Annotated in this window: 48 protein-coding genes and 2 pseudogenes (1 of these 50 running past the window's edge); 28 read left to right on the forward strand and 22 right to left on the reverse strand. The window is 43.9% G+C overall.

Going from position 1 to position 57,671, the window contains the following annotated elements:
• Positions 1-222 precede the first annotated feature (222 nt).
• The 15 genes from BQ7394_RS07680 (at position 223) to BQ7394_RS07750 (ending at position 14,648) form a co-directional block, all read left to right on the forward strand.
• Positions 223-813, forward strand: a complete 591-nt coding sequence (locus tag BQ7394_RS07680; RefSeq protein ID WP_235848821.1) for a sulfotransferase family 2 domain-containing protein — start codon at positions 223-225, stop codon at positions 811-813.
• Positions 803-1,675 (forward strand): sulfotransferase domain-containing protein, encoded by an 873-nt coding sequence (locus BQ7394_RS07685; RefSeq protein WP_075556917.1) that lies wholly within the window; start codon positions 803-805, stop codon positions 1,673-1,675. The genes BQ7394_RS07680 and BQ7394_RS07685 overlap by 11 nt, the downstream gene beginning before the upstream one ends.
• 16 nt (positions 1,676-1,691) lie before the next feature.
• The gene (locus tag BQ7394_RS07690; protein WP_075556918.1) at positions 1,692-2,903 is read left to right on the forward strand and encodes a DNA primase; all 1,212 of its coding nucleotides are present in this window, start codon (positions 1,692-1,694) and stop codon (positions 2,901-2,903) included.
• A gap of 19 nt (positions 2,904-2,922) precedes the next feature.
• Entirely contained in the window at positions 2,923-3,621 is a 699-nt protein-coding gene (locus BQ7394_RS07695; protein WP_075556919.1) for a sulfotransferase family 2 domain-containing protein, read from the forward strand.
• A gap of 23 nt (positions 3,622-3,644) precedes the next feature.
• Entirely contained in the window at positions 3,645-4,676 is a 1,032-nt protein-coding gene (locus BQ7394_RS07700) for a glycosyltransferase family 2 protein (RefSeq protein ID WP_075556920.1), read from the forward strand.
• Positions 4,677-4,787: 111 nt separating this feature from the next.
• Complete coding sequence (locus BQ7394_RS07705) at positions 4,788-5,585, forward strand: sulfotransferase domain-containing protein (protein ID WP_235848703.1); 798 nt, start codon at positions 4,788-4,790, stop codon at positions 5,583-5,585.
• 25 nt (positions 5,586-5,610) lie between these two features.
• Positions 5,611-6,171, forward strand: a complete 561-nt coding sequence (locus tag BQ7394_RS07710) for an acyltransferase (RefSeq protein WP_075556921.1) — start codon at positions 5,611-5,613, stop codon at positions 6,169-6,171.
• 45 nt (positions 6,172-6,216) lie between these two features.
• Positions 6,217-7,320 (forward strand): glycosyltransferase, encoded by a 1,104-nt coding sequence (locus tag BQ7394_RS07715; RefSeq protein WP_235848704.1) that lies wholly within the window; start codon positions 6,217-6,219, stop codon positions 7,318-7,320.
• Positions 7,321-7,340: 20 nt separating this feature from the next.
• Positions 7,341-7,619 (forward strand): HU family DNA-binding protein, encoded by a 279-nt coding sequence (locus BQ7394_RS07720; RefSeq protein WP_075556923.1) that lies wholly within the window; start codon positions 7,341-7,343, stop codon positions 7,617-7,619.
• Between the two features lie 6 nt (positions 7,620-7,625).
• Positions 7,626-8,408 (forward strand): polysaccharide biosynthesis/export family protein, encoded by a 783-nt coding sequence (locus tag BQ7394_RS07725; protein WP_075559925.1) that lies wholly within the window; start codon positions 7,626-7,628, stop codon positions 8,406-8,408.
• A 6-nt stretch (positions 8,409-8,414) separates the two neighbouring features.
• On the forward strand, positions 8,415-10,745 hold the full coding sequence (locus tag BQ7394_RS07730) for a GumC family protein (RefSeq protein WP_075556924.1): 2,331 nt from the start codon (positions 8,415-8,417) through the stop codon (positions 10,743-10,745).
• The gene (locus BQ7394_RS07735) at positions 10,742-11,497 is read left to right on the forward strand and encodes a glycosyltransferase family 25 protein (RefSeq protein ID WP_075556925.1); all 756 of its coding nucleotides are present in this window, start codon (positions 10,742-10,744) and stop codon (positions 11,495-11,497) included. The genes BQ7394_RS07730 and BQ7394_RS07735 overlap by 4 nt, the downstream gene beginning before the upstream one ends.
• A 4-nt stretch (positions 11,498-11,501) precedes the next feature.
• Positions 11,502-12,512: a glycosyltransferase family 2 protein gene (locus tag BQ7394_RS07740; RefSeq protein WP_075556926.1), complete on the forward strand. Its 1,011-nt coding sequence runs from the start codon at positions 11,502-11,504 to the stop codon at positions 12,510-12,512.
• A 20-nt stretch (positions 12,513-12,532) separates the two neighbouring features.
• Positions 12,533-13,693, forward strand: a complete 1,161-nt coding sequence (locus tag BQ7394_RS07745; RefSeq protein ID WP_075556927.1) for a glycosyltransferase family protein — start codon at positions 12,533-12,535, stop codon at positions 13,691-13,693.
• A 1-nt stretch (position 13,694) separates the two neighbouring features.
• Positions 13,695-14,648, forward strand: a complete 954-nt coding sequence (locus BQ7394_RS07750; RefSeq protein ID WP_075556928.1) for an NAD-dependent epimerase/dehydratase family protein — start codon at positions 13,695-13,697, stop codon at positions 14,646-14,648.
• Positions 14,649-14,722: 74 nt separating this feature from the next.
• On the opposite strand, the gene creD is transcribed toward BQ7394_RS07750, so the two are convergent.
• The 3 genes from creD to BQ7394_RS07765 form a co-directional block, all read right to left on the reverse strand.
• Entirely contained in the window at positions 14,723-16,093 is a 1,371-nt protein-coding gene (gene creD / locus BQ7394_RS07755) for a cell envelope integrity protein CreD (protein WP_075556929.1), read from the reverse strand.
• Positions 16,094-16,156: 63 nt separating this feature from the next.
• Positions 16,157-16,447 carry a winged helix-turn-helix domain-containing protein gene (locus tag BQ7394_RS07760; protein ID WP_075556930.1) on the reverse strand — a complete coding sequence of 97 codons (291 nt, stop codon included), beginning with the start codon at positions 16,445-16,447 and terminating at the stop codon, positions 16,157-16,159.
• A complete protein-coding gene (locus tag BQ7394_RS07765; RefSeq protein WP_075556931.1) occupies positions 16,444-17,067 on the reverse strand; it encodes a hypothetical protein in 624 nt (207 codons plus the stop codon). The genes BQ7394_RS07760 and BQ7394_RS07765 overlap by 4 nt, the downstream gene beginning before the upstream one ends.
• A 140-nt stretch (positions 17,068-17,207) precedes the next feature.
• Here BQ7394_RS07765 and BQ7394_RS07770 point away from each other — a divergent pair, with 140 nt between their 5' ends.
• Genes BQ7394_RS07770 through BQ7394_RS07785 form a run of 4 tightly spaced genes read left to right on the forward strand, consistent with a single transcriptional unit; the run spans position 17,208 to position 20,680 of the window.
• Positions 17,208-18,236, forward strand: a complete 1,029-nt coding sequence (locus BQ7394_RS07770) for an agmatine deiminase family protein (protein WP_075556932.1) — start codon at positions 17,208-17,210, stop codon at positions 18,234-18,236.
• 14 nt (positions 18,237-18,250) lie between these two features.
• Positions 18,251-19,126 carry a carbon-nitrogen hydrolase gene (locus tag BQ7394_RS07775; RefSeq protein WP_075556933.1) on the forward strand — a complete coding sequence of 292 codons (876 nt, stop codon included), beginning with the start codon at positions 18,251-18,253 and terminating at the stop codon, positions 19,124-19,126.
• The gene (locus BQ7394_RS07780) at positions 19,123-20,109 is read left to right on the forward strand and encodes an aminodeoxychorismate synthase component I (protein ID WP_075556934.1); all 987 of its coding nucleotides are present in this window, start codon (positions 19,123-19,125) and stop codon (positions 20,107-20,109) included. The genes BQ7394_RS07775 and BQ7394_RS07780 overlap by 4 nt, the downstream gene beginning before the upstream one ends.
• Positions 20,093-20,680 carry an aminotransferase class IV family protein gene (locus BQ7394_RS07785; protein ID WP_075556935.1) on the forward strand — a complete coding sequence of 196 codons (588 nt, stop codon included), beginning with the start codon at positions 20,093-20,095 and terminating at the stop codon, positions 20,678-20,680. Before BQ7394_RS07780 ends, BQ7394_RS07785 begins: the two co-directional genes overlap by 17 nt.
• Here the strand turns inward: BQ7394_RS07785 and BQ7394_RS07790 are convergent.
• The 13 genes from BQ7394_RS07790 to BQ7394_RS07855 form a co-directional block, all read right to left on the reverse strand.
• The gene (locus BQ7394_RS07790) at positions 20,673-20,879 is read right to left on the reverse strand and encodes a winged helix-turn-helix domain-containing protein (protein ID WP_075556936.1); all 207 of its coding nucleotides are present in this window, start codon (positions 20,877-20,879) and stop codon (positions 20,673-20,675) included. The two genes, BQ7394_RS07785 and BQ7394_RS07790, sit on opposite strands and share 8 nt — an antisense overlap.
• A 181-nt stretch (positions 20,880-21,060) precedes the next feature.
• Positions 21,061-22,893: a DNA helicase RecQ gene (gene recQ, locus BQ7394_RS07795; RefSeq protein ID WP_075559926.1), complete on the reverse strand. Its 1,833-nt coding sequence runs from the start codon at positions 22,891-22,893 to the stop codon at positions 21,061-21,063.
• Positions 22,894-23,079: 186 nt separating this feature from the next.
• On the reverse strand, positions 23,080-23,913 hold the full coding sequence (locus BQ7394_RS07800) for an Rpn family recombination-promoting nuclease/putative transposase (RefSeq protein ID WP_075556937.1): 834 nt from the start codon (positions 23,911-23,913) through the stop codon (positions 23,080-23,082).
• Between the two features lie 208 nt (positions 23,914-24,121).
• A complete protein-coding gene (locus BQ7394_RS07805; protein WP_075556938.1) occupies positions 24,122-24,535 on the reverse strand; it encodes a DUF5675 family protein in 414 nt (137 codons plus the stop codon).
• Complete coding sequence (locus BQ7394_RS25380; protein ID WP_082211778.1) at positions 24,526-26,931, reverse strand: BT4734/BF3469 family protein; 2,406 nt, start codon at positions 26,929-26,931, stop codon at positions 24,526-24,528. Before BQ7394_RS25380 ends, BQ7394_RS07805 begins: the two co-directional genes overlap by 10 nt.
• A gap of 22 nt (positions 26,932-26,953) precedes the next feature.
• Positions 26,954-27,283 carry a hypothetical protein gene (locus BQ7394_RS07820; RefSeq protein WP_075556939.1) on the reverse strand — a complete coding sequence of 110 codons (330 nt, stop codon included), beginning with the start codon at positions 27,281-27,283 and terminating at the stop codon, positions 26,954-26,956.
• 109 nt (positions 27,284-27,392) lie between these two features.
• A complete protein-coding gene (locus BQ7394_RS26230; RefSeq protein WP_235848705.1) occupies positions 27,393-27,539 on the reverse strand; it encodes a hypothetical protein in 147 nt (48 codons plus the stop codon).
• Positions 27,540-27,894: 355 nt separating this feature from the next.
• Complete coding sequence (locus tag BQ7394_RS07830; RefSeq protein ID WP_075556940.1) at positions 27,895-28,953, reverse strand: hypothetical protein; 1,059 nt, start codon at positions 28,951-28,953, stop codon at positions 27,895-27,897.
• Positions 28,950-30,869: a radical SAM protein gene (locus BQ7394_RS07835; RefSeq protein ID WP_075556941.1), complete on the reverse strand. Its 1,920-nt coding sequence runs from the start codon at positions 30,867-30,869 to the stop codon at positions 28,950-28,952. Before BQ7394_RS07835 ends, BQ7394_RS07830 begins: the two co-directional genes overlap by 4 nt.
• Entirely contained in the window at positions 30,866-32,479 is a 1,614-nt protein-coding gene (locus BQ7394_RS07840; protein ID WP_082211781.1) for an ATP-binding protein, read from the reverse strand. The genes BQ7394_RS07835 and BQ7394_RS07840 overlap by 4 nt, the downstream gene beginning before the upstream one ends.
• Positions 32,480-32,495: 16 nt before the next feature.
• The gene (locus tag BQ7394_RS07845) at positions 32,496-34,166 is read right to left on the reverse strand and encodes an ATP-binding protein (RefSeq protein ID WP_075556943.1); all 1,671 of its coding nucleotides are present in this window, start codon (positions 34,164-34,166) and stop codon (positions 32,496-32,498) included.
• An 18-nt stretch (positions 34,167-34,184) separates the two neighbouring features.
• On the reverse strand, positions 34,185-35,036 hold the full coding sequence (locus BQ7394_RS07850) for a hypothetical protein (RefSeq protein ID WP_161951784.1): 852 nt from the start codon (positions 35,034-35,036) through the stop codon (positions 34,185-34,187).
• Positions 34,985-35,353: a hypothetical protein gene (locus BQ7394_RS07855; RefSeq protein ID WP_075556945.1), complete on the reverse strand. Its 369-nt coding sequence runs from the start codon at positions 35,351-35,353 to the stop codon at positions 34,985-34,987. The genes BQ7394_RS07850 and BQ7394_RS07855 overlap by 52 nt, the downstream gene beginning before the upstream one ends.
• A 611-nt stretch (positions 35,354-35,964) precedes the next feature.
• Between BQ7394_RS07855 and BQ7394_RS07860 the strand changes: the two genes are divergently transcribed.
• The 9 genes and pseudogenes from BQ7394_RS07860 (at position 35,965) to BQ7394_RS07895 (ending at position 47,495) form a co-directional block, all read left to right on the forward strand.
• On the forward strand, positions 35,965-36,420 hold the full coding sequence (locus BQ7394_RS07860; RefSeq protein ID WP_075556946.1) for an HU family DNA-binding protein: 456 nt from the start codon (positions 35,965-35,967) through the stop codon (positions 36,418-36,420).
• A gap of 96 nt (positions 36,421-36,516) precedes the next feature.
• Positions 36,517-36,630, forward strand: a complete 114-nt coding sequence (locus BQ7394_RS25785) for a smalltalk protein (protein ID WP_154674737.1) — start codon at positions 36,517-36,519, stop codon at positions 36,628-36,630.
• A gap of 775 nt (positions 36,631-37,405) precedes the next feature.
• Positions 37,406-38,687, forward strand: a pseudogene (locus tag BQ7394_RS07865) (DEAD/DEAH box helicase).
• Between the two features lie 67 nt (positions 38,688-38,754).
• The gene (locus BQ7394_RS07870; RefSeq protein WP_075556947.1) at positions 38,755-39,348 is read left to right on the forward strand and encodes an RNA polymerase sigma-70 factor; all 594 of its coding nucleotides are present in this window, start codon (positions 38,755-38,757) and stop codon (positions 39,346-39,348) included.
• Positions 39,349-39,426: 78 nt separating this feature from the next.
• Complete coding sequence (locus BQ7394_RS07875; RefSeq protein WP_075556948.1) at positions 39,427-40,440, forward strand: FecR domain-containing protein; 1,014 nt, start codon at positions 39,427-39,429, stop codon at positions 40,438-40,440.
• Between the two features lie 28 nt (positions 40,441-40,468).
• Entirely contained in the window at positions 40,469-43,759 is a 3,291-nt protein-coding gene (locus BQ7394_RS07880) for a SusC/RagA family TonB-linked outer membrane protein (protein WP_075556949.1), read from the forward strand.
• Between the two features lie 12 nt (positions 43,760-43,771).
• A complete protein-coding gene (locus BQ7394_RS07885; protein ID WP_075556950.1) occupies positions 43,772-45,553 on the forward strand; it encodes a RagB/SusD family nutrient uptake outer membrane protein in 1,782 nt (593 codons plus the stop codon).
• A gap of 74 nt (positions 45,554-45,627) precedes the next feature.
• Positions 45,628-45,867 (forward strand): annotated as a pseudogene (locus BQ7394_RS07890) (sulfatase-like hydrolase/transferase); the annotation flags it as partial.
• 224 nt (positions 45,868-46,091) lie between these two features.
• A complete protein-coding gene (locus BQ7394_RS07895) occupies positions 46,092-47,495 on the forward strand; it encodes a Gfo/Idh/MocA family protein (protein ID WP_075556951.1) in 1,404 nt (467 codons plus the stop codon).
• A gap of 241 nt (positions 47,496-47,736) precedes the next feature.
• On the opposite strand, the gene BQ7394_RS07905 is transcribed toward BQ7394_RS07895, so the two are convergent.
• From BQ7394_RS07905 to BQ7394_RS07930, 6 genes are all read right to left on the reverse strand, one after another.
• Positions 47,737-49,668 carry an NAD(+) synthase gene (locus BQ7394_RS07905; RefSeq protein ID WP_075556953.1) on the reverse strand — a complete coding sequence of 644 codons (1,932 nt, stop codon included), beginning with the start codon at positions 49,666-49,668 and terminating at the stop codon, positions 47,737-47,739.
• A 303-nt stretch (positions 49,669-49,971) separates the two neighbouring features.
• On the reverse strand, positions 49,972-52,158 hold the full coding sequence (locus tag BQ7394_RS07910) for a glutamine synthetase III family protein (RefSeq protein ID WP_075556954.1): 2,187 nt from the start codon (positions 52,156-52,158) through the stop codon (positions 49,972-49,974).
• Between the two features lie 417 nt (positions 52,159-52,575).
• Positions 52,576-53,802, reverse strand: coding sequence for an LL-diaminopimelate aminotransferase (locus tag BQ7394_RS07915; protein WP_075556955.1), 1,227 nt, complete (start codon positions 53,800-53,802; stop codon positions 52,576-52,578).
• Between the two features lie 58 nt (positions 53,803-53,860).
• Positions 53,861-54,670 (reverse strand): diaminopimelate epimerase, encoded by an 810-nt coding sequence (dapF, locus tag BQ7394_RS07920; protein ID WP_075556956.1) that lies wholly within the window; start codon positions 54,668-54,670, stop codon positions 53,861-53,863.
• A gap of 407 nt (positions 54,671-55,077) precedes the next feature.
• A complete protein-coding gene (locus tag BQ7394_RS07925) occupies positions 55,078-56,790 on the reverse strand; it encodes a RagB/SusD family nutrient uptake outer membrane protein (protein WP_075556957.1) in 1,713 nt (570 codons plus the stop codon).
• Positions 56,791-56,808: 18 nt separating this feature from the next.
• Positions 56,809-57,671 carry the end of a TonB-dependent receptor gene (locus tag BQ7394_RS07930; RefSeq protein ID WP_235848706.1) on the reverse strand. It continues 2,422 nt past the right edge of the window, so only the last 863 of its 3,285 coding nucleotides appear in the window; the start codon falls outside the window, past its right edge — the gene reads right to left on this strand; it ends in the stop codon at positions 56,809-56,811.

Consider the following 57,671-nt stretch of genomic DNA (forward strand, 5'->3'; position numbering starts at 1 on the left):
AAAAGATTGCAGGAATAAGACAAATAAAATTATGGATAATGTTAATAATTGTAAACGGGGGGGGGTAATACCCTATATTCTAATAATTTATTAGTAAAAAGAATTCGTTCCTACTGTGCCCGAATCTATTATACGTATAGAAGTATTAAGAAATGGGGAAGATTACACAGAACATTTGTCTTTGATCGGGAAAGAGAGGTAGTTTACTTGAATAATCCGAAAGTGGCTTGTACTTCCATAAAAGAATCCATGTTTGGGAAACAGCCGGATATCAATTCGTTATCGGAGAATTCTACGATAGAATTGAGTACAGAGATGAAGGAGTATTATAAATTTACATTTGTACGAAATCCTTTTAAACGTTTGGTTTCCTGTTTCGAGGATAAATGTATTCAACATCCGGATGACCCATGTTGGAACTACTATTTATTTAGTCGTATAATTCGGGTACGTGATTTTAGCCGGTTTGTCCGGAGAATTTTTCTGCTTCCAGATAGTTTTGCCGAGCCACATTTTGCCGGACAGTACAGGTTAATATATGATAAGGATAATACGTGCCTGGCCGATTTTGTCGGGAAGATAGAAAATATAACAACTGAATATGAGCCGATACGTGAACGCTTTAATTTTCTTCCATTGGAACATTCCAACCGGGCAGCTTCTAAGACCGGGAAAAACTGGATGGATTATTATACTCCTTTCACGGCGAGACTGGTGTACTGGAAGTATAAGAAAGATTTCGAGACATTCGGATATGAGGAAGAATATCAAAAGCTGAAATCTTATCTCAAAAATAAGAGTTATGATAAATAAAATTAAGTGTTTAAGGAATATACATTATTGGTTGTTAACTGCCTGGAAAATCCGCAAACTGAATTTTGTAATTATTGGAGCTGAAAAATGTGGTACAACAGCCCTGTTTGACTGTTTGAAAAAACATCCGTATTGTATTGCTCCAAATAGAAAAGAAACCCGAATGTTTTCTCTTAGGTATGAAAAGCATTTTAATGTTTTTCATTCGATTTCTTATTTTAATCCCAAGGAGATTTTTTTTAGAAGTAGAAAACATTTCTTATTTGAAGCTACGCCTGAAAATATTTATCTGGAAGAAGTTGCAGAACGTATTTATCGTTATAATCCGGACATGAAATTGATACTTTTAGTTCGTGAACCCGTTTCACGTGCTATTTCCGAATATTTTTTTATACGTAATTTGATGGTAGAGAATATAGCAATATGGGAAGATCCTGAAGGGAAATATAAAGATAAATTGTTAGATTCTGATCACTATCCTTTATCATGGTTCGTAGGAGAAGAATTGAAAATAATGAAAGAAACAGGTTCTTTTAGTTTTTCTACAGTTTTATTCCCGGATTTTGTTCGACGAGGTTTGTATTGTGAACAGTTAAAATGGTATTATCAGTACTTTAAACCGGAACAAATCTTGATTTTGGAAAATAAAGATTTGAAGTATCGACCGATAGAAACGTTGAAACAGGTTGAATCTTTCTTGAATATACCTCATTGTAATTGGGAAAATGAGAAAAAGGTAAACTCCAACATTGGAGTTTACACTCATCAGATATCTGATGAGTGTAAACAAATGTTATATGAGTTTTATAAACCTTGGAACGAGAAATTTTTTGATATGATCGGTTACCGTATGGATTGGTAATCAGGAAATTTATCCCATGAATCTTAAAGAACAAATATTAGCAGTCATCCGATTGGAGGATGTAATCGAACGTTATCTGCCGTTGCGTAAGAACGGCGGTTCGGCCAATACTTTGACGGGGCTTTGTCCATTCCATGATGATCGGCATCCGTCGTTCTGTGTCAATGTGAAGAAACAGTATTACAAATGCTTTGTTTGCGGTGAAGGAGGCGATGTGTTTAAGTTTGTACAGAAGATGGAAGGGTGCGACTTCCATCAGGTATTGAAGATACTGGCCGGATGGTACGGATTGTCGGGTGAAGATGATTATTTATCGGCAAAGCCTTTACCGGTAAAAAACAAAAGCCGATCGGTGTCGACAGATATTGTCAGCCAGGCAGCCAGAGATCATTTGCTGCGTAATCATCAAATGATGCAGGGGCTTTTAAAGGAGTATGTTCCGGAAAATGATCAATTGCAAAGTACTTACCAGGTGTTTGAAGTCGGTATTGCTCCTTCGTCTCTGCCTTATGACTATCACTCTTTCGCAGATCGTCTGATTTTTCCTGTTCGCAACGAACGGGGTGAACTGGTTGCATTTGCCGGTCGTTACCGGGGGGAAACGAAAGGAACTGATATCCGTAAATATGTCAATTCGCCGGATAGTCCGGTCTATCATAAAGGAGAGATTCTGTATGGGTTGTATCAGGCACAGGAAGCGATCCGGCAGCATGGTTTTGTGTATATCACCGAAGGGTATAAAGACGTGCTTGCCATGCATGCTGCCGGGTTTCGTAATACTGTAGCCTTGTGTGGAACCGCGCTGACCGAGCAACAAATGGTTTTACTCAGCCGGTATACCCGGTATGCTATTGTGATGCTCGATGGCGACGAGGCCGGTCAGACGAATGCTATAAAATCGGCACGCCTGTTGTCCGGAAAAGGTTTTTCTGTCGGACGGATTGTTCTCGAACCGAAACATGACCCGGATTCCCTGCTTTGTCAGATGGGGCGTGAGGCATTTATCGACTATATGAAAGCTGCCACCCGTTTTAGCCGCCTGGAAGTTTATGAAGCTACTTTGCTTAGAGAAATAGGGCAGATACTGTCCCAATTACGTCTGGCACTGACAATAGAAGAACGGAGGGATTTGTTTGCTCGCATGATCCCTTTGCATAAACGGTTAGCTAAAGTTACGGAACTCTTAGCACATTCTCCGATACTGAAAGCGGATTGGTTATTAGATTAATAAATATAATTGTACTATTATGATTGTCGATAAAGAGCGCAAGGTAATATACTTGCATAATCCTAAATGCGGAGGGACTTTTCTGAGAAATATTTATATTGAAAAATATGGAAAGACAGATGCTACGAAATGGTGGAAGGCATACGATCGTAAAAATGGAACGGATCTGGGGCATATTACTTATAAAGATTTACCGCGTTTTATTCCGGAATGGGAGGAATACCGGATTGTTGTGATGGTACGTAATCCTTATAATCGTTTTTATTCTGCTGTTAAGGAATTGACAAAGCATTCAAATAATGTGGGAAGGTTTCCACAACTTCCGGTAATCATGTTGGATGAGTATCAGGAATCAAATCTTTTAAGAAAGATTTATCTGCGTACGATATGTCTTAAGACATATCGTTTACGGAAGCTCAGTACGGCTTCCGTAAACGATATCTGTTATCAAATTCTTAGATGTTCCGATCAGGATTTTTATTTACGTAATAAGAGAATACCCTGGTTAAATCCTCAAAGTTATTTTTTAGGAAAGAATGTTGAGGTTTTTCAGTATGAATCTGAAAGTGATTGGAAAAAACTACTGGAACTTTTAGAGCTGTCCGATTATCAAAACAGAGTGTCGATTGCAAGAGATTATGCGATGTCCGAAGATATCCGGAGTATGATCATGAAAGCATATCCGGAAGATAGGGTAATATATCAGGGGTATATTTGAATGAAATGTTAAAAAGAGGTAGAATGAAAACTAAAAAAGATGTTTTAATATCGGTGATTATTCCTATTTATAACAGGGGGGATTGTCTGGCTTATTGTTTAGACTCAGTTTTAAATCAGACGTTTACGTGTTGGGAGTGTATTTTGATCGATGACGGTTCGACTGATGATACGTTTTCCGTATGTCGTCGGTATGCCGGGAAAGATTCCCGTTTTCGGATATTTTGTCAACCGAATAAAGGAGTTTCAGATGCCCGTAATCATGGATTGGAACAGGCACAAGGGAAATACATCGCATTTATAGATAGTGATGATTGGGTGGAGGATAATTATTTACAATTATTATACGAGTCTGTCAGTGAGGATGATATGCTTCCGCTCTGTGGTTTGCAACTGGAAGGGATGGACCGTATGAATCTGTTTGTGAAAAGTGACAGATTGTATTTGTTGGATAATGAGGTGACCGATCTCTTGATTGATCATTTTATTAGCGGAGACCTATTGAGAGGCCCGGTCGGTAAGTTATATAATAGATGTGTGATAGAAAAACATCGAATCCGCTTCCCTTCCGGTATCAGCTGGGGTGAAGATACAATCTTTAATTTCGTTTATTTGCGGTATATAAACAAAGTAAAGGGAGTTCCATATTTTTTATATCATGTTGTCAGACGGGGTGAATCGCTATCGGTAAGTGCAAGATATAATAATTTCTTAACAGATTCGAACCTAAGGATATATGATAGCATTTTCGGTTTTGTAAAAGCGAAGAATATCGATGATCCGGTTGTAAAGAATCATATAGATGATATGTATGTAACTATGGTTTTTCAAACGCTTGCAGGCATACTTCATGTGCATGACCGGCTATCGTGGAAAGAACGTTATAAACAAATGGAATGGCTGATGTCACAGGTCGATAGAGGCAAATTCAAAAAATATTTGTTTAAATCATTCGGATCTGCGTATAAAGCTTTTGCCGTATATTTCAGGCTACCTGTTCTGCTTTTTTCATTTTATGAGATAAAATATCTTTTTCTGTCCCTAAAAAATAACTAATGTATAATGAATGAGAATAATTTACTACATGATATGAAAATGATATTTAAATATTGGATCAAAATTTTGTGTATTTATTTACTGGGGCAGTCGAATAAAAAAATAGATTTTATGATTATTGGCGCCCAGAAATGTGGAACAACAGCTTTGTCTGCTTATATGAATAAGCATCCGTTTTGCACCGGTTCGAATAATAAGGAGCCTTTGCTTTTTACGAAGTATTATAAAGAGAAACTGGGATTGAAGAGAATAGTGGAATATTATTGTTTTAATAAGTTCTTAAAAAACAGAGGAAATTGTCTATTCTTCGAAGCTACTCCCGACTATATTTATGAAGAAGAGGTTCCGGCACGTATTTACCGGTATAATCCTCAGATTAAAATGATCTTTTTGGTTCGTGAGCCTGTTAGCCGGGCTATATCCGAGTATAATATGGGATGCCGTTATGCAATAGAAAAGAATCTATGTGTACGGGAAGATCCGGATCGTGAATATTTCGATTGTTTAAAACAACCGGACAGGTATCCTTTTCGTTGGTTCGTAGAAGAAGAGTTTCGAAAAATGAAGGAAACAGGCTCTCGTTTACCCTCTGCTTTTCATTACCCCGATATGATTCGGCATGGCTTCTATAATGAGCAATTGGAGCGATATTATCAATATTTTAACCCGGATCAGTTCTTGATTTTGGATAGTAAAGACCTGAAAGAAAAGAAGCGGGAAACCTTATCAGCCATAGAAGACTTTTTGGAAATTCCTCATTATGATTGGCCGGAGAATGAGTTGGAAAACTCCAATGTTGGAGTTTATACTCAGCAGGTACCTGCTGAGTATAAACAATTCCTAAAAGAATATTTTAAACCATGGAATGAAAAGTTTTTTGAGTTGATAGGAAAGCGGATGGACTGGTAATAATATAATTAAATTCTTAATCGGAATGCTTCGTACTATTTTTTTTTATCTTTTTTATTGGAAGGAAAAACTGCGCTTATCCGGAAGAGTAACCTTCAACGGTTTTACGATTATCTATGCTTTTAAAGGTTCCCATATTTACTGGGGGCGAAATATTAGAATCAACAGCCATCCTTTATCCAATCTGGCGGGTATGCATCAATATGCCATTTTTGTAGCGCGTGACGGCGGAGTTATTCGCCTGGGTAACAATCTTGCTTTATCCGGTTCTACTATCTATGCACTCGAATCGATCGAGATCGGCGATAACACACAGATAGGTGCCAATACAATCATAATGGATAGCGATTTTCATCCCATGGACGTTGCTGCGCGACGGATAAACGACCGGGCTTCCATTCGTAAAAAGCCTGTACGTATCGGCAACGATTGTTTTATCGGCATGAATGTGATTATTTGCAAAGGGACAGTGTTGGGGGATCGTTGCATTGTAGGGGCGGGTAGCGTTGTTTGCGGAGTTTTCCCTGACGATTCTGTGATTGTGGGGAATCCGGCACATGTAAAGAAAACCAATCGGTCAAAATAAAATTCAATATATATAGAAATGAAAGTTGTACATGTCATAAATTCCATGAGTTTAACTCATGGAGGGCCTGCTTATTCCACTTACCAGACTGTTAAAGGGCTAAATGGTTTGGGAGTAGACACGCAGATATTAACCAGACAGATACTTGGCGGAGAAACACCGATATCTACGGAACCGTTTATTCATTATCTGCCTGTCCCTCCTTTTTACTATGAACGTTGGGGATATGCAACGGTTTTTCCGAAAACATTATCATCGATTCCGGATGTGGATGTTTATCATATTCAGGAGTTATGGCAATATCCGGGATATGCTGCAGGACGATATGCCCGAAAAAACTCTCGTCCCTATGTGGTCACTTTGCGTGGCGGTATGTATCCGGAGGCCATGAAGCATTCTTCATGGATCAAGAAAATATCGTTGTTGCTCTATGAACGGCGGTTATTGCAGAAAGCTGCCTGTACGCATGTCACTTGCATGGAAGAGATGGAGCATTATTGGGCATTGGGATTTACCAATCCCGTAGCCGTTATTCCGAATCCGCTGGAACCATGTGAAGTAGCGAAACCTCTTTGGGCGGATGGAAAGAAACGAATAGGCTATTTGGGACGTTTACATCCCCGCAAACGGGTGGAACGTCTGCTGGAAATATGGAAACGTTTGAAGGAACCGGGTGAACTGTTGATTATGGGAAACGGTGATCCGGATTATGTCGCTTTTTTGAAAAAGGAAGTGGAACGTCTTCAATTGTCTGATGTTCGTTTTTCCGGTTGGGTATCCGGAATAGAAAAAAACAGATTACTGGCTTCGTTGACTTGTCTGGTGGTGCCGAGCGATTTTGAAAATTTCGGAATGATCGTACCGGAAGCTTTGCTGCAGGAAATCCCGGTCATAGCATCGACCGGTTCTCCCTGGAAAGAACTGGAAACAGAACGGTGCGGTTGGTGGGTAAAAAATGATGTGGATAGTTTGACGGTAGCAGTACGGGAGGCTTTATCGCTGGATAAAGAAGATTTACAGACCATGGGGAAACGGGGACGCCGGTTGGTGAAGGATAAATATTCCATAGATGTCGTCGCCCGTCAGATGGAACAGCTGTATGCCTGGGTTACCGGGCAAGGTGATAAACCTGAATTTGTATATGATTAAAACAATAAATATTTATCAACATGAACAAGAATGATTTAGCAAAAGAAATAGCAGGCCGTATGTCGGTAACAGCTACGCAAGCTCAACGTTTTATAGATACGATGGATGAAGTGATTACCGAGTCGTTAAAATGTAACGAGCCTGTTTTAATACAAAATTTCGGTCATTATGTGCCTTGGAAACAAGCAAAGCGTATGGGGCGCAACCCGCGGACCGGGCAGGAGTGTATCATCAGGGAGCGTATAAGTGTCAAATTCAAACCGGGTAAAGGGCTGATTGATAAAATAAATGGGGAATGATTGGTTATGAAAAAGTTTAAAGGATTGTTTTTGGGCTGGATATTGACCAGCTTGTTGCTTTCTTGCGGCTCGGTGAAGGATATTGCTTATCTGCAGGGAGGAGACAGTTTGTTTGACAGGATGGCTGTTACCGATACTTTTGAAATGAAGATCAGAAAAGACGATATACTCGATATTGTGGTGAGTTGTGCAGATCCGACATTGTTGACTCCTTTTAATATTAATTCAGTAGGATATGGCATGGGGTATTCCGGTACAACAAGTAATAACCGGGGGTATCTTGTGGAAGCGGATGGGACTATCAATTTCCCTTTATTAGGGAAGATAAAAGTGGCAGGTTTATGCCGGAGAGAACTGAGAGAATTCATACAGGAGGGGCTGAAAAAAGAAGGGTATATAAAAGATCCGATCGTTACAGTCCGTTTTCTGAATTTTCGCATTATGGTGTTAGGAGAAGTTGCCCGTCCCGGAACATTTAACATCACTTCAGAAAGGGTTACCTTGTTCGAAGCGTTAAGCCTGGCGGGTGACTTGACGATACATGGACGCCGTAACCGGGTGGCAGTGGTACGCGAACAGGATGGGGAACGTACTATATTATATCATGATCTCCGGTCGAGGGATGTGTTCAAATCTCCGGATTATTATCTGCAACAGAATGATATGGTTTATGTAGAGCCTAACCGGGTAAAAGCGGAAACCAGTACGCATAATCAGTTTACCAATTTGGGTACATGGGTATCTTTTGCTTCGTTCGTCATGTCGGTTTGTGTACTTATTTTTAAATAAAATCTTATGAACGAGGAAAAACCTTATATTGAGAACTGGACTCTTAAAAGCGATTTTAACTTACGTGCAATTCTGGATGTTCTGATTGCCAAATGGTATTGGTTTATGTTGTCGGTCGTGTTCTGTCTGGGCGTAGCCTATGTGTATACAAAATCGGTTCCGGTGGTTTATAAACGGGAGGCTGTTGTACAGATTAAGAATAAAAAGAAAACAGAGGAAGCTTTTAATGAAAAGCAGATATTTGATGACAATAACTATAATGTTGATGGAGAAATATTGATTTTCAAATCGCGTATGCTGATGCGGAAAGTTGTCGACAAACTAGGCTTGAATATCGGGTATACAATAGATAAAGGGCTGACAAGTGAGGTTTTATATGCAGATGTTCCTTTGGCGATCAGTTTCCCTGATTCGACATTTTTTCGTCCGGCAACATTTTCGATTATCCCATTGGAAAACGATCGTTTCAGAATTGAAGGGTTGGAAGACGATCCGGACGGAGTGATGGAATATACTTTTGGAAAACTGCTGGATAGTCCGATCGGGCGGATGCTTGTAACCCGAACTTCTTTTTTTACGGATGACTGGCTGGGTGTCCCGATACAGATTGCCTGTGCGGAGAAAGAAGCGCTTGTTTCTTCGTTGCTGGGTGGACTTGAGGCAGGGCGTTCGGTAAAAGATGCCAATCTGATCACATTGACCTATCAGGATATGAATCCGAAAAGAGGGGATGATATACTGAATATGTTAATACAGGTGTATGTGGACGAGGCGATGGAAGATAAAAATGTAATTATACGGAATACGGCTGTCTTTATCGATGAACGGTTACAGTTGATCAATGAAGAATTGGGTAATGTGGAAGGGGATATTGAGGAATATCGGAAACGGAATCAATCGGTAGATTTCGGGTGGGAAACCCGGATTTCTTTGGAAAATAGGAACCTATACGATCGGGAGGTCGCCGAACTGACTACTCAGATCGAATTGATCGGCCTGATCCGGCAGTATTTGCATGATCCCCTGAAAGAAGAACGTTTGCTTCCGGCTAATACAGGCATTGCGAACGTTGGAATAGAGGCTATGATTGAAAAATACAATACCGTATTGCTGGAACGGGATAAATTGAAGATCAACGCAGGGGATAATAGCCCGGCCGTTAGGGAGCGAAATGAGGAGCTGATCTCTTTACGGCGTACCATCAGTGAAAGTTTAGGGAATACGAAAGATGCTGTCAATTCGAAACTGGATTTTACCCGTCGTAAACAGATGTTGGAAGCAAAAAAGATCAATAATTTCCCTACGCAACAGAAATATGTTTTGTCGGTGGAACGGCAGCAGAAAATTAAAGAAGAACTGTTCCTGTATTTATTGAATAAACGGGAGGAAAATGCGTTGACACTGGCAACAGCCGATAGTAACCTCCGGATTGTCGATGAGGCTTACGATGCAGGTCGTGCGGGAGCCAATACGTTGGTGATTCTGCTGGGGGCTTTCCTTGCCGGTCTATTCATACCTGCAATGTCTTTCTATATTCGATATTTATTGAATGTCAAGGTACGTGGCCGTAAGGATATAGAGGATAACCTGACAATTCCCTTCCTGGGAGAAATACCTCGAAAACCGGCCAAATCGGATATGGTGCTGGTTCGGGAACAAGGGCGTGATCCGATCTCTGAATCCTTCCGTATTATTCGTTCCAATCTGGATTTTATGTTGGAGAAAAAATCGAAAACGCAATCCATTATGTTTACTTCGTTTAATCCGGATTCGGGAAAGACTTTTATATCATCTAATCTGGCGGTGGCTTTGGCTTTAACAGGCAAGCGGGTTATTTTGCTGGAGATGGATATTCGCAAGGGATCGGAGAAAGATGATAAGGGGAAAATTGTACCGGGACTGACGAATTATCTGTCCGGTAATATCACAGATACCGGAAGTATTATCCGGACAAGCCGTTGGTATTCGAATCTGGATGTGATAGCTTCCGGACCGGTACCTCCCAATCCGTCAGAACTTTTGTTAAATAGTCGTTTAGACGAATTGATGGCAGAACTTAGAGAACGGTATGAGTATATCCTGCTGGATACGGTTCCTTATGGGATTGTGGCGGATGCTCAGGTAATCAGCCGGGTTGCCGATCTGTGTGTCTATGTGATTCGGGAAGGGGCTATGGATCGCAGATTATTGCCTGAAGTAGAAAAATTATATGCTACCGGTAAATTACCGCGTATGGCAGTAGTATTGAATGAGGCTCGTTACCAATATGCGGGATATAGTTATTACGGGAGTTATGGATATTATGAATATGGTCATAGAAAAAAGAAGAAAAGATGAAAATAAAGACTTATCTTATAAATATAAAGGAATCGACAGAGCGTAAGGAGAGAGTATTACGGGATATTTCGAGGTATTCTTTACTGGATGTGGAAATAGTAGAAGCGGTCAACGGTAAGAAACTTTCCGAAGAGGAAAAGGATTCGTTATTCGATCGGAAACGTTTTATGTGGCAATATGCCCGTGAACCATTGGACGGAGAAATCGGATGTACTTTAAGCCATCGGGAATGTTATCGCAGATTACTGGAATCTGACAACGAATATGCGTTAATACTGGAAGATGATGTTCGTTTTATGTATCCGGATGATGTGGAATTTGTTTTGAAAAAGGCTGTCGGTATATTGCTTTCCTGTAAAAACAGTATTATTACCCTGACTCATCATCATATTTATTTTTCTAAAAGACTTTGGAGTTTGAAAAACTATTCTTTTTATCGTATATGGACTGCTTATGGAACATGTGCTTATCTGATCAACCGGGGTGCTGCAAAAAAGTTATTGTCAATTGATAAACCTTTTATTTTAGCAGATGATTTTCAATATATATGTTTGAAAGGCATTTATATTCAGGGAATATATCCCTGGTTGGCATTGGATGCTTCAACCATGAAGTCGATTTCTTCGGAAATAATAGATAACAGGGATAATATAGCCTATATAAAAATTCCATTTAAGTATCGGTTGAAAAAAAGTATATTAGGAAAATTTAGAGGTCTGCTTTTCCGGATGCATATTTTAAAATGGCGTTGATTCAATGAGATCTTTTACTTTTTCAATTATAGTGCCGGTTTATAATAGCGAGTCTTTTATAAAGGTTTGCCTCGATAGTATATTGGAGCAAACTTATCCGGATTTTGAATTATTGTTGATCGATGACGGTTCGACCGATCGAAGTGGTGAGATATGCGATGAATATGCCGGAAAAGATTCTCGCATACGGGTATTTCATGAAAAGAACGAGGGCGTTTCCGCTTCCAGAAACAAAGGTCTGGAGATGGCTTCCGGGTGGTATGTCAATTTTGTGGATTCGGATGATTGGGTCTCTCCTGATTACCTGCAATCGTATGTAGATGCCAGGAAAGATTTCGACTATGATATTGTGTATACGGAGATGGTAAGACATTATAAGGGACAAGAACGTTTTGTTCAATTGCCGGATTGTTCGGCTGTTCGTCCGGAAGATTTACCATATATATTGAACCGTTTATTCGACAATGGTGAATTTGGATATGCCTGTAATAAATCGCTGAAAAGGGAGATTGTCGATCGTTGTGGGATACGGTTTGATCGTCGGATTTCTTTCTTTGAAGATATGATATTTATGTTGGATTTTTGTTTGAATATTCAATCTGTTCGTTTATATCCTGCGCAGATATACAATTACAGAATTCATTTGTCATCACAGTCGTTTAATCGGAATATTGGTTTTAAAAAACATTATTTAGCCTGTATCACCAGTTGTGATAAAGCAACGATATTGGCCCGGAAAATAGATAATCCCCAATTGTATGAGACCATAAAAAGGTATTGTTCTTCTAGCAGGCAAATAACGGTAATGAATATGTATCGGGTAAATAAAATACCTAAACGAAAAGAACGGTTGGCGTATTTAAAAAAGTTGCATGATCGCTCTCCTATCGATGGTTGGAATAAGGGGATAGTAGGAGTGGGATTGAATATAAAAAATATTTTATTGGCTGATTTATTTCTGATGACCATTTTTACTCTGGGACGGTTATTGCGGAGTTTGAAAAATAGTAGATAATACTCTGATGTATAATAAATATGACTACACAAAGAGAAATAAGAAAGATCGATATTATTGAAAAATTCAGTCCGCGACATCCATCCATCGCTGGTCGGTCTGTTAAATTAATGGCAGATATTCTTCATTCAAACGGGTTGGATGTACATACATTTTCGATAGATGCTGTTTACAAGGGACAAGTTGCGGAAAAGATCCGGCTTCCGTATCCGGTGACGGAATTGAAAGCTATTTACAATGGTAATAATAAAATACTCCGTTTACTGGTAGGCTTACTAGATGGTTTTCGCCTGGTGTTCAGCGCGTGTAGAATGACGGATGCGGATGTGCGGATTGTCTTGACCAATCCATCGCTGATCAATTTTTGGGCGGCTCTATTTAAATATTTCAGTCGCTCTCGATGGGTATTCTGGACGATGGATTTATATCCTGATGCTTTTTGTTCGGCTGGATTGGTAAAGTCGACAAATCCGTTATTCAGGATTATCCATCATTGGGTGTATCAGACGGCTCCGGATTATATGATTGCATTAGGTGAAAGGCAATATGCTTATCTGAAAGAAAAGTATAAAAAAGAGATTCCGCATACTGTTCTTCCTGCCGGGGTGAATATCATGAAACAAGTAAAAGAAATGCCGGACTGGAAAGAAGGTAATAAGGATAAAATAACTATGTGCTATGCCGGGAATCTGGGAGAGGCTCACGATGCTTTGTTTCTTTTTCAGTTAATAGACCGGATGGATCCTGAAAAGTTTATGATACTTTTAGCTCTTTATGGTTCAAAGGCTAATTGGCTATTGGAAAAGGTGAGATTTAAACAAGGAGTAGTTATAGTCAATCATGTAGAACTGGAGTTTATCGATATAAATATAGCATCTTTATTACCCTGCTGGAATCATGTATGTGTGCCTTCGAAAGTTGTCAGCGCTATTTGTGCAGGAACTTCGGTTTTGTATAATGCTTCGGAATATTCAGAAGGTTATTGTATGTTTCCTAAGGCTCTTTGGTTAATCAGCGAAACAGATGATTATGAGCGGTCGATTGTCGATTTTTATCATTCTGTGACTAGGGAGATAATCGATACAAAGAAACAGGCTGCCAGAGAATATGCCCGACAACTGGTTGTTATGCAGGAAAATGCTTTTCAGGAAATTATTCAATATTGTAAAAATACAAAATGAAATGAAGATCACACTTATTGGTGCTTCCGGGTTTGTCGGTACCCGGTTGATAGAATATCTTCGACCGACACTTTATTCGCTGCAGAATATAGATAAAAGACAAAGTTTATCTTATCCAAAGATCACAACGGTAGCCAATGTATTGGATAAGGAGAAACTTGTTTCTTTATTGGCAGGAACGGATGTTGTTGTTTTGTTGGCAGCAGAACATCGGGATGATGTATCTCCCGTATCCCTTTATTATGACGTGAATGTAGGTGGTATGCGTAATACACTGAAAGCAATGGAGATCAATGGAATCAAACGGATTGTCTTTACCAGCTCGGTTGCCGTTTATGGATTGAATAAGAAATGTCCGGATGAAAATCATCCGGCAGATCCTTTTAATCATTACGGGAAAAGTAAATGGGAAGCGGAGCTAGTGTTGCAGAAATGGTATCAAACTCATTCTGACTGGAATATAAACATAATCCGTCCGACGGTTATATTCGGTGAACGCAATAGGGGGAATGTTTATAATTTACTTCGGCAAATATCGAGTGGCAAATTCCTGATGGTGGGAAATGGCAATAATAAGAAGTCGATGGCTTATGTCGGTAACATTGTAGCGTTTCTTGAATTCCTGATTACGGAAAAGACAGCAGGTTATAACGTTTACAATTATGTGGATCAACCGGATTTTACCATGAATGAACTGGTTGAACATGTGAGTAAAGTCTTGAAGATACATATTCCGACAACTCATTTCCCATTTTGGTTAGGAATGTTGGGTGGATATTGTTTCGATTTGTTAGCCTTTTTATCCCGCCGAAAGCAAACGATCAGTTCTGTCCGGGTAAAGAAGTTTTGTGCTACGACCCAGTTTAATGCAGGAAAAATACAACAATCGGGTTTTAAAGCTCCGTATACACTAGGAGAAGGATTGGCAAAGACACTGGAGTTTGAGTTTTTATAATTAGTGAAGTGCCCCCGAAAGTTTTTTGTCTAACTTTCGGGGGCACTTTCTTTTGACACATCTTCATTTTTTATTTAATGGAGTTCTGTTAGTGGTTGCGATTGGCTATTTTCTTCTGTTTCCTCTTCTGTTTCTTCTTCTTTATACCAGTTGATCTTCCGGGAGAAGAACATGATGACCCCAAGTATGAGGAATAGGCCGATGCTTCCGATTAGTAAGGCAACGTCTTCGAGTTGCAGAACGACATAAAGGAAAATGTAGAGTGTACATAACATGGCGGTCAGTGCTCCGGTTTGCATTTTGTTTTTAAAGATGCTGTGGGCATAAACCGTTATCAGTCCAATGGTGGCTATACTGGCAATCAGGTAGGCAATGCCGAAATTGATCTGTTCAGAGATCGATAAAAGCAGGCTGTAGAACAGGATCAGGGCTATACCTACCAGCAAATACTGAATAGGGTGGATACGTTTTTTTGTCAGTATTTCAACAAAGAAAAAGACAACAAATGTAAGAGCTATAAACATAAAGGCATATTTGGCAGACCGCATGTTTTGTTGGTAATGGTTTACCGGATCGATCAGGTTGACTCCGAAAGAGCTGTCTTCGAATGTTTCGGCCTGGTTATCGATCCATGTTTCAGGTATGCTGCGGTTGAAACGAAGGATACTCCAGTTTGCGTCGAAACCGTTTTCGGTAATAGTATGTTCTGGACTGAAGTTACCGATAAAGCCAGGTGATTTCCAGGTACCTGCTACATGAACTTTGGACGTTTTACCTATCGGGATGAAATTGATATTGCTACTTCCGTTTAACTTCAGTTTGCAGTTGAAATTTAATGCATAACCAGTCAACAGAGAGTCGGGATTGTTTAAACTGATAACCAATACTTTTCCCATTAACCGATCACTGTTACCGGCTGCTTCGACCGGATATTGTTTGTTGTCGAAAGTAAAGTCGATATTATCCGTGATACCTCTTAAGTCGGAAACACCGATCGTAAGGAAAGCCTGATCCCAATGTATGGTACTATTGTCGATCTTTTGGAAATTGATCTTTTCAAAATTTCCGGATATGTCTAATTCACTTTTGTAAAGGATCGTTTTATAGATTCCGTAATATCTTTCTTCTGGGTACAATTGGGTATTGATATTCAAATTTTCAGGAGTGATATTGAGGATGTGCTCCTGAAGCATTGTTTTATTGTTAGAACCTTCATGCATGGTCGTGTAGGGGATAGAGAGTATAGGACCGCAGATGGTCTGGGCATTACTCCATTTGGCATTGATCTTTTCGATCGTTTCAACACTTCTGTCTTGCCGTTCCCGTATCAGATCCTGGATCATGAATCCGGGGATCAGTAGGATAAGGGTCAGAAAGCCGATAATCAGTGCTTTAAATGTAATGGACTGATTGATTTTTGCTGTTTTTTTGATTGTTGTTTCCATAATCTTAACCTGTTTATTGTAGTTTAAAAGTACTTTGTATTTCAAAGTAAATGGGTAAAAAAATTATTTGATGAGTTCTTCCAATGCGTCCAGGTGTTCCCTGAAGCATTTTCTACCTTCTTCAGTAATCATATATTGTGTGTTAGGTTTCCTGCCGATGAATTGCTTGGAGGACTGGATGTATCCGATGTTCTCCAGGGCTTTCAAATGGCTTGCCAGGTTTCCGTCGGTCAGCTCCATCAGTTGCTTCATGGTGTTGAAGTCGGCTGATTCGTTTACCGACAGGATAGACATGATACCCAGTCGAATCCGGCTTTCGAAAGCTTTGTTTAATTTGGACAGTATGTTTTTCATGCTTTCTTCAAGTCGTATTTGACGTACATAGCTGTTCCGTAAATGATATGGCAGACTCCGAATCCGATTGTCCAGAGCAGGAGGCTCCAGTCGGGAAACAAAGCGGCGATGATACCCAAAGCAACTTCTGTCAAACCCAGGTAGTGGACTTCGTCGAGAGTATATTTGGATACATTGATCAAGGCAAGACCATAAAATATAAGTGTCATGGTGATTGCCATCTCCAGGTCGCCGCGCAACAGGAAAATAAGAGCAAAGATCCCTCCGGTAACGAGGGGGACACTAAGGCTGTAAAGTGTTCTTTTTATCAGGCTTTTGGAGGGCATCAGGTTATTCTTTACAGATTTTCTCCAGGAGAAGTAGATTCCGAAGCAAATAGAAAAGAGCAAGACAGCCGCTGCATCCGTGATCAACAAAGTGATCTCGCGGAACATCGCTTCGTGTGTCGTATTGAAGTCGGCATTTGCCGGTTCTCTCAGAATATGAAAGTAGGCGAGTGCTGCCCCGATAATCGCTATAACTCCGGCCGATATACCAGACAAACCGCTTAACGAAAGGAACTTGGATGATCTTTCCATCATCTCGCGAATAGCTTTTATGTCTTCTACTTGTTTGTTCATATACTTACAATAAAAAGTACTTTGTGGCGCAAAGTTAGTGAGGATTCCGGATATTCCAAATATAAGAAGGAGTTTTTATGAGAATTTTGTCTTTGCTCTTATTATCTTTTATCTTTGTAGCCTAAATAAAACGAGCAAACATGGAAAATAAAACGATATTACCGGCTGAATGGTATCCGCAAAGTGCGGTTCAACTAACCTGGCCGCATGAAGGGACGGATTGGGCGCCGATACTCGACGAGGTCGTACCTTGTTTTGTGGAGATTGCCAAAGAGGTGATCAAGCGGGAGAAGTTATTGATTGTTTGTCCGGATGAATCGGCGGTACGCTCTCAGTTGGGAGATGTGGATTATAGCCGTATTATTTTCCGCGAGATGGAGACAAACGACACCTGGGCACGCGACCACGGAGGTATTTCCGTCTTCGAGGAAGGTACTCCGGTTGTGTACGATTTCGTATTCAACGGCTGGGGAATGAAATATGCAGCTAGTCATGATAATCTGATCACGCGGAAGTTGTTCCATAGTAAAACATTTACAGAGGAGGTGATCCCTGTCAATATGCAACCGTTCGTGTTGGAAGGCGGTAGTATCGAGTCGGATGGCAAAGGTTCTTTGCTGACTACGGTAGAATGTCTTTCCTCCGTGAACAGGAATGAATATCTTCAACAGGAAGAACTGGAAAATTATCTGAAACAGGTGTTCGGCCTGAACCGTATTTTGTGGCTGGAGAGCGGTTATCTAGCTGGTGACGATACCGATAGCCATGTCGATACATTGGCCCGTTTTTGTAGTGAAGATACGATCGCTTACGTACAATGTACGGATGAAGAAGATGAGCATTATGCCGAATTGCAGGAGATGGAGGAAGAGCTGAAAGAGTTTAAGCAAGAGAATGGCGAACCCTACCGGCTGATCGCTTTGCCAATGGCTGATAAAGTGGAATGGGAGGGTGAACGTTTGCCGGCTACCTACGCAAATTTCCTGATTATAAACGGAGCGGTACTGGTTCCTTTCTATAATTCACCGAAAGATGAGGTTGCAAAAGCGGCTTTGCAGACGGCGTTCCCGGACAGAGAGCTTGTAGGTATTAATTGTTTACCGTTAATTAAACAACATGGTTCATTGCATTGCGTGACGATGCAGTATCCGAAAGAGTTCGTTAATTGAAAATTGAAAATTAAATGAAAGTAGGATTAATCCAACAGGCGAACACCTGTGACCGGTTAGATAATATAAAGAAACTGAAAAATAATATCCGTCTTTGTGCCGAAGAGGGAGCGGAGCTGGTTGTGTTGCAGGAATTGCATAACGGCTTGTACTTCTGCCAGACGGAGGACACACAGGTCTTCGACCAGGCGGAAACAATTCCGGGACCCTCTACGGAAGAGTTCGGTGCGTTGGCGAAAGAGCTGGGGATCGTATTGGTACTTTCCCTCTTTGAGAAACGTGCTCCCGGATTGTATCACAATACGGCGGTCGTATTGGAGAAAGACGGAACAATTGCCGGAAAATACCGGAAGATGCATATACCGGATGATCCGGCTTATTACGAGAAATTTTATTTCACTCCCGGTGACCTGGGATTCGAACCTATCGAAACGTCGGTTGGCAAACTCGGAGTATTGGTTTGCTGGGATCAATGGTATCCGGAAGCTGCCCGCCTGATGGCGATGAAAGGAGCCGAATTGTTGATCTATCCGACCGCTATCGGTTGGGAGAGCAGCGATACGGAAGAAGAAAAGAAACGCCAGTTAGGAGCCTGGGTTACGATACAACGCGGACATGCCGTAGCAAATGGCCTTCCGGTGATTAGCGTAAACCGTACGGGACATGAGACAGACCCTTCCGGACAAACCAACGGTATCCAGTTCTGGGGTAATAGCTTTGTAGCCGGCCCGCAGGGAGAATTGCTGGCCGAGTTCCTGAACGACCATGAGGAAGTACGTGTTGTGGAGATCGACAAAGCACGGAGTGAGAATGTGCGTCGTTGGTGGCCGTTCTTCCGTGACCGCCGTATCGATGCTTTCGGCGGATTGACTGAGCGATTTTTGATATGATATTTTACAATAAAGAAGAAGCCGTCTGGAAGATGAATCAATTGGGAGTATCCGGACGGTCTTTTATGTTTATCGTCGATTATAAGCAGGAACATGTTTGGGTAGCGGAACCGGATTCGATCGATCCGGATGAGGTGTTGTATGACCTGAATGGTTTTACGAACGTAATAACCAGTGGAAAAAAGTTCCCGGAGAAGCCGTTCGAATGGGAAGCCCTACCGGTTTCTTACGAGGCCTATTCCCGGTCTTTTCAAACGGTATCCGGTCATATTCATGCGGGTAATTCTTATCTTGTCAATCTGACTTGTGCAACTCCGGTACGGACGAACCTGACATTGGAGGAGATATTTTATTTTTCCCGATCCACTTATAAACTATGGGTGAAGGATCGTTTTGTCGTTTTCTCCCCTGAGATATTCGTTCGTCTCGAGAATGGCTTTATTTATTCGTATCCGATGAAAGGTACGATCGATGCGTCTCTGCCAAATGCACGTGAACAAATCCTCGCAGATAAAAAGGAAGAAGCTGAGCATGCAACGATTGTCGATCTGATCCGTAACGACCTGAGCCAGGTAGCATCAGAAGTTACGGTGTCGCGATATCGGTACATCGACGAACTACAGACGAATAAAGGCCGATTATTACAGGTCAGTTCGGAGATCAGAGGGAAGTTACCGGATAATTGGAAAGGAACTTTAGGAGATATTCTGTTCTGCCTGTTACCTGCCGGATCTATTACCGGTGCACCCAAGAAAAAGACGATGGAGATTATTGAGGAAGCTGAAACGTACGAACGTGGTTTTTATACTGGTGTAATGGGGTATTTCGACGGTAACCGTCTGGATAGTGCCGTTATGATCCGTTTTCTGGAACAGGAAGGGAACCGATTGCTTTTCAAAAGCGGTGGAGGTATTACTTCCCAAAGTGATTTACAAAGTGAGTATAATGAAATGAAACAAAAAGTATATGTGCCAATTTATTGAAACAATCCGTATAGAGAATGGAAAGGCTGTTAATCTGGCTTTCCATAATTACCGCTTCAACAAGACGCGGAGAGATATATTTGAGTGTAATTTACCCATCAATCTGGCTGATTATATTCAGCCTGGAGAGTATACCGAACGCACCAAATGCCGGATTGAATATCAGGAAGAGGTGGAAAAAGTCGAATACATGCCTTACATGATTCGCCCTGTGAAAAGTCTGAAACTTGTCACATCGGATGGATTGGATTACACCTATAAAAGCAGTAACCGTCAAAAACTGGATGAATTATTTAAGCAGAAAGGTGACGCTGATGATATCCTGATCGTGCGTGACGGCCTCTTGACCGATACCTCGATCGCTAATATTGCCTTATGGAATGGAGAGCAATGGGAGACACCCGAGGTCCCTCTGTTGGAAGGAACGATGCGGGCATCTCTATTGGGGAAGGGAATTATTGTTCCGGCCACTATCCGTCCACAGGACTTGTCCCGTTATTCACTGATCCGTTTATTCAATGCGATGATCGGCTTCGGTGAGATTGAGTTTCCTGTGAATTTGGTTATTTGAGGATGTAATAAATGGTATTACTGATCCGGGCCTGATATACTTTATTCTCATGCATAAGAGAGCATAGAGCCAGACAAAGCTCGGTGTCCTGAAAATTTGTCGCTCTTTGTAATTCAGCAAATGTACTTCTTCCAACCTGGCACAAAGTCTCATACAATTGGGATATGCTTTGAGACATCTTTAAACTTAGTGTATTCATAAGCTGTTTATTTATAAGTTAATACTATGTTGATCGGGTAGTAGGGTGTACTGTTCCCGTCTCTTTGTTTCGGAAGCTAAAGTACAGGAAAGTTTTGTAAGAGCCTGCCCATTTTTTACCGTAACGGTAATTTGGGCACCTCAAACGTAATATCCGGAAACTGAAATAAAATGAAGAAAATTCATCCTTCTTTCGGTAGTCGCAATACAAACCGGATCAATGCCACGAATACCTTTCCGTATTTCTCCAGTTTAATTTCTCCGACGCCTTGGATATCACTGAACTCGTCCAGGGTAACCGGTTTCTTTTGTACCATGTCTTCCAGTGAATCATCGGAGAATATGATATAAGCCGGTGTTTGTTCTCTTTCGGCAATCTGCTTACGGAGTTGCTGGAGTGAATCGAGCAATGTCTCTTCGACCGAGGCCGATTTGAGCGGTTTGATCGGGCGATATTTGAATTTGGAGTCTCTTCTTCTGAAATAGGTCTTTTCTTCCGGTTCCTTGTAAATAGACATCATCGCCTTCTGTTCGCCGAACAACACTTTTCGTCCTAACGGAGTTACTTTCAGAATACCGGCGTTCACATAATCGATTTCGATGTACCCTAATTGGAGCATCTGATAGAGATATTCTTTCCATTCCTTATATGTCAGGTCTTTTCCGGCACCATAGGTTTTTAGCTTATCATATCCTTTTTCGGTGATATCCGCCTTTTCCGATCCGCGGAGAATATTGATCAAGGTATTCATGCCGACAAACTGACCTGTCCGGAAGATGGCGCTAAGTGCTTTCTGAACCAATACACTACCGTCGAAGCGTTGAGGAGGGTTCTTACAAACATCGCAATTTCCGCAATCATGATCTGTCTCTTCACCGAAATAACTCAACAGGATGCGTCGGCGGCAAATATCGGCTTCGCAATACCGCCTCATCCGGTTCAGTTTTTGTAGGTTGACATCCCTTTGGCCACTTTCTTCGGCAAAACGACGGAGTACGAGCAGGTCGCCCACCGAATAGAACAACAACGTGTCGCTTTTCATTCCATCCCGTCCGGCGCGTCCTATCTCCTGGTAATAGTTCTCTATGCTTCCGGGCATATTATAATGCACGACCCAACGCACGTTACTTTTGTCGATCCCCATACCGAAAGCTACGGTGGCACAGACCACATTTACCCGGTCGTTGATAAAATCATCCTGTGCCTTTTCACGTTGAGCAGGTTGAAGTCCGGCATGATAGGCTACGGCTTTGATTCCATAAGAAGATAACTCTTCCGCCATGTTTTCGGTGCTGTTACGGCTCATGCAATAAACGATCCCGCTTTGGTTCCGGTGTGCATGGATAAAATGGACGATAGCGGCTGTTTTTTCTTTTTTATTCAATCCCCGGCGGATGGTCAGGGAGAGGTTGGGGCGGTCGAAAGAAGAGACGAATACTTCCGGGTTGCGGAGGTTCAACTGGTTGACAATATCCGTTCGCGTAACCTTGTCGGCCGTAGCGGTCAGGGCTACGATCGGTATTTTTGGAAAGTGCTCTTTCAACACGGCCAGTTGTGTGTACTCCGGCCGGAAATCGTGTCCCCAATGTGAGATACAATGTGCTTCGTCGATCGCAATCAAAGAAATATCCATGCGTGGAAGCAACCAATGCAGTTCGCTAACCAATGCTTCGGGCGACAGGTAAAGTAGTTTGATTTTCCCCTGGATGCAGAGTTGTTTAATCTGATGGCGTTCCTCTTCGGGCATCATACTGTTGAGGGCCGCCGCCGGAATGCCGTTGGCTACCAATCCACCCACCTGATCTTTCATCAGGGCGATCAAAGGGGAGATAACGACAGCTGTTCCCGGCATATAAATGGCTGGTAACTGGAAACAAATTGATTTTCCTCCACCGGTAGGCATCAATACCAGCGAATCCTCTTTCCTCAAAATACGTTGTATGATCTCCGCCTGTAACGGGCGGAAAGAAGTATACCCAAAAAACTTCTTTAACAGCAACTGTAACTCTTTCATCATCCAAAAATCAATTCACAAAGATAGTATAATATTTAGGAAAAGGTGAAACCTTTTCTAATTGTCAATTGATAATTGACAATTGGGCTTCGCGCTCGGAAATAGAAATAAGTTCAAGTATTTCTAATGTAAACAAGGCAGCCTCGAATAAAGCTGCCTTGTTTAGTTGCCTGTTTATTATGAATATTATAATGTTTTTATCTCCGCCTCACAGAGGCCGGTTACTTCTGCAATTGTCAGAATAGGAAGACCTTTCTCTTTCATGTTTTTTGCTACAGAATAAATGCCTTCTTTGCGTCCTTTTTCTACCCCTCTCTCTTCGGCATAGTCGATCGTATTCTTATAGTCGCGGTAACGTTTCAGGGCTTCGTCATACAAGACACGCTCGTCCTTGCTCAGATTAGCCACATCCGCCACTTCGAGCAGTTTGTCGAATACGGCCTTTTGCGCTTTGAAGGGCATTCTGTCTAATGTATCCATATGCTTTAATAAATATAACCAACGTTCAAAATCTGTCTCACAATCATCAGCTTCTTTCGTGAACCAGGGTAACTCCAGATATACCTGCCGGATCTTGTCGCTAAACACGCGTCCGGTGTCACGGTCTGCCAATATAACATCTGTCCGGAATTTAGAGTTCATTCCCATCTTATAGTTTAACAGGAAGATGCCGTATACGGGACAGAGGTTAAACTTCCAGTCTTTACCTTTTTCACCCTGATTACTGATTGCCCGCGATAAGTAATAAATACCCCGGTCGTAAAAGTAGGGTTGGGCTCCGTTTTGCATTTCCACTACAAACCAACCGCCTTTATCATCCTTGCAATGAATATCGAATATCACTCCCCGGTCTTCGATCGTTTCCGGTTGAAGGATCGGGTTTTGAAAGATGATATCGCTGATATGACGTTCGCCTTCCAATAGCTGATTTAAGAAATCAATTAATAACTCTTTGTGTACCTCCTGACCGAAAATCCGGTGAAAACCGAAATCGGTGAAGGGATTGATAAACTTTCCCATAGCATATATATATTTTGGTTGCCGCCCAATAACAGGCGGTACGGCAAAGATATAGAATATTTCTTTCGGACAAAAAGAAAGGAGAATATTTGTTTCAAAACTGATAAATATTGAACCCCAATAGCCGTTTTTGTGGGGGCGGGGTCTGCCCGCCCTTTGCGACAATAATATAACAACCGCCCCCTACAAAACCGGCCATATTGGCACATTATTTAATCTCTATCCACACCGCCTCCCCTTCGGGACGATTTGCCAGGCGGCGGACGATGCGGTGTTCCCAGATACGCGAATCGATTACCTGGCCTTTCTTTTTATTCAACCCGGGTAGGATACACCCTGTTGTGTCGTTCATCGTGTTGCCTGCATGGATGCGGATGCCCTCGAACAGGGGCACGTGGAGCAGGAGAGGAAGCCACCGTCCGAACCGGGGGCTGAAGGTCACCACTACCGGATAGCGGCCTTCCGGAATGGCCGTTTTGCCGGCTATCTTCTTGCCCGGCCTTCCCCAGCCGATGTCGCGCCAGGTGGGTTCCAATGTATCGCAAATGTATTCTCCATCGATTGCCAAACGGCCTATCGTGTAGGTCTTGCGTCGGGCGATGCGTGTCAGGGTTATTTCCATTTTTCAGTTTTTTTATAAGTTTCCGGCTTGGCGGAGACAGGTGTGTCCTTCAAGTCGTTTTCATTAATTGTAAGTTTTGTAATGTAATGCCGATGTGTCCATTGCCAAAGCATGTTCCGTGTGCCCTCGGCATCCATGCCTTGCGACTGGCGTACACGAACGGCATCTGCCAGGGTGAACTCTTCGGGCAGCAGTTCCAGGAGGTTGGTTCGTCCGCGACGTTTCTGCTTGTCCGATGCCGTGCCGCTTCCAGTCATTCTCTCCTCGATGTCTGCTCCGAAAAATTCCATCTTACACCAAAGGTCGTATTTCAAGCTCCAGCGCACGAATTCTTCCATCGTCTTGTCCCACTTCCGGCCATTCGCCACAAATAATACGCACCCCTTCAGATAGGCAATAACGTTCGCCCGAAAAGAAAGATTCTCATACACCCTCGATTGCGAAAGCCGCGCAAAATCAGCACACTCCTCTTTTAGCTTCTTGGCCAGGCGAAATGCCTCGGGGCAATCTACCTCGCCTACGGTACGACAGAGATTCTCGATGGATGGGCGGAGTTCTTCGTCGAAAGCGGCATCGTATTCTCCGTACACCGGCATCTCGGCACCGATTTCACGTTCGGGAATGGTACAGAAATTGATGCGTGAGATGGGACCGTCCGTCAACACCCGCGAGAAGTAGTGTTTGCCCTTCAGGATGGTGGTAGCAGCGTTCCAGTTAAAACGGATGGTCACTTTCTCCGTGACGGACTGAGTGCCTACACGGGTCTGCCCGTAACGGTTTCCGGGATCAAAGCTAAGGCACATGATTTGGAATTGTTGCTGCCCCCTTGCGCCCCCACGCAGGGCATCGAACTGGTCGATCTCGTTCAATTTCGTGTAAAGGAAATGTCCGTTCGCCTCGGCGGTACGCATCACGAAGGCGGGGTTTGTCATGTCAGCATCGATCTCTTGAATGATCAGGCCTTCGGGACGTGCTCGTTTGTCCTTGTTCGCCCCTTTTGAATTGACTTCGTTCTTCCATTCGCGTTCACGGCGCAGGTTTTCCTCGTCTCTTAAACGAATGTCCGCCATGATGTGGTTGATGGGTTCGGAGATGCAATCCTTGCCTGCACCGGTACCGGCCATGAGGACATTCATCAACGTTGCTTCATGCGGCACATTGTCGATATAACGAAAACGTACCTTATGCAGGTGGGCGGCCAGCGCGGGAAACACGGCGTGTGCCACGGCAGGTTGATAAACGTCCGGGGTACGGCTCAAAAGCAGCTTGATCAATGCGGGGAGCTTCTTAGGGAGAGCCGGAGGCTCGTTCAATTGAGAATTGAGAATTGAAAATTGAGAATTGGGCTTCGCCGGATTAGTGTCTTTGTAATTGTCAATTGCAAGCCGTACCGCTTGCGTCATCTCTTTGGGGGTGGAACAGAATTTGGCGGAACAGGCGGAATGGATCAATCCGCGCATCTCTTCTTCCGTAAGGTCGTAGCGGGGCATGATGTTCAAGAGCAACGTTTCGTCGTTGTCCGCAATGTAGCGCAGGTGCGACGCCAGGCGATGCAGGCGGGTGTTGCGCTCGCCCTTTTGAGGTTCGCCACCCGTGAGACGAAGCCATTCGGTGATGATATTTTTATACGGAACGCCCTTGAATAATTGAGAATTATCGGTGCTTGGGTCTGCGGGTTCATTGTTCTGATTTGCGCCCTCAGGGTACGCAGATGACGCTGATGGCGCAGATTTACGCAGATTTTTAATTTTTTTATCTGTGGTCATCTGCTTAATCTGTGTCATCTGTGTGCCATTGGGGGACGTTGTAGCACGTTCCGCAAACAATCCTTCTTCGTCCAGATAAAGGATATAATCGCGGGGTACAAGAAACGAGCATCGTGCCAAGTCTTTTACCGCCCCGTCATATTCGGCATCGCCCAATTGCTCCGACATTCGGCGTTGTGCTTCTGCCAACGAATAATTTTCAATTTTCAATTCTCCATTTTCAATTGCAAAGACCAACCGGAGCCCTTCGGTACTGGGCGTTACGTGTGCCAGTACCACGCCCAACTCCTTTTCCCTACCTTCCACGTGGTTCTTATAATATCCGCGTGGGTCGGTGATATGATCCACATCATACATCGAAAGTCCCGACGGCACGGCATCGGCATTCAACCGTCGCCCGTTCTTGAAAGTGGCGTGCGGTGTAATGACCGGAAGCATTTTCTTGCGTTCCGCTTTCAACGTGTCGAAGTCCTCTTTCGGCATTTCACCCCGCCTTGTAGCTTCCAGGGCATCTTCTATCTCGGCACATATTTTTGCCACCAGGGGCGAGTCTACTGCTCCCCGGAACAGTTCGGGGGTGCATGTGCGCACCACCCGGCTTTTTACATTATTTGAAATTCCAAAGCTCATGATATATATAGTTTATCTTTTTTTAGTGATATCGTTCGATGGTGTCGAGTACATCGTCCACGAATCCGCCTGCTTCGCGGCTCTCATTCTCGATGGCCTCGGAGGGTATGATACCTGCTTCGTCCAGTCCGATGTGTAGGGTGAAACGCACGCGGTCCTCATTCACACTCACCCGGCCGTGGCGCAGGCGAATGTATTTTGAGTTATCGCTCCCGTTTTCCGGCGTGTGGCGGATATGTTCGTTGAAATTACCTTCGGTCGGGCTGATCAGCTTGATAGTACCCTGCAGGCGACTACCTGACGAAAGAAGTCTCTGATAAGCGCGGTCGCTCAATTGGATTGTAATGTTCATAATCTTTGTCGAATTTTAAGTGAGGAGAAGCCGGAAAGAGGAAAAGGTGGCCACCTTACGTCTCATGAGATTTTTCCTTCGCTTGGCTCCGACTCGGAATTAATAAATGTTATACTAGTTTTACAATATAAATTTGGTTCTCGAAGCGTTCCTGTCCGTTCTTGTCGGTGAAGCGGCGTTGTCGAATGTAGCTTTGCAAGCGATGCAGGAGTGTCTTGTTATATTCTCCGCATTGCAGGGCCTGGTCGCCTGTCATTTCGGCGTAAAATTCGTCGATACCGTTCGATAGAACGAAGCCGCACGAGTGGAAGGTGCGCTGAACCCCCTGGTTGTCCTAATAGGGACGGCTTTTCAAGCCATGTTGTTCGATGATGGTTACGAATGTTTCCATATGTTTTATTGTAGTTGTTAAGTTGGAGGCACACATAATGAAAATGCCTCCGCAATCGGTTTATTTTCGATTACAGAGGCAAAGTTATAGTAGGACGAGTATAAAAAAATACGTCGGGCAGACCTGTTTAGAGGCTTGTCCGACGTGTCCGGTTCATTCGTTTGTTTTTGTCCGATGGGTCCGATAAGGTGTCTGATGAACTCCCAACTATAAGACCATTTTATCGGTTCGATTTTTCTTTTTCAATCCTTTGTTTCAAGTCTGTGAGGTTTCGTAGTAACCCTTTATTTGCCAGTTCGTATATGCGTTCCTTCTTGGCACGATCTATTTTTATCTGTTTTTCTTTTGCCCACATTTCGTTCAGCTTGATTGTTTCTCCGTTTTTCAGGTTTTTCCATTTCCCTCGCTCGTTAGAGATAGCTTTTGTGATGCTTCGCTTATGCTTGCTGAATTCGTCGGGTGATTCGCATGCGAAGAGCGTAGGAAACCAGCTAGCCATTTGGTCAATGAAGCCCGTATCCGTGGGTTTCCCCTTTATCACTTTCGCTTCTTCGAGCGACTTGACAATGTAATACCAGTCACTCAGCATATGAGGGTCGATACGTATTTCCAGGGGAGTGCCACCGTAGAGAACGGATGCGTCACCTAGATCAATGGCTGAGGCAATAGTATTGCGTAAGGTAACGAGTCGTTCGTTGGTGTCGAAAAGGCGAGTGTCGAATATCAGGTTGCGGAGCGGCTCACAAGAGGCGTTGTCATCGTCTTGGGGAATATGGGTTTCGGAAGCACTGCTTCCGAAATGGATCTCGCCATAATTGTTGTATTGGAAGTTTACTATGCCGTCCTGTGTCTGCTTTTCGTTTTCCAATAGTTGGGCAAGAGTTGTATCTATGTACTTTGTCAGACAATGATAAGACATAAACTTGTTCCATTCTGTTCGGTTAATTTCACCGTCATACAACGTATTAAGTTTCCGAAGAAACTTAGGAATACTATAATCATGCTGTTCTGCGTCATAGCAATGGTTCCAAACCGTATAAGCTTCTGTTTGGGTAAACTTCAACCTTACCTCTTCGTGTTTTTTGCGAAGATATGTTTTAAGATGTTCACTATCGCCCGGCGACACTTTCATCTTCATATCCTGGCATAAATCGGAGTATTCTTTTTTCCAAATATCACTATACAAGTAGTGCATCAGTTCATTTTGGAAAAATTGTTCATAATCTTCCCCGCACACTACAGGAAAATTCGTATGTTTATTGTCTGATACTTTTATCATGTCTTTTGAGGTATTTTGTTGAAGTCCACTTTTTTCAAGTAAAGTTCGGATTCATGGTTGGCGATGTCACCTCGGTAATCCATGTAAAATTTCAGGATGTGACGAAGTTTCGGATTAGAGGATAGTTCCTCTATGTGGTTGAAGTCATTTTTGTAAATGATGGGCATCAGCTCCTCACGTTCCTCTTCCGAAAGCTCCTTCATGGCCTTGCGCCATTGGTCGGTATATCCCAAATGTTCGAAGAAGAGGCGAAAAAGAATGAATGTCTCGGGCATAATTAGCAATTCCATAAATTCCTCTTCATTACGTCCGAAAGCTTTTTCAAAGAACGATATTCCGCGGCCTATTTTACCCTTGGTGGCATTGAGCACGGCTTGCACCGCACGGATATATTTACGATTCCAATGTTGACCGATATAGTTGCGGTTATGACTATGTTCATCACGGATGGGATGATATTTCATCGGAAAGGAATAGACACTTACACCCAGCTTTTCGCACAAGTCCACATTAATTCTCAACCGATGATATAAGTCGGTAGGCTTGTCTTTGAAATTATAGAGTAGATAGTTGGAAAAATCCTTCATGCCATGTTTCACGCTCATAGTCAGGGCACGTGTGTAAGCAGGCTCGGTCTTGATATCATCGAAAGCGATGCGCAGGGGACGCACGGGGATCTCGGACAGAAGTGAAACAACCTGCTCGTTGAATAGACGCGCGTCCACACCCTGATTGAAATCGACATGGCGTAAACGTCCTTTGCTATGGCTTCGCGTATAACGCTTGTTGAAGTAGGCCGCAAAGTCTTTATAGGTGGTTATCAAAGCCTCACGGGTACAGGTGCGTAGGTTGAGCAGACCATTTTCTTTTCGCAAAGCATAGATATGGGTACGTTCCTCATCAGTCAACGGTTTGTATTCGTTGATGCCTTGCAAAAGCTTAAAACATTTGCGCACATAGGCACGATTGTTCATTCCCAGCCGAAGGTTACGAATAGCAATGTCGTATTGGTTTGGCTCAATATATTTGGCTCCTTTGGTGAAGCCACATGCTTTGATGTCATCCACTATCTGTTCCAGTTGTTTAGAAGCCAGTACATTATTGTCCATCAAGAGTAGGTTTTTTTGATCACCATAGAGTCGGCGTGTGCGGTTGATGCGGTCTACTAATGGGATGTAGTCTTGATAACGGGGCTCCAGCGTCCATACGGCGCAAAACGGGCATTTGCGGATGCACCCCCGAGTGGCATAACTATAATAGGCTCCCGAGTCGGGATATACGTAGTCTACCTCGTCCAGTATGGAATAATCCAATGGAAGTTCATCTATGATATGAGGATCTCCTGCATCGATGTCGCCAGGAGTATGGAGCGTACCGCACCATGGACGGATACCTGTAGCTGCCTCTATCTCGTCGGGCTGGATGGTGGCCAGTACACCACCCACCATGAGGTTGTGTGTTGGATCTTTCACCATGGTTTTGGCAAACTCGATAGTCTCTATCGTTATCTTCCAATAGAACGTGAAGAGGGTGGTCACGCCCACCCAGTCCCAGCGTGGATGTAATTTGTACTCTCCACTATGATAGAACTTCTTGTAATGTTCCAGCCATGGGTAGATAAAGATGGCAAACTCTGAATCGTCTACGCCTATCTGCTCCAAATTCGCCCGTTTCCGGTTGCGGATATAGTCAGCTATGTCGGCAGAGCGGAGTCGCCAGTCAATGGTATCATCTACCTCGGTTAGCTTTGCCACACACTCGTCTGTAATTTGATTCACTACAAACTCTTTCAAGTCACCTTTGTAAAATACCACATCATCACCGCGCAGACGGAAATAAGTCGCCATTTTCATCAGTCCTATAGGAGGGAACTTATTCTTATAATTGGGTTCCAATAGCAATACTCTACGACTCATCGGGTCAATTCCTTTTCTATTTTACGTATCAGCAATTCGCGAAAATCTTCGTCGGGAATAGTCTTGTATATGGCTTGATAGACTGAATTGAGCACATCTTTCTCGCCTTGGTTGAAGTGTACGTAAAAACTGCCATCGGTGCGCAGGCCACCTGTGACGAGTCTTTTTTCGTTATTCGCATTATTCGCCGGAAGATGAGACTTTTCCTGTGGTGGTACGGGAGAAGTCGTTGCCGGTGTGGTAGTACTTCCCGAATTTCCGCCACCGAAATAAATGTTTTTTAACGGAGATTTGTTTTCTTCTGCTTTTTGCTTGGCACGCTCTATCTTTTGGTTGGTTTCTTCCAAATCTTTTTGAAGTTGTTTGAATTTTTCCTCGTCTTTTTCTTTTTCAGAAGGAGTGAGATAAGGGTTAGGCTGCTTCTGTTTTTCCACGATGTCTTTTTGCCCTTTCTCCGCATTTTCTAATTTTTTTATAAGGCTTCTCCAGTCCGAAGCGTCCTTACAAAGATCCTTCAATGCCTTAAAGTCTTCGCGGATAAGTCTTTCAAATTCGCATCGAAGCGAACACACGCGCAGATAGTCTCGCCGTGCGTCGGGCACGAGTTCGCTTGTCTCCACATGAACCTCGCCATAAAAATATTGTGCAAAACGTTTATCCCCCTCAGAGGTAAAGAAGTTACGACAAGTGCGTTCGTTACCCACCTGGATGTTTTTTTCGCGAAGGCGCATACCATAGGGCACATTATAACTGGGGATCTGCCCGCGTGTTTCTGATATAGAGTACCATCCCCAATACATCAAGTAGCCGTTCTGATCGTAGCGGTGAAACTTTTGAATGGCTTTTACCTCATAATCTCCATTTTTTTTGTCGATAATTACTGGGGTATAAGCCTTGAAAATTTGCTCCTCATCATTTTCATCTCCCAGATAAAGATGATAAGTATCTATCTTAGCGCCGTGCTCAGCGGCATATTGCTTGATTTCGGCGGCGAAACGAGTAAAGGCGGTGGGATAATCCACCGGTGCCACCATGCGAAGGTAGTCGCGTATGTCTTCTATATCGAGCAGGCGGTCATCGCTTACATTTTCCATAATTACCCTGAAGTAGTGTTTGTCTTCAGCCTCCTTCTCTTGACTTTCGGTAATAATTTCGTCTATCACCGTGGCGGCATCCTTATCATAACTTTCATCATCAAGTAGACGATTCATTTTTTCAGCATCCCAGTGCATCTTGTTTTTCACATTCTCACCTTTGGCCGATGTCTCAAAGATAAGGGTGGAGCAGTAAGCCAGTCCGCCCAGCCGCCCTATGCCTCGAAATCCTTTCTGATGGCCGCGCCGTTTCATGGAGGCGGCTACATCGCGCAGAGTGTCAAGCTGCTCATATGGCACACCTGTTGCGGTGTCCTCTATCACAATCCGTTTGTCGCCCCGGAAAATGCGCACATGGATATCATAATAATTATCCGGTTCAAGATTTTGCTCTGTAGCCAGGTCTATCTGGTCGGCGGCATTCTGTATATATTCACGGAAAATGCACCTTGGATCCTCATACATGCTTCGAGTGAGGTTTTCGATGACGTTTTTCCCTATTTTTGTTTTCGCCATTGTCGGTATAATGTTTTTATTCGTAATATTTATAAATGGGCAAGGGGAAGTTGATATGCAACATCGAGCGGAACACGGGGTTCTGGATGATGTATTCTCCCTGCTTCATACGGGTCAGCATAGTTTTGTAAACACTAGGCACGAAGCGGAAGTCTTCGCGCGTGATTTCTATTGCGTTGGTACGCCCGAAAGCCTGTGTGGCGCAATTGCCCTTCACACGTCGGTGGATATCACTCACGAATTGCTCTGCACCAAAAAGTATAATGCCCAACGAGCGTCCGCGTTCGGTGATGTCGAGCAACTGATGCAGGATGGGCGATGACCTGGGCACATCCACTGAGGCGTATTTGTTCAACTCGTCAATGAATATGATAATGCGGTCGGGTATTTCACTATCCGGACGATCGGGAGTGCCGAGTTTCAGATTATAGACGGCGCGCATTACATCGCCGAACACGAAACCCTGCGATTCCTCATCAAGCTTGGCTACGTCTATTACCATTACGTCGTTTTTGCCGATACGGGCTATCTCGTCTCGCAGGCGTACGCCACCACCCAATTGGTTGGTAAACATTTGTTGGCACTTCTGGTAACTCTTGTTGAACAGGCGGTAGAACTTGCGCCAGCTCATCACCGAAATCTCTTTGCCTGCCGATTTCGTCTTGTCGGTCTGTGTTTGCGTATAAAGGGCGTTTTTGAAGTCTTCCCAATTATCCACGCCCCGGAAATCTGCTCCACCCGAAATGATAAAGTTCAGAATGCTTTCTATGGTCTCATTCGGGTCGTCCACATTGGCGAAAAGCAAATCCAGACATTCCTTGTCTTCATCCGTTTCGAAGAGGTATTTGTACTGGAAGGCGCGTCCCGACTTCAGTCGCTCCTCTATCACCTCCTGCTTTTCGTATGTGTAGGCGGTACTTTCTTTAGCAAAGGGATAGAAGTATTTCACCTTTTGGAAAGGTTCCATCTTCATGCCCAACAGATCGTAGACAGGCTTAATCTTTTTAAGTTCTTCCGTGCGGTTGTTCTTTTGATCAACCTTCAACAAGTCGGTTCCTTTTACGTTCATCATGATGAATGCTACCGACTCGTTCTTGTTTTTCAATGCATAATCTTGTATGGCCTTCATCAGAAACATGGCGTATGAGGTTTTAGAGGCAAGCCCCGAGATACCCGAAATGTTGAGATGCGCCCCTTCGGGACCTATCAGGAAATGAGAGTTGAAGAATACGGGTAGCGTTTTGCGGTTGGCACCGTCGTACATTTCGATGTAGCCTGCCGGCATGGGATGTTTCACCTCTTTCAGGCCTAATGCTTCCATAATCTCGTCTTCGGTGGCGAGGAATACCTTACGCCCCTCTTGCACGGGAATATAGATGTTCCGGTCATTACCCACCACTTTGCATTTCACATAATTCATGCCGATACGCTCGGTGTAAGAGTGTGCGTTTACATTGCCGAAGTCGCTGGATATGAAGCCGGCTAGTGCACTGGGCGAATCGGTCATGTGTGAAATTTCTTCCACCACGCCGAATGTCTTAGAGGCATGCCCTACCGAGTCTGCAATGTGTTCTACCACTACCACGTCAAAAGGTTTCAACCTCAAGTCTTTTTGTGTCCAAAAGGTAAATTCCTCTATTGTGGAGGGTTGCTTCTCCGTAGCTATCACTTTTCCTATGGTTTCCATGATTGTCAGATTACGTTGTTAGAATAGATGAATAAATTGCAGGTCGCTACGGAAGCGGCTTTTGCAATAGGTTTCCGTCATATAGACAGGGTAGAGATGGTTTGCCCAGCGAGTGTCGTTGCCATAACATACGGGATTGCGCTCATTGATAAGGTTGGCGGTGATGGCATCAATCTCATCAGTATGTAGGCCATGATCGTTTTCATAGCCTGTCATGAGCATCTTTTCTACTTTCAAAATGCCTGAATAGGGTGTCTCGCAATACTTGCGGTCGCGGATGCGCACATACCAAATGGCAAAATTTACACCTCCCCATTCCGTACCGGGATTCCAAAGAAAAGCGGGTGTGCGATGAAAAAGTGGCAATGCGGCTATCACCGCCGCATTACTCTGCCCTCGGTTGTCCTTCATCAGATTGGGGTTAAAACGTTTTGACACACCCACCACATGACGATAGTTGTTACGGATGCGGTTCAACTCTTTGTAGTCACCTGTTTTCATGGGCTTGTATTGCACGGAGCCGTCTTTTATCAGATAGCTATCCTGCGTGAGTAGATGACGGGAGGTAAGCCGTGCTACAATGCGTTTTTCACAATCCACCATCTCGTCTTGTATGCGGGCTATACCCTTATTTTCAAGTGTTTCATTACCTTCGCATTTGGTAAGATAGTATAGCACTTTGCCTATTTCTATGCCCGATGCCTGCAACAACGGTAGGTCGTTTAAGCTATTCCGTAAGTTGCCGAAAAACGAGGCGTTGTCTTCTCCGTTTCCATTGGCGGTGATGGGTAAGCAGACTACGGGGTAACATTCCTCTTCTATATGTTCAAAGGAGTGGAACGAATAGTCATACTTTTGCGTGTACAACAAGCTACTGAAATCTGCCCGCTCACAATAGGGAATACTTTTTTGTCGTATTGCATATCGTCCACTTTATAAACCCGGCGCGAACCGTCTAGAAAATATTTGAACAAAGCAGGTCCCAAAGCGCACGACTCTGCCAAGACACTCATGTTACGCACCTTGGAATTGTGGTCGCTCTCCGCATATTCCTTCATGTTGATATAGCTTTCCTCACCCGGTTCATATGCCACATTGGGAGAGGGTTGGGTGTCGTAGCAATACCGAAAGGAGTCAAAACGTTTACCCCCGGTCTCTTGAGCTATATAACTAAGTATCTTATTCATTAAATTTTTCTTCGGTCAATTTGGTACACTATATATCAAATATCTTACAAAGGTAATGAATATTGGTTGATGGCAAAATATTAGATTATGATTTTAAAGTTTAGTTTTTCTTGCTTATATGGCAAAGGAAATATTTAGAATGCATGATATGTGAGTATTTGTTGTATTTGAGTTTTGATTGTAAGTGATTAGGAATGTATAATCACTTACAATACTTACAAATTACAATACTTACAATTAACGAAATATTGTGTCACATAAAAATGTAAGATGAAATATTTTATATTATATATAAATATATTTATATATAATATAAAACTACTTTACTCATATAGAAAATTTATTTTTTTAGTATTGTAATTTGTAAGTATTGTAAGTTTTGTGAAACGTGGAGCTGTGAAAGGATAATGTTAAGGTAAAACGAAAACATAGCTCCGCGCCAAAGAAAGATATTTTTCGCGCCAGGGAAAGCATAGCTCCGTAAATTCCTTCTGTTTATTAACGGATTTTCACACCTTGGAGACACTCGTTTTTTTGCTTTGGGAGGAATGCGGCTTACCTTTGTGTCAGAAGAATAAACAATATCACTAACCCTTTAACACGAAAACAACATGGCAACAACAGGAACATTGAAGTACAAAAAGTATCAGGAAAAACGCGCAGGCGATTTCAAGGACAAATGGTACGGCAAGGCGGTACAGGATCGCACAATGGATTTTGAAGATTTCGTCACGCACATGTCGGAACACAACTCGCCCTACTCGCGCGGCGTTATCCACGGCGTACTGATCGACATGCTCTCCTGCATGCAGGAACTGGTACTCGACGGTAAGTCGGTACGCCTGGGAGAACTGGGATTGATCTCCCTGGGCATGAGCACCATGCCTGCCAACACCGCCGCGGAGTTTACCGCCGCCAACATCAAGGGTGTACATCTCAACGTGCGCAACACCAAGACCTGGAGTAACCAGGAGCTGCGCAAACGGTGCCGTCTGACGGAACTCACCGCCTACGCAGGTACGCCCCAGGAAGGAGGCGGCGAAGATGACCGCCCTGTCATCGAGTAAAGTATGGCTTCAGCCATGCAATTCGATAAAATGAGGCTGAAGCCATACAATTGAATGCTTACATTTTAGTTATTAACCCTTTTAAACAAAAAGATCATGAGTGAGAAAACATCGAAGAAAGAGACCTGGAAATTTATCATCCAGACTCTGCTGGCCATCCTCTCGGCCGTGGCCACCTCGTTGGGAGTTACCTCCTGCATAGCACTTTGAGGAATTGAAAATTGAAATTTGAGAATTGAGAATCAATGATAAATAAACTGATTCTCAATTCTCTTTTTATAGAAGTTGTTTTTTTATTTATTATTTGTTTCAATTATTGTCAGTTTTGAGCCTATTTGTCTCATTGTCTTTTATGGGGCAAAGCCCCATGCCGCAGGCTCTATTTTGCCGTCGGTTAAAAACCGACGGATATAAAATACAGGAGGCAAAGCCTTTTCCTTTGTGGGCTTAAGCCCCTTTATTAACGGGGCTTCTTCCCTATATTAACGGGGTTAAAACCCACAGAGAAATCCGACAAAGCCGGAGCATTTAGATATCCGTTTGCTGAAGCAAACGGCAAAAGAGAGCCTGTGGCATGAGGCGGAGCCTCATAAAAGACTCAGTTTTTGTTAGATTTGCATGTCAATTATTGTCAAATTTGAATGTAGTGTCGTTGGTAGGGGGCGGTTCGCGAACCGCCCTTACAGGCGCCGTCATAATGGAACAGGCAGGTTCGACCGTAGGGGCGGGGTCTGCCCGCCCTTCTTCACCGGTTGTTATATTATTGTCGCAAAGGGCGGGCAAACCCCGCCCCTACAAACCCTGTCATTTGGGTTCAATATTTTCTAAATTGGTACGTTGGCAAATTGCCTCATTATTTCCGGAATGAAATCTAATAACAAATTCAAAACTGTTTTTCAATTCTCTAATTTCCAATTCTCAATTAATTTCGTATCTTTGTCCAATTATTTATTTAACGAGCCGTGACGGCTCAGCATTTTATTAGATGACATTTGAACAATTACAACTGATCGAGCCGATACGTAAGGCTCTCAGAGAAGAAGGATACACCATTCCAACCCCTATACAAGCAGAAGCGATTCCCAATGTTTTAGATGGATACGATTTATTAGGTTGCGCACAGACCGGAACAGGTAAGACGGCAGCTTTTTCAATCCCTATTTTACAAAATCTGTATAATGAACGTCAGAATGGATTTGCGCGTGGTATCAAAGCCTTGATACTAACGCCTACCCGCGAGTTGGCGATCCAGATCGGGGAAAGTTTTTCTGCGTATGGAAAATATACCAAGCTGAAACATACGGTTATATTCGGTGGAGTGGGACAGAAGCCCCAGACGGATGTGCTTAAGCAGGGAGTGGATGTGCTGATTGCAACGCCCGGACGTTTGCTCGATCTGATCAACCAGGGATTTATCAGTCTGAAAACATTAGACTATTTTGTTCTGGATGAAGCCGACCGTATGCTGGATATGGGATTTATTCATGATATCAAGCGTATCCTGCCCCTATTGCCGAAGAAACGCCAGTCGTTGTTTTTCTCGGCTACTATGCCTCCCGAAATAGAGCGTCTTGCCGGAACAATCCTGGTAGAGCCCCGGAAGGTAGAGGTCACACCCGCTTCATCGACGGTGGATAAGATCGACCAGTCCGTTTATTTTGTAGAAAAGGGGGAGAAAGTAAGTCTGCTTACTCATTTGTTGAAAGATTCTTCGTTGGAATCGGTACTGGTATTTACCCGGACGAAGCATGGAGCGGATAAAGTAGCCCGTGTCCTGGCGAAAGCGAATATCGGAGCGGAGGCCATTCATGGAAACAAGAGCCAGACGGCCCGCCAGCGTGCATTGACCAACTTTAAGGATCATACGACCCGTGTACTGATCGCAACGGATATTGCTGCCCGCGGTATCGACGTGGATCATCTTTCGCATGTGATCAATTACGAACTGCCCAATGTGCCGGAAACGTATGTGCACCGTATTGGCCGTACAGGACGTGCCGGACGTAGCGGAGTGGCTTATTCTTTCTGTGATGCCGAAGAGGTTCCGTACCTGAAGGATATCCAGAAACTGATCGGTAAGCAAATACCTGTTGCCGGGGGGGAACGAATTTGAAACGGCGGAAGTAAAAGCGGCCGTAGCCGATAAAAAAGAAGCCATCAAGCAGGAATCCAAGCGCCGCAATATGTTCGGTAGTAAACGCGACGGAAGCTACTGGAGGAATAAGAAGCGGACAGAAGCCGGAAATCAGAAAACGGCTAAAAAGTAACATAAAAGAAACATTTACTTTCTGGATTTTCACTATTTTTGCGCGGAATATGTATAAGGAGTCATAAATGCCTGAAATACGAGAAGATACTATAACACGATTGAATAATGGAGATACAAAAGCATTCGAAATATTGTATTCTGTCTATTATGTATATCTCTGTGCGGTTGCAACCAAGTATATATTCAATCCGGAAGCGGCCCGCGAAATAGTAAACGATGTGTTTTTGAATGTGTGGAACAACCGTTCCACACTGACCTATCCTATACAACCATACCTGATCCGTTCCGTACAGAACCGTTGCTTGAACCATCTTCGCCAGCAACATCTCCAGACGGTGCCCCTCTCGGAGGTTCAGGAGCATCTGCTTTCTATCCAGGAACAACAGATCTCCGCCGAATCTCATCCGCTGGCTTATCTCGAAAACAAGGAATTCGAAGAAAAGATTTACAAGGCGATAGACCAACTACCCAAAAAGTGCAGGGATATTTTCGTGCAATATTTATATCATAATAAATCGTACGAAGAAATTGCTCAGGCAAACAATATAAGTCCGAGTACGGTACGTGTACAAATCAAGATCGGATTGGCAAAACTGAAAGACCATTTAGGCGATTTATACCCTCTTTTTCTTCTTTTATTTAATTTCTATCAAAAATAATTGCATTTCTTTTAAACGCAACCGGCATTTCCTGTGTATATAAGAGAGACAAGCCGATAAAAGGGGCTTGCGAATTATATGCAAAGAAAAAACGAACACATAGAAGATTTACTTTACAGTTATTTCGTCGGTGAGTTGACGGAGGAACAGGAAAAGGAATTGCTGGTATGGCTGGAAGCTGACGAAGAGAATAAGAAAGTTCTTTTCGAGATGGCCGAGTGGTGGGCAACTGCTCATGTGCCCCTTTATGCCTCCAATATGAAAGCTGATTTTGAAAAACATTTCGGTAGCCTGATGCAAAGCGAACATCCTGAAGCCAAAAAGCGTAGTCTGTGGACTACCTGGTCGAAAGTGGCCGCGGTCGGTCTGTTGCTGATTTCAGTAGGTATCGGCTCTTACCAACTCGGTCATAGGGATCTGAACGATACGCAACTGGCCTATTTCGAAACGGTGACTCCTATGGGATCGCAATCGAAAGTGATCCTGCCGGACCAGTCTGTTGTCTGGGTTAATGCCGGCTCCTCTCTTCGTTATAGTAAAGACTTCAATAAAAAAGATCGCGAGATATATTTGGAAGGGGAGGCTTATTTTGAAGTGGCCCGCGATACCTTGAAACCGTTTCTGGTTAAATCGGATGTATTGAGCGTACGGGTGTTAGGTACTAAATTTAATGTAAAAGCCTATAAAGACGACCAGACAATCGATGTCAGCCTGGTTTCCGGAAAAGTAAATGTCCGCCTGGATGACGAGATGGAACATAAAGGAGAGGTGGAACTGCATCCCAACCGTATGTTGCGTTATAATAAGGAAACCGATCGGGTAGAAATGAAAGAGATAGAAGGCAGGGATGCTTACGACTGGACAAACGGGACTCTCCGTTTTGAAGAAAAAACGTTCGCGGAAATTGCAAAAGACCTGGAACGTAAATACGATCTTCATATACATATAGTTAGCGATAAGTTGAAGAAAGAGGTGTTTACCGGTAGTTTCTCCGGTTATTATACGCTCGATGATGTCTTGCGCGAAGTAGACGTGGAGCATAAATATACCTGGAAACAAACAGCAAATGAATTAGTGATAAGAGACAAATAAAAACAGAACTATTTATAATCTGACTAACATGGAAATAAACTATTTTAAGAGAACCGGGAAATGGATGCTATCGGCATGCCTTGTAGCAAGTGCTCCGATGATCCCGGGTACTATGTTGGCTTCTGAATTGCAGACATGTTACGTGTCTGTCCAAATGGAAACCACTACATTAAAAGAACTTTTCGATCTGATCGAAAAAGAGTTTTCCTATTCCTTCCTTATCAGGAATAACGACATCGACCTGACTGAACGTGTATCAGTTGAAATGAAGAACCGGTCGGTAGAAGAAATCCTGAAAAACGCCCTTAAAAATCAGCATGCTGATTTCATTGTAAACAATAACAAAATTATTGTTTACAAGATCGCGTCTAAGCAAGGCAAAGAAATTGCCGCTGCTTCTGCACAGGTATCTCAACAAAAAACAATGAAAGTGCAAGGTACTGTTATCGACGGTATGACGAATGATCCGGTTATCGGAGCAAACGTTGTCGTTAAAGGTACTTTAAACGGAACAAGTACGGACTTTGACGGAAACTTCGAACTGGAAGTGCCGGAAGGGGCTGTACTCGAGATTTCGTATATCGGTTACCTGAAAAGCGAAGTGAAAGCACAATCGGGTAAAATGACTATTAAGATCAAGGAAGATACGCAAGCACTCGACGAAGTGGTTGTTGTAGGTTATGGCGTTCAGAAGAAAGAAAGTCTTACGGGTGCCATGCAGATCGTAAATAGCGAGAAGCTGACCGATGCAACTACTCCGGCAGTAGAAAATATGTTGTCGGGTAAGGCTCCGGGCGTTTATGTGAACGCAGGTTCCGGACAACCGGGTAATGCTGGTAAGATTGTGATCCGCGGTAAGTCGACCGTCAATGGTAGTACCGACCCGTTGTGGGTTATCGACGGTGTTATCGTAGGTAGTAGTGCTTACGACCTGAATCCGGCCGATATCGAATCGATGTCTATCCTGAAGGATGCGGCTTCAACGGCCATCTATGGTTCTCAGGGTGCTAACGGCGTTATTGTCGTTACGACAAAGAAGGCAAAAACAGGAGAAGCTACCGTGAATGTTTCGGCCAAGTTGGGGGTTACACAACTTAGTACCGGTAACTTTGAAATGATGGATGGTGCTGAATTGTACGACTACTTCAGATCTTTCGGTAACCAGGGAAGTATCACAGGAGACTGGTATACGGAAGATTTGCGTAACCGTAACTTCGACTGGTGGGATAATGCTTCACAACTGGGTTTCGCACAGGATTATAACATATCTATCAATGGAGGAACAGAAAAGCTGAAAACCTATATCTCTGTTGGTGTTTATGATGAAAACGGTGCTGTAAAAGGATATGATTATACTCGTTACAACGCTCGTTTGAAAGTCGACTATAAAGTAAATAACTGGTTGACGGTAAAACCGCAATTGAGCGGCTCCCGTAAAAATATCCACGACCAGCAGCATAGTGTAGGTGCTATGTATTCCAACCTGCCGTGGGATAGTCCTTATCTGGAAGACGGATCGATGGTAGGACATGCACCGATTCCGAGTTGGGTGAACACATCCAGTTCGAACTATATGTACGACCTGCAATGGAATTACACGGAGTCGGAAGCCTATGAAGTAAGTGGTGGTTTCGATTTTGATATTAAGTTTACCGATTGGTTGACTTTCTCTTCTGTCAACAACTATCGTTATTCTACGAAGGCAACAAAGGATTATGTCGATCCCCGTTCTTATTCAGGTTTGGCTGATGGTGGTAGTATCAAGGATGCAACAACGGCATATAACCGTTTATACACCAACCAATTGTTGCGTTTTAACAAAACATTTGGCGATCATTCGGTAAATGGTATTGCTGCTTACGAATGGAATGAATATAACGGAACGACCAATGGTGCATTGGCAGGTGGTATCCCACCGGAATTTACCGTTTCTGATATTGCTGCTGTGCCTAAGGAGATAACCGGATCGAAGACCGGTTGGGCGGTTCAGTCTTATCTGTTGAATGTAAACTATGCTTATGATAACCGCTATCTGGCACAGGTCTCTTTCCGTCGTGACGGTGCATCAAACTTCGGTGAAAATGCGAAGTATGGTAATTTCTTCTCAATAAGTGGTGGTTGGAATATTCATCGTGAATCATTCTTTACGCTCGATTATATCAATAACCTGAAGTTAAGAGCCAGTTATGGTTCGGTTGGTAACCGTCCGTCGGAATTATATCCGCAATACGCTTTGTATTCTTTGACTACAAGTTACAACGAACATCCTTCTGCTATTATTTCTCAGTTGAAGAATAAAGACCTGACTTGGGAAAAGACTTATACGACTGGTGTCGGTTTGGATATTTCTTTGTTTGACCGTGTGAATATTACGTTTGATTATTATAACAAAAATACTTCCGGATTGCTGTATAATGTACCGCTTCCTGCCGTTGTCGGTGTAACAGGTATCTGGCGTAATGTCGGTTGTGTGAAGAACAACGGTTTTGAAGCTTCTGCCAATGTAGACGTGATTAAGAATCAGGACTTGCAATGGAGTATCGAGGCTAATATCGGTTTGAACCGCAACAAAGTAACCGAACTATATGGTGACAAACAAGAGATCATTGTAGGTGATGGTTCCGGTATTGCCGGTTCTGCCGAGAAATTATTGAAACCGGGCTTGGATGTTGATACCTGGTATCTGGCAGAATGGGCCGGTGTCGATCCGGAAACAGGACAGGCTACCTGGTATAAGACAGATGAAAACGGTGAACGTGTAAAAACATTTACTTATGCAGAAGCAGCAAAGACTCCGATTGCAAAGGATAGTTATACTCCGAAATTCTTCGGTGGTTTCTCAACAAATCTGAATTATAAGAACTTCGACCTGTCTGCTGTATTCGGTTATTCGGTAGGTGGTAAGATCTATAACTATTCTCGTTTGGAATTCGACTCTGATGGTGCTTACACTTATACGAACCAGATGAAGCTACATAAGGGATGGAATCGTTGGGAGAAACCGGGCGATATCGCAACTCATCCGCAACCTCTTTATCAGAACCGTACCAATTCAAACCAGGCTTCCACTCGTTTCCTTGAAAACGGTAGCTATCTGCGTTTGCGTAACCTGACACTTGGTTATAACTTGTCGATCCCGCAATGGCACATCTCTAATCTGAGAGTGTTTGCTTCCGGTGAAAACCTGTTCGTATTGTCTGGTTTCTCTGGTGTCGATCCTGAAATTCCGCCGACATCGAGCGGTAAAGTTACGGGTGTGGCTTCTACGGTTTATCCGCAGACACGTAAATATATGTTTGGATTAAATGTTACTTTTTAAGCAGAATAGAATATGAAAAAGATCATAATATTATCATCTTTAATAGCAGCCCTGGGATTTACGGGATGCGATGTGGAACGTTTACCTTACGATTCGTACACGGATGAAAAGATTAACGAATCGGGAGAAGCAGCTGTCGATATTCTTCTGAACGGTTGTTACGGAAGATTGAAGAGCTGGTCGGAATGGATGCACTATACCGGCGAATTCGGAGCGGATAACATGATGAAACAGGCTACTTCCAGTGGCGCTTCTTTCCGTTTTATCTCTTATCAGCATACAACGACTAACTATGGGGTAGGCTACTTCTGGAATTATGCCTATAAAGTAATTGCTCAGTCCAGTTCGATTGTCGACCTGATCGAAGAAGGCAAGAGTAAGGAACTCGACCAGCAGCTAGGTGAAGCTTATTATCTGAGAGGTATGTTGTATTTCTACTTATGCCGTGCTTTCGGTCGTCCTTATTACCAGTCTCCGGAAACGAACCTGGGTGTACCTATCATCAATGGTACTCCGGAAGATATGGATAACCTGCAATTGCCGGATCGTGCCACCGTAAAGGAAACGTACGAACAGGCTATCAACGACTTGAAGAAGGCTGAACAACTGATGAATATTCAGAAAACGGCTGCTTATGCAACCAAAGGTGCCGCACAGGCTATGTTGGCTAGAATTTACATCTATATGAGCGGTACTTATGATAATCCGAATGTGCAGTATGCCGATTCTGCTATCCATTATTGCGATGCCGTGATCAATAGCGGTAACTATGCATTGTTGTCTCACGAGAACTTCAAGAAGTACAATGAATATTCACCGGAAGATAAGTCTCAGACAGAAACGATCTTTGCTATCAAGATGGTCGATTCTGAATTTACGGCAGACGATTATGATGATGGTTTAGGTGGTATGTATGCCGTAATCGACGGTCTGGGTTACGGACAGATTTTTGCCAGTGCGAAATATCTCGACCTGTTGCGTAAGACTAAATACAAAGAAGATGCCCGTTGGAGTTTTATCAAACCGCAATACCTGACAGACGATGCGGGTAATAAGACAGATGTTTTCCGTTTTGTGGCTCCTATGTGGAACTTCGGTACGGATGGAAGCAAGAAACAGGCTGGTTATAAATATATCCAGGCTGAACTATTGAAGAATAGCGATGGTTCGCTTATCAAACCGTATCAGGTAACGATTTCTGAACAAATAGGTGCAAAAGACCTGGGTGGCGGAAAGAATGAACCGATCGTGGATAAGAAGACCTATACACTGAAGACGGTGGATGAAAAGGATAATTCTTACACTATCGACTTTTACGGTACTACTTATACGGGAGAAAAAGACTATCGTATGATTGAAGATAACGGGTATCCTCTGTATTACATTTATAAATGTTCTATGCAGGAAGGTCATTCACATCTGCATTCTCCGATTATCTCACGTCTGGCCGAGTTGTACCTGACAAAGGCGGAAGCTTATGCGAAGAAAGGTAATTATCAGGAAGCATTGGTAAATCTGAATATAATAAGGGAACGGGCTATTATCGGTGGCGGTTATACTGAATTGAATGCGGACAATGCTGCTCAACGTATCTCGGAAGAACGTCAGTTGGAAATGGCTTATGAGGCCGACCGTGCTTACGAAGTATTCCGTCAGGGTTGGACAATGGAGCGCCGCTATCCGGGTGTACACGATGCCATGACTGATATTCCGGCTACACATCCGCGTGTCGTGCAATACATTCCTCAGAATGATATTAATGCGTATCCGGGTACATTAACACAAAATCCATAGGCTATATGCTTTGAGATCCGAGTGATTCATTATATTTGCAGGCGTTGATTGTTACAATCAACGCCTGTATTTTTATGAAAAACATGAATATGAAAAATCTACTATGTGTAGCAACTGGAATGGGAGCCTTGTCCGGATTAAACGCTTTTGCTCAGATTGGGCAACAGCCTAATGTTGCCATTATTGTAGCCGACGATTTGGGATATGGAGATCTGAGTTGTTATGGTGCTACCCGTATTTAGACTCCGGGAATGGACCGGATTGCTAATGAGGGATTGCGTTTTACGCAAGGATATTGTACGGCGGCAACCAACGATCGTGTTCCCTATATTTTTATTGAAAACGGGAAAGGGGGCGGACTGGAACCGAAGCGTTTGCGTCAGATGATGATGACCTTCGAGAAGCTGAAAAGAGAGACTGGAAAGATTACAAATTATTGATTGATAAATTTGATTGATTCTTTTTGTCTAAACATATTTGAGAAGTTGATTAATTGTTATAAATTTGCCCACTTAACAAAGAAATACTAATAAAGAACATGGAAAACACTCGTCGTTCCTTTCTTAAGAAAATGACTGCTGCCGGAGTTGGCGCAGCCGGTTTGGCTATGGCTGGTAATGCCTCTGCCACTACAGTGACAGGTTCTCCCGAACCTCAAAAGAAAAAAACAGCCGGAAAAGATGATGGCAAACTTCGTTTCGGATTTATCGGAACCGGTTCTCGTTGTCATGAACACATCAATAACGTGTTGGCTATCCCCGGCAATAAGATTGTTGCCATCTGCGATATCCAGCAGGGACCTATTGATCGTACGCTGAAACACATTGCTAAATTTAACGTTGAAGCTCCGAAAGTGTACAAAGGTGGCGAACGCGAATTCGAAAAGATGTTGAATAACGAAGAATTCGATTGCGTGATCATTGCAAGCCCGTGGGAATGGCACGTACCGATGTCGGTAGCTGCTATGAAAGCCGGTGTTCCTTACGTAGGCGTGGAAGTTTCTGCCGCCAATACGTTGGAAGAATGCTGGGACCTGGTCAATGTATCGGAAGCAACAGGAAGCCATCTGAACATCATGGAAAATGTTTGCTATCGTCGTGATTGTATGGCGGCATTGAACATGGTTCGCGAAGGTTTGTTCGGTGAATTATTGCACGGTGGTTGCGGTTACGAACATGACTTGCGTGATGTAAAATTCAATGATGGTAAGAACTATACTTACCAGAAGGGTGGTGAGTTGCGTATGGGCCCGACGGCTTTTGCTGAAGCTCAGTGGCGTACGAATCACTCTGTACATCGTAATGGGGACGTGTATCCGACTCACGGTATCGGACCGGTTGCCAATTGTATGGATATCAACCGTGGTAACCGCTTCGTTGCTATGTCTGCTATGGCAACTCAGTCTCGCGGATTGCATAAGTTTATCGTAGATAATGGTGGTGAAAACCATCCGTTGGCTAAGGTTCGCTTTAACCTGGGTGACATCGTTACTTCTATGATCAAGTGTGCGAACGGACAGACGATCATCGTGACTCACGATACAAACTCTCCTCGTCCTTATTCTTTGGGATTCCGTATTCAGGGTACAGATGGTTTGTGGATGAACGATGGCGATCATGTATATGTGGAAGGTCAGTCTAAACCTCACCGTTGGGATAATTCTGACGAATGGTTCAAGAAATACGACCACAAACTATGGGCTCAGTTGGATGCTCAGGCAAAAGAAGCCGGTCACGGTGGTATGGACTTTATCATGATGTATGACCTGATCGATCGCATCAAGAACAAACGTCCGGCTCCAATGGATTGTTATGATGCTGCTGCATGGAGTGCTATTTCCGCTTTGTCAGAAATGTCTATCGCTCGTGGCGGTGCATTGGTTGACTTCCCAGACTTTACTCGCGGACAATGGATTAACCGTAAACCAGAATTCGGTATGTAATATGTCAGGGGTGGCGGTTCGCGAACCGCCCCTACGGAACAACAATATAAATGAAAAGGCTATCGGGATTCCGATGGCCTTTTTTATGTCTGTGCTATCATACAAGAAAAGAATTTGGAATCTGAAGCATTGGAGACAAAATAAAAGTATATATCTTTGTGAAAACAGAGATAAAAATGCGTTTAAATAAGAAGGACATTTTCATGTCTCCTTACAATACTTACAAATTACAATATTTTGTTTACTTCAACCCTTCTATCTCTTTCAGCCATAATGTTGCCATTGCATCGCTCGGCATACGCCAGTCGCCACGTGGGGAAAGGCTAACGGAACCGACTTTCGGTCCGTCGGGCAGGCAACTTCGTTTGAATTGTTGCTGGAAGAAACGGCGGAAGAACGTATAGAGCCATTTTTTGATTGTCTCCTTGTCGTAATTGTCTTTGAAAGCCTGCCCGGCCAGGAAGTAAATCTTGGCAGGTGAGGTGCCGAAGCGGAGGAAATGATACAGGAAGAAATCGTGTAGTTCGTAGGGGCCTACCAGGTCTTCCGTTTTCTGTTTGATATTTCCGTTTTCATCTGCCGGGATCAGTTCGGGGCTGATAGGGGTGTCGACAATATCCAGCAAGGTAACGCGGGAGGCTTCATCCACCCGGTTGTGTGCAACCCATTCTACCAGGTATTTGACCAATGTTTTAGGGATGCTTCCGTTAACACCGTACATCGACATATGATCGCCGTTGTAGGTCGCCCAACCCAGTGCCAGTTCCGACAGGTCGCCGGTTCCGATCACCATACCGCCCACCTGGTTGGCTACGTCCATCAGGATTTGGGTACGTTCGCGTGCCTGGCTGTTCTCGTAAGTAACATCATGGACAGACGGATCGTGGTCGATGTCTTTGAAGTGTTGGAGGCAGGCGTCTTTGATCGAAATTTCTTTTAGGGTGACCCCCAGGTGGCGGATCAGGTCGCAAGCATTGGTATAGGTGCGGTCGGTGGTTCCGAAGCCGGGCATGGTGATACCGAGTATCTGATCCCGGGGGATGCCGAGAGCATCGAAGGCCATCACGGTTACCAATAGGGCCAATGTGGAATCCAGTCCACCCGAAATACCGACAACCGCCGTTTTAGAGTGGGTATGGACCATGCGTTTGGCTAGTCCGGCTACCTGGATCTGGAAGATTTCTTCGCAACGCTCTTTCAGAGCATCGCCGGAAGGAGTGAAAGGATGCGGGTCGATCGGGCGCGTCAGTACCGGATCTCCGGAAGTTTCGGACAGGGCGAACGGGACTACGATCGTTTCCTCCGGTAATAAAGTGGAGGCTCCGTGCATGAAGCTGGTGTTCACGCGACGGTCGTTTTGCAGGTTTTCAATGTCGATCTCACTGATGATGAGTTGTTCCTGCATGGTGAAGCGCGGCGATTCTTCCAGGAGATTTCCGTTTTCGGCAATGATGCCGTTACCTGCAAAAACAAGGTCTGTACTGGATTCTCCGAAACCGGCGGAGGTATAGACATATCCTGCCATACAACGGGCAGATTGCTGGCGGATCAGCGAACGGAGGTAATGGTGTTTACCGATCAGTTCGTTACTGGCGGATATATTTACCAGGATATTGGCTCCTTCCATCGCCAGTAGGGAACTGGGGGGGACGGGAACCCACAGGTCTTCACATATCTCGATACCGACTTTTACCTGTCCGGAGGTGAATAATAGGTGACTATTCATCGGGTATGTGCTGTTTCCGATCGAGATGGTTTTATCCCATAGCTCGGTAGCGAAAGTAAACCAGCGCTGTTCCTGAAATTCTTTGTAGTTCGGCAGATATGTTTTGGGAACTACGCCTATTATCTTTCCGCTCTGGAAAGCGATAGCGGCATTGATCAATCGGTTGTCCGTTACGAGCGGGGCACCTACGATGGTGAGCAGGTTCAGGTCGGCGGTGTCACCCACGAGTTTTAATAGGGCCTGTTCTGCATTTTTCAGTAAAGTTTGCTGTGCAAACAAGTCCAAGCAGGTATAGGCCGTCACCGACAATTCGGGGAAAGCGATCAGTTGGACTCCCTTTTCCGATGCCTGGCGCATCAGGTTTTCTATCTGCCCTATATTATAAAAACAGTCTGCCACCTGTACGTGGGGGACGGCTGCTGCTACTTTTATAAATCCGTAGTTCATATTCTATTTGTTTATTGTATCCTGTGAATGGACGACACAGGGACGGGGTGTCTCTTTTTTCTTGGGCCAAATACTTTTCGTGTATTTTACAAGCTTTTTCATATCTTCAATGTTGTCTATCTTGTTGAGATATTCCTCGATGAAGTTTTCTCTCCATTGTTGTAATTCCATTGCCGTCATAACGTAAACTCCTTTCTTATATAATGATGCTCCAAAGGTATGTATTTCTCCGGGAATATGAAAGAAGGGAAGCCATACTTCGTAGTATGCTTCCCTTGTAAACACAAAACAATCAACAAAAAACTATCTGATAAATAATAATTCGCGATATTTCGGTAATGTCCACATCTGGTCGTCTACAACCAGTTCTAGTTTGTCGATGTGGTAGCGGATCTCTTCCAGCATCGGGACGATGGTGTCGTGGTAGGCAATGGCTTTTTCGCGTTCGCTCTCGATCTTGTTGGCAACCTTACGGGCTTCGACCATTTCGTCAACCTTTTCCTTGATGAAGTTGGTGCGGCAAGCGATGTCTTCGATGATCTCCAGGTTGCGGGCGGAAAGGACGGATGCCTTGTCTGCCGGGAAAAGATCTTTCATTTTATAAACGTTGTCGACCAGTGAAGTCTGATAGCGGGTGGCGATAGGGATGATATGGTTCATCGTCAGGTCGCCTAATACGCGGGCTTCGATCTGTATCTTCTTTGTGTATGTTTCCCATTTCACTTCGTTACGGGCTTCCAGCTCTTTGCGGGTCATGACACCTGTCGACTCGAACATCTTGATGCTACTTTCTTTCAGGTAATTGTCGAAAATGACCGGTACACTGGTTTCACAATCCAGGCCGCGGCGTTTGGCCTCTTCTTTCCATTCATCGCTATAACCGTTGCCGTCGAAATGGATGGCTTTGCATTCTTTGATGTCTTTGCGGAGTACTTCCAGAATGGCGGCATACTTGTCTTTGCCGGTTGCGATCTTTCCGTCTACCTCTGTTTTGAACAGCTTCAATTGTTCGGCAACGGCGGCATTCAAAGCCAGCATCGCCGAGGCACAATTGGCTTCGGAACCTACGGCGCGAAATTCGAAACGGTTTCCGGTGAAAGCGAAAGGAGAGGTACGGTTACGGTCGGTGTTATCGATCAGTAATTCGGGGATACGGGCGATATCCAGTTTCATTCCCTGTTTGCCGGCTAGCATGAGATCCTCCGGTTCACTCTTTTCCAGATGGTCTAAAACCTGTGATAACTGGGTCCCGAGGAAGCTGGAGATAATTGCGGGAGGTGCTTCGTTGGCTCCCAGGCGATGGGCGTTGGTTGCGCTGGAGATACTTGCTTTCAGTAATCCGTTATGACGGTAAACGGCCATCAAAACATTTACAACGAAAGTGATGAAGCGCAGGTTGTCCTCCGGAGTTTTCCCCGGGCCCATCAGGCCGATGCCTGTGTCGGTCCCCAGCGACCAGTTGTTGTGCTTACCCGATCCGTTCACTCCTTTGAATGGCTTTTCATGCAACAGGACACGGAAACCATGCTTGCGGCTGATCTTACGCATCAAGGCCATGACGAGCAGGTTGTGGTCGTTTGCCAGGTTGCATTCTTCAAAGATAGGAGCCAGCTCGAATTGGTTGGGAGCTACTTCGTTGTGGCGGGGGTTCAATGGGATACCCAATTTGAGGGATTCAATCTCCAACTCTTTCATAAACTCCATGACACGGGTAGGAATGGCACCGAAATAATGATCTTCCAATTGCTGGTTCTTGCTGCTTTCATGGCCCATCAGCGTACGACCGCTAAGCAACAGGTCGGGACGGGCGGCGTACAGACCTTCGTCTACCAGGAAGTATTCCTGTTCCCATCCCAGATAAGCGTATACTTTCTTTACATCCGGATTGAAATAGTGGCATACGTCGACGGCAGCTTTATTGACGGCTTCCAATGCTTTCAGCAAGGGAGCCTTATAGTCCAGCGATTCGCCGGTATAAGCGATGAAGATGGTCGGTATACACAAGGTATCGCCAACGATAAAAGCAGGGGATGAAGGATCCCAAGCCGAATAGCCGCGTGCCTCAAACGTATTTCGGATACCGCCGTTCGGAAAACTGGAAGCATCCGGTTCCTGCTGGATCAGGAGTTTTCCTGAAAATTCTTCAACCATTCCGCCTTTACCGTCGTGCTCTACGAAAGCGTCATGTTTTTCGGCGGTTCCTTCGGTCAGAGGATGAAACCAGTGGGTATAATGGGTTGCTCCCATTTCGATCGCCCATTTTTTCATACCGGCGGCTACGGCATCGGCCGTTTCCCGGTCAAGAGGAGTTCCGTTATCGATAGAATCGACTAGTCTGGCATAAGCCTTTTCCGGAAGATATTTGAACATCTTCTCACGGTTGAATACGTTCTTTCCGAAATATTCCGACGGACGTTCTGCCGGGGTGGCTACTTCGGTGGCTCTTTTCTTGAAGGCCGATTCTACAACTCTGAATCTTAACTTTGACATACTATTTGATTTTAAAGTAAGTGTTTGTTATTATTTATCTTCCGGGAAGGGAGAAGGTACCTTCCTTTCCGTATCCTATAGTGCCTCACCCGGGTGCGGTAATCAGCCTCATCCCGATGCGGTAGGTAGCCTCATCCCGATGCGGTAGGTAGCCTCATCCCGATGCGGTAGGTAGCCTCATCCCGATGCGGTAGTCACATATGTGGAGGGATTGCTGCCCTATAAAAAGGAGTATAGAGTTACCCGCCATAGTTGGGGCTTGGCATTGCGGTATAACATTCTATAAAATCGAAAAGCTGCGGCCGGCTTCTCTATACGATCCTTTTCATGAGATAACCTAAATTGATACATTGTTTAGCTCTTTTGTTCCATCCTGCTTCCTACATTGTCAATTGTTAATTCTCAATATTCAATTATTCAGAGCCACTTCTTCAGCCTGGCCATTGCCTCCAAAGTGTCGTCCCGGTCACCAAAGGCGGTGAGTCTCAGATAACCTTCGCCACTCGGGCCGAATCCTACGCCCGGTGTCCCAACTATATTGACTTCGTAAAGCAACTTATCAAAGAATTTCCAGGAGGAGAGACCTTTCGGAGCTTTTACCCAGAGATAAGGAGCATTTTCACCACCCCATACCTTAAGACCGCAACCCTGGAGGCCTTCTTTCATAATACGTGCGTTAGTCATATAATAGTTGATCGTAGCCTTCACTTGTTCTTTTCCTTCCGGGGAGTAGACCGCTTCGGCACCCCGCTGGGTGATGTAGCTGGTCCCGTTGAATTTGGTCGTTTGACGGCGGTTCCATAGCTTGTTCAATTGTATCTTTTCACCGCCCAGCGTAAAGCCGTTCAGTTCTTTCGGTACAACCGTATATCCGCAACGTACTCCGGTGAAACCGGCGGTTTTCGAGAAGCTACGAAATTCGATGGCTACCTTTTTCGCCCCTTTGATTTCATAGATCGAGTGGGGGATATTCGGGTTCTGTATGTAAGCTTCGTAGGCTGAATCGTACATGATCAGTACATCATTTGCCAGCGCGTAGTTTACCCATTTCTTCAACTCGTCTTTTGTCAGGCTTGTGCCTGTCGGGTTATTGGGGTAACAGAGGTAGAGGATATCCACCCGGCGGCTCGGAAGTTCGGGAATGAAATCGTTTTCTTCCGTGCAGGGTATATAAACGACATCGCTCCATTTTCCGTTTTCCAACACTCCGGTACGTCCGCTCATGACGTTGGAATCTATATAGACAGGGTAGACCGGATCGAGCACCCCGATACTGTTATCGTGGCGGAGAATATCGCCTATATTTCCGCAATCGCTTTTGGCACCGTCACTGACGAAAACTTCGCCCGGCTCCATAAATATCCCGCGACTGGCATAATCATTCTTGATGATGGCGTCGATCAGGAAAGGATAACCCTGTTCGGGACCGTAGCCGTGGAAATTCTCCTGGGTTGCCAGGTCGTCGACGGCTTTGTGCATCGCTTCGATAACGGCTGGTGCCAGTGGTTGTGTTACATCACCGATTCCCATGCGGATTATTTTTTCTTTAGGGTGCGTTATCTTGAAACTGTTTACTTTTTTCGCAATGTCGGAAAACAGGTAACTGTTCTGTAGTTTCAGGAAATGTTCGTTAATCAGTGCCATATTCGTTCTGTTGTTTTATGTTGTTGTCTTGTGGAGACAGGGGGCGCCTGTCTTTTTGTTATACTTCTATTGTCCCTTCAAATACGGTGACTGCTCCTCCGGTCATATAGACTTTTCCATTGTCTTTATCCCAGTGGATGGTGAGCGGTCCACCGTCCATAATCACTTTTGTTTTACGTTGGGTCTTACCGCACACGACCCCTGCGACGGCGGTTGCACAAGCACCTGTTCCGCAAGCCTGGGTAATCCCTGATCCCCGTTCCCATACCCTCATCCGGACTTCATCATCTTTTAAAACCTGTACAAACTCAACATTTGTCCGGTCAGGGAAGAGGGGATGACATTCCAGCTTAGGTCCGATAGCCGGCAAGTCGATATCGTTTATATTAGTAACAAAAATAACCAGGTGAGGGTTTCCTATCGACAGGATAGTGCCGGTATAGGTTTGTCCGTCGGCTTCCAGTTCAATGGATGGTTCAATTATTTCCGGGGTTCCCATATCGACCGTTACTTCGGTTACGGTCCCGTTGGAAACCGTTAGTTGCAGAATCTTGATACCTGATAATGTTTCCAGTGTGACTATCTCTTTGTTGGTCAGTCCTGCTTCGTAAACATATTTACCAATACAACGGGAAGCATTTCCGCACATCATGGCTTCGGAACCGTCGGCATTGAATATCCGCATGCTGAAATCGGCTTTTTCCGATGAACCGATTAAAACCAATCCATCTGATCCGATACCTGTATGCAGTGCACTTAACTTAATGGCTAGCTCTTCTGGATTTTCCAGCGGATAAGCCATCGAGTTTACGTATATGTAGTCGTTACCGGCCCCGTGCATCTTTGTGAATCTAATTGGATTTGTCATTTCGATTGTTTAACTCCTTTGAATATTTCATTTTGTTTTGTTATAATGCAAATATACGACGTTTTGGTATTTTATATACAATAAATGCATCTAAATGTTCTGTAAAACGATGTATGGCGATAGATTGTTTCAATAATCCCCTTTGTTTGTTATAAATTATAACTATATAACAACAAATAGAAGTATATTGTAAGTTGGCGTAAGTGAAAACTTGTTGAAATATCGTTAAAAGGAGACTTGTTATTCCTAGTAAGTATGACTATTTGTCAATGAAAGGAGATAAAAGAGACGCCATCCTGAACGAAAAGTAACTGAATCGTTCAAAATGACGTCTATTTGTAAAAAGAACGGGAACTAAAAGATTACTCTTAGCTCCCGTTTTATTTAGTTAGTTGAAAAGGCTGTTTTTATAAGCCGGCTTGTGGGTCGAATGTACCGTTTTCCCATCCTTTTGTTTGTTCCAGGTTGGGGTTATTGCTCATTTCGCTACGTTTCATCGGTAGGAAATACATATTTGTGTTGGCAATCATCGGGGTATTATCGCGATCGAACAAATAAGTCGTATAACTACCGTCGGCTTGTTTATTCATCACCAGTGCATGACGTTTATCTTGGCCTACCATAAGCTTGTCGTAGATCATCCAGCGACGCAGATCCCACATACGCTTCTGTTCGAACAACAACTCGATGAAACGTTCTTCACGTACTGCTTCACGCATTTCATCCTGATTCATATTCGGGTTTAATCCGTAAAGCATGCCTTTCAGTTCAGGATCGGAACTTGTCTCATTGATACCTGCACGTTCGCGGATTTGTTTCAGAACATCGAATGCTTCACTTAGCTTACCAACTTCAACGGCGGCCTCTGCATAGTTCAGCATGACTTCAGCCAGGCGGATATCGATGTAGTCGGTACCGGATTTCTGACAATCGGAAATGGAAATGCTTTCATCGATACCTTTCTTTGAGTAATAACCCGTTTTGGAACCAACGTTTTTACCGTAAGCATAATCGTTTTGTGCATTCTCATTCAGTTCCATAACGGTATTGAAATAAGTAACACCCTGATATACTACTGTTGCATAGAAACGTTTGTCGCGATTCTTCCATAAGGTAAAGATGTCATTGCTTCCTTCTTTTTCCCAGTCGGCATAGGTATACGTTTTTCCATCTACGGTAGGGAAACGGTCGATCACTTCCTGAGTAGGATGATCACCTCCGGAATTGTTCATAGAGAATGTGATCGGACGAACCTTTGCATCTCTGGTATGCGTGCGTGTCGGGTTTTCGTAGCGGATAGAGAAGATCACTTCCTGGTTCATTTCTTCCAGGAATAGTTTTCCATAATCACTATAAAGTGCGTGTCCCTGACCAATCAGATAATTAAGCGTTTCTTTGTTGTAATCATAAGCCGTCTGCCAATGTTCGCTATTCTTATTCGGGTTGAATTGCGGGCTGGCACGGAATAAGAGAACACGACCGAGAAGCCCTTTTGCCGCTCCTTTTGTTGCACGTCCCAAATTATCACCAGAGTAGGAATCAGGCAGACTTTCAGCGCAGGCTTTCAGTTCGCTGATAATGAAATCAAAACAATCTTTGGTGGAAGCACGTTTTACGTACAGGTCGTCTGTCAATGCTTGCGGAACGGTGATCAGAGGAACACCTCCGTAACGTTTCACCATCTCAAAATAAATATACGCACGGACGAAGCGAGCCTCAGCGGTCAGACGATCCGCCAACTCCCGGTCGATTGTACAAAGGTCCGTATTTTGTGCATTCTGTATAAAAGTGTTGCAATTACGGATATCTTTGTAGGGCCAGTACCAAGTTGGTGCAGAATCCCAGCTGGGTTTATCATCCCCGGCTTTGCTCATATCATCGGGAGTAGTTGTTCCGTTTGTCCAGCCTCCGCCTCCTGTTGCTTCATCGCTGGCATCAGCAAGGGCCGGATCCCAGCTGGGGATGGAAATATATAATGCGTTCAAAAAAGCGGTAGTCAGGGTTTCGTCTTCCCAAACCTGTTCTTCTGAGATGGAGCTCAGATCTTCCTTATCCAATATGCTGGAACAGGAAGAAAGTAATGCCAGAATAGTTGCGCATGTAATAAATATCTTTTTCATATCGAATTACTCAAATTGTTAGAAACTTACATTAATTCCAAAGTTGAAGCTCTTAGTGAGCGGGTATTGGTAAGCACCACGGTCACCACTGTTTTCAGGATCATAGATACCGATGTGATCAAATACAAACAAGTTGGTACCTGATACATAGACGCGGCAACGATCTACACCGATTGCACCCATCCATTGTTTAGGCAACGTATAACCGATCTCGATGTTCTTGCAACGGAAATAGTTTCCGTTCATCAACCAGAATGATGATTCCTGGCTATTGGCTCCTATTGAACCTGTACCACCGACACGGGGATATTTACCATTGATGTTATCGGGAGAATAAGCATCTGTCCATATATTCAATACCGTCTGTTCTGTCCATGTGTCGCCACGGTTCGGGAACATGATTGCACGATGGCCAACTCCCTGGAAAAAGGCGGTGAAGTCAATGCCTTTCCATTCGCCTCCCAGACTCATACCGTAAATGATTTCAGGATCCTTGCTATACAGGGAAAGAACGGTTTTATCGTTTCCGTCAACAATACCGTCAGGACCACCGACGCCACCTGCTCCGTTGATGTCTTTCAGGATAATATCGCCTTTCGACCAGTCGAATCCACCGTTATATTGCGGCAGGCCAACCAGGTCCGCATCTGTGCGGGCAATACCGTCTGCAAGATAACCAGTGATATATTTGATAGGCCGGCCGGTTTTTAATTCCCATTCGTAAGCATTTGCCGACTCATCGATCTTTGTATAATGGTTGCGTGCGAAAGAGAAGTTTCCTGACACATAATAAGTGAAGTTTCCTATTTTGTTATCATGGCGCACTAAGAACTCACAACCCTGGTTTACCATTTCCGCATAGTTTTCTTTGGGAAGCGTAG

It is taken from the genome of Parabacteroides timonensis, assembly GCF_900128505.1.
Taxonomy (GTDB): Bacteria; Bacteroidota; Bacteroidia; order Bacteroidales; family Tannerellaceae; genus Parabacteroides; species Parabacteroides timonensis.

Bases quoted from the DNA above. Each gene is read 5' to 3' on its own strand.
- BQ7394_RS07765 (WP_075556931.1), bottom strand. From the start codon at position 17,067: ATGAACAAACAAGTAGAAGACATAAAAGCTATTCGCGAGATGATGGAA.
- BQ7394_RS25380 (WP_082211778.1), bottom strand. From the start codon at position 26,931: ATGAGCTTTGGAATTTCAAATAATGTAAAAAGCCGGGTGGTGCGCACA.
- BQ7394_RS07710 (WP_075556921.1), top strand. From the start codon at position 5,611: ATGCTTCGTACTATTTTTTTTTATCTTTTTTATTGGAAGGAAAAACTG.
- BQ7394_RS07720 (WP_075556923.1), top strand. From the start codon at position 7,341: ATGAACAAGAATGATTTAGCAAAAGAAATAGCAGGCCGTATGTCGGTA.
- BQ7394_RS07870 (WP_075556947.1), top strand. From the start codon at position 38,755: ATGCCTGAAATACGAGAAGATACTATAACACGATTGAATAATGGAGAT.
- BQ7394_RS07725 (WP_075559925.1), top strand. From the start codon at position 7,626: ATGAAAAAGTTTAAAGGATTGTTTTTGGGCTGGATATTGACCAGCTTG.
- BQ7394_RS07715 (WP_235848704.1), top strand. From the start codon at position 6,217: ATGAGTTTAACTCATGGAGGGCCTGCTTATTCCACTTACCAGACTGTT.
- BQ7394_RS07775 (WP_075556933.1), top strand. From the start codon at position 18,251: ATGAAAGTAGGATTAATCCAACAGGCGAACACCTGTGACCGGTTAGAT.
- BQ7394_RS07705 (WP_235848703.1), top strand. From the start codon at position 4,788: ATGATTATTGGCGCCCAGAAATGTGGAACAACAGCTTTGTCTGCTTAT.
- BQ7394_RS07745 (WP_075556927.1), top strand. From the start codon at position 12,533: ATGACTACACAAAGAGAAATAAGAAAGATCGATATTATTGAAAAATTC.
- BQ7394_RS07785 (WP_075556935.1), top strand. From the start codon at position 20,093: ATGTGCCAATTTATTGAAACAATCCGTATAGAGAATGGAAAGGCTGTT.
- BQ7394_RS07805 (WP_075556938.1), bottom strand. From the start codon at position 24,535: ATGGAAATAACCCTGACACGCATCGCCCGACGCAAGACCTACACGATA.
- BQ7394_RS07840 (WP_082211781.1), bottom strand. From the start codon at position 32,479: ATGGCGAAAACAAAAATAGGGAAAAACGTCATCGAAAACCTCACTCGA.
- BQ7394_RS07895 (WP_075556951.1), top strand. From the start codon at position 46,092: ATGGAAAACACTCGTCGTTCCTTTCTTAAGAAAATGACTGCTGCCGGA.
- BQ7394_RS07915 (WP_075556955.1), bottom strand. From the start codon at position 53,802: ATGGCACTGATTAACGAACATTTCCTGAAACTACAGAACAGTTACCTG.
- BQ7394_RS07800 (WP_075556937.1), bottom strand. From the start codon at position 23,913: ATGGGAAAGTTTATCAATCCCTTCACCGATTTCGGTTTTCACCGGATT.
- BQ7394_RS07820 (WP_075556939.1), bottom strand. From the start codon at position 27,283: ATGAACATTACAATCCAATTGAGCGACCGCGCTTATCAGAGACTTCTT.
- creD (WP_075556929.1), bottom strand. From the start codon at position 16,093: ATGGAAACAACAATCAAAAAAACAGCAAAAATCAATCAGTCCATTACA.
- BQ7394_RS07750 (WP_075556928.1), top strand. From the start codon at position 13,695: ATGAAGATCACACTTATTGGTGCTTCCGGGTTTGTCGGTACCCGGTTG.
- BQ7394_RS07830 (WP_075556940.1), bottom strand. From the start codon at position 28,953: ATGATAAAAGTATCAGACAATAAACATACGAATTTTCCTGTAGTGTGC.
- BQ7394_RS07845 (WP_075556943.1), bottom strand. From the start codon at position 34,166: ATGGAAACCATAGGAAAAGTGATAGCTACGGAGAAGCAACCCTCCACA.
- BQ7394_RS07885 (WP_075556950.1), top strand. From the start codon at position 43,772: ATGAAAAAGATCATAATATTATCATCTTTAATAGCAGCCCTGGGATTT.
- BQ7394_RS07695 (WP_075556919.1), top strand. From the start codon at position 2,923: ATGATTGTCGATAAAGAGCGCAAGGTAATATACTTGCATAATCCTAAA.
- BQ7394_RS07790 (WP_075556936.1), bottom strand. From the start codon at position 20,879: ATGAATACACTAAGTTTAAAGATGTCTCAAAGCATATCCCAATTGTAT.
- BQ7394_RS07700 (WP_075556920.1), top strand. From the start codon at position 3,645: ATGAAAACTAAAAAAGATGTTTTAATATCGGTGATTATTCCTATTTAT.
- BQ7394_RS07855 (WP_075556945.1), bottom strand. From the start codon at position 35,353: ATGAATAAGATACTTAGTTATATAGCTCAAGAGACCGGGGGTAAACGT.
- BQ7394_RS07880 (WP_075556949.1), top strand. From the start codon at position 40,469: ATGGAAATAAACTATTTTAAGAGAACCGGGAAATGGATGCTATCGGCA.
- dapF (WP_075556956.1), bottom strand. From the start codon at position 54,670: ATGACAAATCCAATTAGATTCACAAAGATGCACGGGGCCGGTAACGAC.
- BQ7394_RS07780 (WP_075556934.1), top strand. From the start codon at position 19,123: ATGATATTTTACAATAAAGAAGAAGCCGTCTGGAAGATGAATCAATTG.
- BQ7394_RS07730 (WP_075556924.1), top strand. From the start codon at position 8,415: ATGAACGAGGAAAAACCTTATATTGAGAACTGGACTCTTAAAAGCGAT.
- BQ7394_RS07875 (WP_075556948.1), top strand. From the start codon at position 39,427: ATGCAAAGAAAAAACGAACACATAGAAGATTTACTTTACAGTTATTTC.
- BQ7394_RS07770 (WP_075556932.1), top strand. From the start codon at position 17,208: ATGGAAAATAAAACGATATTACCGGCTGAATGGTATCCGCAAAGTGCG.
- recQ (WP_075559926.1), bottom strand. From the start codon at position 22,893: ATGAAAGAGTTACAGTTGCTGTTAAAGAAGTTTTTTGGGTATACTTCT.
- BQ7394_RS07690 (WP_075556918.1), top strand. From the start codon at position 1,692: ATGAATCTTAAAGAACAAATATTAGCAGTCATCCGATTGGAGGATGTA.
- BQ7394_RS07685 (WP_075556917.1), top strand. From the start codon at position 803: ATGATAAATAAAATTAAGTGTTTAAGGAATATACATTATTGGTTGTTA.
- BQ7394_RS07905 (WP_075556953.1), bottom strand. From the start codon at position 49,668: ATGAACTACGGATTTATAAAAGTAGCAGCAGCCGTCCCCCACGTACAG.
- BQ7394_RS07925 (WP_075556957.1), bottom strand. From the start codon at position 56,790: ATGAAAAAGATATTTATTACATGCGCAACTATTCTGGCATTACTTTCT.
- BQ7394_RS26230 (WP_235848705.1), bottom strand. From the start codon at position 27,539: ATGACAGGCGACCAGGCCCTGCAATGCGGAGAATATAACAAGACACTC.
- BQ7394_RS25785 (WP_154674737.1), top strand. From the start codon at position 36,517: ATGAGTGAGAAAACATCGAAGAAAGAGACCTGGAAATTTATCATCCAG.
- BQ7394_RS07740 (WP_075556926.1), top strand. From the start codon at position 11,502: ATGAGATCTTTTACTTTTTCAATTATAGTGCCGGTTTATAATAGCGAG.
- BQ7394_RS07835 (WP_075556941.1), bottom strand. From the start codon at position 30,869: ATGAGTCGTAGAGTATTGCTATTGGAACCCAATTATAAGAATAAGTTC.
- BQ7394_RS07910 (WP_075556954.1), bottom strand. From the start codon at position 52,158: ATGTCAAAGTTAAGATTCAGAGTTGTAGAATCGGCCTTCAAGAAAAGA.
- BQ7394_RS07735 (WP_075556925.1), top strand. From the start codon at position 10,742: ATGAAAATAAAGACTTATCTTATAAATATAAAGGAATCGACAGAGCGT.
- BQ7394_RS07860 (WP_075556946.1), top strand. From the start codon at position 35,965: ATGGCAACAACAGGAACATTGAAGTACAAAAAGTATCAGGAAAAACGC.
- BQ7394_RS07760 (WP_075556930.1), bottom strand. From the start codon at position 16,447: ATGAAAAACATACTGTCCAAATTAAACAAAGCTTTCGAAAGCCGGATT.